The organism is Nocardia farcinica, assembly GCF_001182745.1.
Taxonomy (GTDB): Bacteria; Actinomycetota; Actinomycetes; order Mycobacteriales; family Mycobacteriaceae; genus Nocardia; species Nocardia farcinica.
The window spans coordinates 3155252-3211498 of the sequence record NZ_LN868938.1; the positions used below are offsets into that span (position 1 = coordinate 3155252).

General features: G+C 70.9%; 54 protein-coding genes and 2 tRNA genes (2 of these 56 only partly in view). 22 read left to right on the forward strand and 34 right to left on the reverse strand.

Annotated features, from left to right (window positions below):
* From prmC to argS, 9 genes are all read right to left on the reverse strand, one after another.
* Positions 1-376, reverse strand: the start of a protein-coding gene (prmC, locus tag AMO33_RS14980) for a peptide chain release factor N(5)-glutamine methyltransferase (RefSeq protein ID WP_060592995.1). Its footprint begins 497 nt before the window's first position; only the first 376 of its 873 coding nucleotides appear in the window; it begins with the start codon at positions 374-376; the stop codon falls past the left edge of the window.
* 55 nt (positions 377-431) lie between these two features.
* Complete coding sequence (gene prfA / locus AMO33_RS14985) at positions 432-1502, reverse strand: peptide chain release factor 1 (protein WP_011207584.1); 1071 nt, start codon at positions 1500-1502, stop codon at positions 432-434.
* Positions 1503-1586: 84 nt separating this feature from the next.
* Complete coding sequence (gene rpmE, locus AMO33_RS14990) at positions 1587-1817, reverse strand: 50S ribosomal protein L31 (RefSeq protein ID WP_011207583.1); 231 nt, start codon at positions 1815-1817, stop codon at positions 1587-1589.
* 557 nt (positions 1818-2374) lie between these two features.
* A complete protein-coding gene (gene rho / locus AMO33_RS14995; RefSeq protein WP_076573615.1) occupies positions 2375-4438 on the reverse strand; it encodes a transcription termination factor Rho in 2064 nt (687 codons plus the stop codon).
* A 308-nt stretch (positions 4439-4746) separates the two neighbouring features.
* Positions 4747-5694 (reverse strand): homoserine kinase, encoded by a 948-nt coding sequence (gene thrB, locus AMO33_RS15000; RefSeq protein ID WP_060592996.1) that lies wholly within the window; start codon positions 5692-5694, stop codon positions 4747-4749.
* Positions 5695-5719: 25 nt separating this feature from the next.
* Positions 5720-6814 carry a threonine synthase gene (gene thrC / locus AMO33_RS15005; RefSeq protein WP_060592997.1) on the reverse strand — a complete coding sequence of 365 codons (1095 nt, stop codon included), beginning with the start codon at positions 6812-6814 and terminating at the stop codon, positions 5720-5722.
* Positions 6811-8166, reverse strand: coding sequence for a homoserine dehydrogenase (locus AMO33_RS15010; protein WP_060592998.1), 1356 nt, complete (start codon positions 8164-8166; stop codon positions 6811-6813). The genes thrC and AMO33_RS15010 overlap by 4 nt, the downstream gene beginning before the upstream one ends.
* Entirely contained in the window at positions 8163-9584 is a 1422-nt protein-coding gene (gene lysA, locus AMO33_RS15015) for a diaminopimelate decarboxylase (RefSeq protein ID WP_060592999.1), read from the reverse strand. The genes AMO33_RS15010 and lysA overlap by 4 nt, the downstream gene beginning before the upstream one ends.
* A gap of 28 nt (positions 9585-9612) precedes the next feature.
* Positions 9613-11271, reverse strand: coding sequence for an arginine--tRNA ligase (argS, locus tag AMO33_RS15020; RefSeq protein WP_011207577.1), 1659 nt, complete (start codon positions 11269-11271; stop codon positions 9613-9615).
* 112 nt (positions 11272-11383) lie between these two features.
* Between argS and AMO33_RS15025 the strand changes: the two genes are divergently transcribed.
* From AMO33_RS15025 to AMO33_RS15035, 3 genes are all read left to right on the forward strand, one after another.
* On the forward strand, positions 11384-12253 hold the full coding sequence (locus AMO33_RS15025; protein WP_060593000.1) for a DUF3105 domain-containing protein: 870 nt from the start codon (positions 11384-11386) through the stop codon (positions 12251-12253).
* Positions 12254-12946 carry a DUF305 domain-containing protein gene (locus AMO33_RS15030; RefSeq protein WP_060593001.1) on the forward strand — a complete coding sequence of 231 codons (693 nt, stop codon included), beginning with the start codon at positions 12254-12256 and terminating at the stop codon, positions 12944-12946.
* Positions 12947-13040: 94 nt separating this feature from the next.
* Positions 13041-13113 (forward strand) — tRNA-Arg (locus tag AMO33_RS15035).
* 89 nt (positions 13114-13202) lie between these two features.
* Here AMO33_RS15035 and AMO33_RS31490 read toward each other — a convergent pair.
* Complete coding sequence (locus AMO33_RS31490) at positions 13203-13355, reverse strand: type II toxin-antitoxin system VapC family toxin (protein ID WP_139337519.1); 153 nt, start codon at positions 13353-13355, stop codon at positions 13203-13205.
* Positions 13356-13649: 294 nt separating this feature from the next.
* Positions 13650-13721: transfer RNA gene (locus tag AMO33_RS15040), tRNA-Cys, on the reverse strand.
* A gap of 140 nt (positions 13722-13861) precedes the next feature.
* On the opposite strand from AMO33_RS15040, the gene AMO33_RS15045 reads away from it, so the two are divergent.
* From AMO33_RS15045 to AMO33_RS15055, 3 genes are all read left to right on the forward strand, one after another.
* Entirely contained in the window at positions 13862-14407 is a 546-nt protein-coding gene (locus AMO33_RS15045) for a MarR family winged helix-turn-helix transcriptional regulator (protein WP_060593508.1), read from the forward strand.
* Between the two features lie 166 nt (positions 14408-14573).
* The gene (locus AMO33_RS15050) at positions 14574-15632 is read left to right on the forward strand and encodes an Hsp70 family protein (protein WP_060593002.1); all 1059 of its coding nucleotides are present in this window, start codon (positions 14574-14576) and stop codon (positions 15630-15632) included.
* Between the two features lie 88 nt (positions 15633-15720).
* Positions 15721-16563, forward strand: a complete 843-nt coding sequence (locus AMO33_RS15055; protein WP_139337520.1) for a DUF6159 family protein — start codon at positions 15721-15723, stop codon at positions 16561-16563.
* Between the two features lie 51 nt (positions 16564-16614).
* On the opposite strand, the gene AMO33_RS15060 is transcribed toward AMO33_RS15055, so the two are convergent.
* The 5 genes from AMO33_RS15060 to AMO33_RS15080 are packed head-to-tail and all read right to left on the reverse strand — an operon-like array spanning position 16615 to position 22049.
* The gene (locus tag AMO33_RS15060; RefSeq protein ID WP_060593004.1) at positions 16615-17409 is read right to left on the reverse strand and encodes an enoyl-CoA hydratase; all 795 of its coding nucleotides are present in this window, start codon (positions 17407-17409) and stop codon (positions 16615-16617) included.
* Entirely contained in the window at positions 17406-18305 is a 900-nt protein-coding gene (gene mmsB, locus AMO33_RS15065) for a 3-hydroxyisobutyrate dehydrogenase (protein WP_076573619.1), read from the reverse strand. Before mmsB ends, AMO33_RS15060 begins: the two co-directional genes overlap by 4 nt.
* Complete coding sequence (locus AMO33_RS15070; protein WP_060593005.1) at positions 18302-19372, reverse strand: enoyl-CoA hydratase/isomerase family protein; 1071 nt, start codon at positions 19370-19372, stop codon at positions 18302-18304. The genes mmsB and AMO33_RS15070 overlap by 4 nt, the downstream gene beginning before the upstream one ends.
* Complete coding sequence (locus AMO33_RS15075; RefSeq protein ID WP_060593006.1) at positions 19369-20508, reverse strand: acyl-CoA dehydrogenase family protein; 1140 nt, start codon at positions 20506-20508, stop codon at positions 19369-19371. Before AMO33_RS15075 ends, AMO33_RS15070 begins: the two co-directional genes overlap by 4 nt.
* A gap of 8 nt (positions 20509-20516) precedes the next feature.
* Positions 20517-22049 (reverse strand): CoA-acylating methylmalonate-semialdehyde dehydrogenase, encoded by a 1533-nt coding sequence (locus AMO33_RS15080; protein WP_060593007.1) that lies wholly within the window; start codon positions 22047-22049, stop codon positions 20517-20519.
* A gap of 225 nt (positions 22050-22274) precedes the next feature.
* On the opposite strand from AMO33_RS15080, the gene icmF reads away from it, so the two are divergent.
* From icmF to AMO33_RS15095, 3 genes are all read left to right on the forward strand, one after another.
* A complete protein-coding gene (gene icmF, locus AMO33_RS15085) occupies positions 22275-25490 on the forward strand; it encodes a fused isobutyryl-CoA mutase/GTPase IcmF (protein WP_060593008.1) in 3216 nt (1071 codons plus the stop codon).
* 99 nt (positions 25491-25589) lie between these two features.
* Positions 25590-26669 (forward strand): amidohydrolase family protein, encoded by a 1080-nt coding sequence (locus tag AMO33_RS15090; protein ID WP_060593009.1) that lies wholly within the window; start codon positions 25590-25592, stop codon positions 26667-26669.
* A 31-nt stretch (positions 26670-26700) separates the two neighbouring features.
* Complete coding sequence (locus tag AMO33_RS15095) at positions 26701-28191, forward strand: flavin-containing monooxygenase (RefSeq protein WP_060593010.1); 1491 nt, start codon at positions 26701-26703, stop codon at positions 28189-28191.
* A gap of 4 nt (positions 28192-28195) precedes the next feature.
* On the opposite strand, the gene AMO33_RS15100 is transcribed toward AMO33_RS15095, so the two are convergent.
* The 3 genes from AMO33_RS15100 to AMO33_RS15110 all read right to left on the reverse strand — a co-directional run bounded on the left by AMO33_RS15100 (position 28196) and on the right by AMO33_RS15110 (position 32754).
* Positions 28196-28966, reverse strand: a complete 771-nt coding sequence (locus AMO33_RS15100; protein WP_082668676.1) for a helical backbone metal receptor — start codon at positions 28964-28966, stop codon at positions 28196-28198.
* A gap of 216 nt (positions 28967-29182) precedes the next feature.
* Positions 29183-29950 (reverse strand): SWIM zinc finger family protein, encoded by a 768-nt coding sequence (locus tag AMO33_RS15105; protein WP_011207562.1) that lies wholly within the window; start codon positions 29948-29950, stop codon positions 29183-29185.
* The gene (locus AMO33_RS15110) at positions 29947-32754 is read right to left on the reverse strand and encodes a DEAD/DEAH box helicase (protein ID WP_060593511.1); all 2808 of its coding nucleotides are present in this window, start codon (positions 32752-32754) and stop codon (positions 29947-29949) included. The genes AMO33_RS15105 and AMO33_RS15110 overlap by 4 nt, the downstream gene beginning before the upstream one ends.
* A gap of 102 nt (positions 32755-32856) precedes the next feature.
* Here AMO33_RS15110 and AMO33_RS15115 point away from each other — a divergent pair, with 102 nt between their 5' ends.
* Positions 32857-33792, forward strand: a complete 936-nt coding sequence (locus AMO33_RS15115) for an LLM class F420-dependent oxidoreductase (protein ID WP_060593512.1) — start codon at positions 32857-32859, stop codon at positions 33790-33792.
* Positions 33793-33826: 34 nt separating this feature from the next.
* Here AMO33_RS15115 and AMO33_RS15120 read toward each other — a convergent pair whose 3' ends face one another.
* From AMO33_RS15120 to AMO33_RS15125, 3 genes are read right to left on the reverse strand one after another with little or no spacing between them, the layout of a single operon-like run.
* Positions 33827-34009 (reverse strand): hypothetical protein, encoded by a 183-nt coding sequence (locus AMO33_RS15120; RefSeq protein ID WP_041559883.1) that lies wholly within the window; start codon positions 34007-34009, stop codon positions 33827-33829.
* Positions 34010-34031: 22 nt separating this feature from the next.
* On the reverse strand, positions 34032-34160 hold the full coding sequence (locus AMO33_RS32595) for a hypothetical protein (protein WP_255266208.1): 129 nt from the start codon (positions 34158-34160) through the stop codon (positions 34032-34034).
* Positions 34157-34468, reverse strand: a complete 312-nt coding sequence (locus AMO33_RS15125) for a sugar phosphate isomerase family (RefSeq protein WP_060593011.1) — start codon at positions 34466-34468, stop codon at positions 34157-34159. The genes AMO33_RS32595 and AMO33_RS15125 overlap by 4 nt, the downstream gene beginning before the upstream one ends.
* 587 nt (positions 34469-35055) lie before the next feature.
* On the opposite strand from AMO33_RS15125, the gene AMO33_RS15130 reads away from it, so the two are divergent.
* Positions 35056-35733, forward strand: a complete 678-nt coding sequence (locus tag AMO33_RS15130) for a GntR family transcriptional regulator (RefSeq protein ID WP_060593012.1) — start codon at positions 35056-35058, stop codon at positions 35731-35733.
* Positions 35734-35790: 57 nt separating this feature from the next.
* Here the strand turns inward: AMO33_RS15130 and AMO33_RS15135 are convergent, their stop codons facing one another.
* Positions 35791-36624: a methyltransferase domain-containing protein gene (locus AMO33_RS15135; RefSeq protein ID WP_060593013.1), complete on the reverse strand. Its 834-nt coding sequence runs from the start codon at positions 36622-36624 to the stop codon at positions 35791-35793.
* Between the two features lie 361 nt (positions 36625-36985).
* Here AMO33_RS15135 and AMO33_RS15140 point away from each other — a divergent pair, with 361 nt between their 5' ends.
* Both AMO33_RS15140 and AMO33_RS15145 read left to right on the forward strand, forming a co-directional pair.
* Positions 36986-38185: a helix-turn-helix domain-containing protein gene (locus AMO33_RS15140; RefSeq protein ID WP_159005393.1), complete on the forward strand. Its 1200-nt coding sequence runs from the start codon at positions 36986-36988 to the stop codon at positions 38183-38185.
* A gap of 171 nt (positions 38186-38356) precedes the next feature.
* Complete coding sequence (locus tag AMO33_RS15145; protein ID WP_050768225.1) at positions 38357-39031, forward strand: HNH endonuclease family protein; 675 nt, start codon at positions 38357-38359, stop codon at positions 39029-39031.
* 13 nt (positions 39032-39044) lie between these two features.
* On the opposite strand, the gene AMO33_RS15150 is transcribed toward AMO33_RS15145, so the two are convergent.
* The 4 genes from AMO33_RS15150 to pdhA form a co-directional block, all read right to left on the reverse strand.
* The gene (locus AMO33_RS15150) at positions 39045-39863 is read right to left on the reverse strand and encodes a sulfurtransferase (RefSeq protein ID WP_062954118.1); all 819 of its coding nucleotides are present in this window, start codon (positions 39861-39863) and stop codon (positions 39045-39047) included.
* A 91-nt stretch (positions 39864-39954) separates the two neighbouring features.
* Positions 39955-41532 carry a dihydrolipoamide acetyltransferase family protein gene (locus AMO33_RS15155; RefSeq protein WP_060593015.1) on the reverse strand — a complete coding sequence of 526 codons (1578 nt, stop codon included), beginning with the start codon at positions 41530-41532 and terminating at the stop codon, positions 39955-39957.
* A 230-nt stretch (positions 41533-41762) separates the two neighbouring features.
* Complete coding sequence (locus AMO33_RS15160) at positions 41763-42737, reverse strand: alpha-ketoacid dehydrogenase subunit beta (protein ID WP_060593016.1); 975 nt, start codon at positions 42735-42737, stop codon at positions 41763-41765.
* Positions 42734-43846 (reverse strand): pyruvate dehydrogenase (acetyl-transferring) E1 component subunit alpha, encoded by a 1113-nt coding sequence (pdhA, locus tag AMO33_RS15165; protein WP_060593017.1) that lies wholly within the window; start codon positions 43844-43846, stop codon positions 42734-42736. The genes AMO33_RS15160 and pdhA overlap by 4 nt, the downstream gene beginning before the upstream one ends.
* Before the next feature lie 169 nt (positions 43847-44015).
* On the opposite strand from pdhA, the gene AMO33_RS15170 reads away from it, so the two are divergent.
* A complete protein-coding gene (locus tag AMO33_RS15170; RefSeq protein ID WP_011207550.1) occupies positions 44016-44510 on the forward strand; it encodes an Lrp/AsnC family transcriptional regulator in 495 nt (164 codons plus the stop codon).
* Between the two features lie 24 nt (positions 44511-44534).
* Positions 44535-45353 (forward strand): SDR family oxidoreductase, encoded by an 819-nt coding sequence (locus AMO33_RS15175; protein ID WP_060593018.1) that lies wholly within the window; start codon positions 44535-44537, stop codon positions 45351-45353.
* On the opposite strand, the gene AMO33_RS15180 is transcribed toward AMO33_RS15175, so the two are convergent.
* Complete coding sequence (locus tag AMO33_RS15180) at positions 45343-45735, reverse strand: acyl-CoA thioesterase (protein ID WP_050768224.1); 393 nt, start codon at positions 45733-45735, stop codon at positions 45343-45345. The two genes, AMO33_RS15175 and AMO33_RS15180, sit on opposite strands and share 11 nt — an antisense overlap.
* A gap of 76 nt (positions 45736-45811) precedes the next feature.
* On the opposite strand from AMO33_RS15180, the gene AMO33_RS15185 reads away from it, so the two are divergent.
* Both AMO33_RS15185 and AMO33_RS15190 read left to right on the forward strand, forming a co-directional pair.
* A complete protein-coding gene (locus AMO33_RS15185) occupies positions 45812-47098 on the forward strand; it encodes an MFS transporter (RefSeq protein WP_229434908.1) in 1287 nt (428 codons plus the stop codon).
* 9 nt (positions 47099-47107) lie between these two features.
* Positions 47108-47347, forward strand: a complete 240-nt coding sequence (locus AMO33_RS15190) for a hypothetical protein (protein WP_060593019.1) — start codon at positions 47108-47110, stop codon at positions 47345-47347.
* 90 nt (positions 47348-47437) lie between these two features.
* Here the strand turns inward: AMO33_RS15190 and AMO33_RS15195 are convergent, their stop codons facing one another.
* The 3 genes from AMO33_RS15195 to AMO33_RS15205 are packed head-to-tail and all read right to left on the reverse strand — an operon-like array spanning position 47438 to position 50294.
* The gene (locus AMO33_RS15195) at positions 47438-48856 is read right to left on the reverse strand and encodes an NAD(P)(+) transhydrogenase (Re/Si-specific) subunit beta (RefSeq protein ID WP_041559880.1); all 1419 of its coding nucleotides are present in this window, start codon (positions 48854-48856) and stop codon (positions 47438-47440) included.
* Positions 48857-48861: 5 nt separating this feature from the next.
* Entirely contained in the window at positions 48862-49176 is a 315-nt protein-coding gene (locus tag AMO33_RS15200) for an NAD(P) transhydrogenase subunit alpha (RefSeq protein WP_011207544.1), read from the reverse strand.
* Complete coding sequence (locus AMO33_RS15205) at positions 49176-50294, reverse strand: Re/Si-specific NAD(P)(+) transhydrogenase subunit alpha (protein ID WP_060593020.1); 1119 nt, start codon at positions 50292-50294, stop codon at positions 49176-49178. Before AMO33_RS15205 ends, AMO33_RS15200 begins: the two co-directional genes overlap by 1 nt.
* A gap of 265 nt (positions 50295-50559) precedes the next feature.
* Between AMO33_RS15205 and AMO33_RS15210 the strand changes: the two genes are divergently transcribed.
* Genes AMO33_RS15210 through AMO33_RS15220 form a run of 3 tightly spaced genes read left to right on the forward strand, consistent with a single transcriptional unit; the run spans position 50560 to position 52478 of the window.
* Entirely contained in the window at positions 50560-51000 is a 441-nt protein-coding gene (locus AMO33_RS15210) for an HIT family protein (RefSeq protein ID WP_062954117.1), read from the forward strand.
* A complete protein-coding gene (locus tag AMO33_RS15215; RefSeq protein ID WP_011207541.1) occupies positions 50997-51836 on the forward strand; it encodes a maleylpyruvate isomerase family mycothiol-dependent enzyme in 840 nt (279 codons plus the stop codon). The genes AMO33_RS15210 and AMO33_RS15215 overlap by 4 nt, the downstream gene beginning before the upstream one ends.
* Positions 51837-51839: 3 nt before the next feature.
* Positions 51840-52478, forward strand: a complete 639-nt coding sequence (locus AMO33_RS15220; protein ID WP_060593022.1) for a Type 1 glutamine amidotransferase-like domain-containing protein — start codon at positions 51840-51842, stop codon at positions 52476-52478.
* Positions 52479-52521: 43 nt separating this feature from the next.
* Here AMO33_RS15220 and AMO33_RS15225 read toward each other — a convergent pair whose 3' ends face one another.
* Positions 52522-52989 (reverse strand): GtrA family protein, encoded by a 468-nt coding sequence (locus AMO33_RS15225; protein ID WP_060593023.1) that lies wholly within the window; start codon positions 52987-52989, stop codon positions 52522-52524.
* A 68-nt stretch (positions 52990-53057) separates the two neighbouring features.
* Positions 53058-53366, reverse strand: a complete 309-nt coding sequence (locus tag AMO33_RS15230) for a hypothetical protein (protein ID WP_011207538.1) — start codon at positions 53364-53366, stop codon at positions 53058-53060.
* Between the two features lie 203 nt (positions 53367-53569).
* On the opposite strand from AMO33_RS15230, the gene AMO33_RS15235 reads away from it, so the two are divergent.
* A complete protein-coding gene (locus AMO33_RS15235; protein WP_041559879.1) occupies positions 53570-54928 on the forward strand; it encodes an FAD-binding oxidoreductase in 1359 nt (452 codons plus the stop codon).
* Positions 54929-54971: 43 nt separating this feature from the next.
* Positions 54972-55259 carry a GNAT family N-acetyltransferase gene (locus AMO33_RS15240; RefSeq protein WP_041559878.1) on the forward strand — a complete coding sequence of 96 codons (288 nt, stop codon included), beginning with the start codon at positions 54972-54974 and terminating at the stop codon, positions 55257-55259.
* 60 nt (positions 55260-55319) lie between these two features.
* Here the strand turns inward: AMO33_RS15240 and AMO33_RS15245 are convergent, their stop codons facing one another.
* On the reverse strand, positions 55320-56247 hold the 3' portion of the coding sequence (locus AMO33_RS15245; RefSeq protein WP_011207535.1) for an acyl-CoA dehydrogenase. Its footprint extends 233 nt past the window's final position; the window shows 928 of its 1161 coding nt (coding positions 234-1161); the start codon falls outside the window, past its right edge; its stop codon occupies positions 55320-55322.

Consider the following 56247-nt stretch of genomic DNA (forward strand, 5'->3'; position numbering starts at 1 on the left):
CGGTGCACAGATCGATCACGATCGGCTGGTGATCGTGCGGCAGCGTCTCCAGGTGGGCCAGCGCCCAGGCGAACAGCAGTTCGGTTTCCGGCCGCGGCACGAACACCCCTGGTCCGACGGCCAGGTCGATCTCCCCCATCGCCGCGACGCCGGTCAGGTGCTGCAACGGCACCCGCTCGGCGCGGCGGTCGATCAGTTCGCGGTAGCGCTCGACGACCTCGGGCTCGGCCAGCGGGACCAGCGCCAGCCGCCCGCGCTCCACGCCGAGCAGATGCGCGGCCAGGCATTCCGCATCGGTGCGGGGGCTGGGCACGCCCGCCACCCGCAGCTTCTCGGCGGCTTCCTCGATGACCGGGCGCAACGCTGTTCGACTCACGCCATCACTGTGCCCGAGATCGCCCGGCCGTGAGCGGCGGATGCCGGAATTCCGGTCATTCCGCGGCCATCCGCGCTTCCCGGTCGGCCTTGCCCAGCGCGTCGAGCAGGGCATCGAGGTCGCCGTCGAGCACGGCGTCGAGATTGTGCGACTTGTAGCCGATGCGGTGGTCGGTGATCCGGTTCTCCGGGAAGTTGTAGGTGCGGATGCGCTCGGACCGGTCGACCGTGCGGATCTGGCTCGCGCGCCCGGCCGCGGCCTCCTGCTCGGCCTGTTCCTCGGCCAGCGCCTGCAACCGGGCCGCCAGCACCTGCATCGCGCGGGCCTTGTTCTGCAGCTGGGAGCGCTCGTTCTGGCAGGTCACCACGATGCCGGTGGGCAGGTGGGTGATGCGAACGGCCGAGTCGGTGGTGTTGACGCCCTGACCGCCCTTGCCCGAGGAGCGGTAGACATCGATGCGCAGATCGGATTCGTCGATCTGCACCTCGGCGACCTCGTCGGGTTCGGGGTAGATGAGCACGCCCGCCGCCGAGGTGTGGATGCGGCCCTGCGACTCGGTGACCGGCACCCGCTGCACGCGGTGCACGCCGCCCTCGAACTTGAACCGCGACCACACTCCGTCGCGCGCGGCGTCGCGGCTCTTGATCGACAGCGTCGCTTCCTTGTAGCCGCCCAGGTCGGAGACGGTGGCGTCGAGCACTTCCACGCGCCAGCCGCGGCGCTCGGCGTAGCGCATGTACATGCGCGCCAGATCCGCGGCGAACAGGGCCGACTCCTCGCCGCCCTCGCCGGATTTGACCTCGAGCACCACGTCGTCACCGTCGTGCGGGTCGCGCGGGGCGAGCAGATCGGCCAGTGCCTGCTCCAGCTCGTCGACCTGGCGTTCCAGCTCGGGAACTTCGGCGGCGAACGAGGCGTCGTCGGCGGCGAGTTCCCGGGCGGCGGTCAGATCCGCGCGCGCGGACTCCAGCTTGCGGTAGGTGGCCATGATCGGCGCGAGCTCGGCGAATCGCTTGCCGACCCGGCGGGCGGCCGACGGGTCGTTGTGCAGCGTCGGATCGGCCAGCTGGGTCTCCAGGCCGGCGTGTTCGGCCAGGATGTCGTCGATCGCGGACGGCTGCGTCATGGTGCTTCCTCTTCCTCTGGTGCGGGTGCCCGACAAAACACCGACGCCCGGCCTGCACAGCAGGACCGGGCGTCGGCGAGGAAGCTACTTGGCGTCGGCCTTCTTGCCGGCACGCTTGCCGTAGCGGGCCTCGAAGCGGGCCACGCGACCACCGGTGTCCAGGATCTTCTGCTTGCCCGTGTAGAACGGGTGGCACTGCGAGCAGACCTCGACGGTGATGTGGCCGGACTCCTTGGTGCTGCGAGTCTGGAAGGTGTTGCCGCAGCCACAGACGACGGTGGTGTCGACGTAGGCCGGGTGGATTCCTGCCTTCATGGATGTCCTCTCGATATTGGTCGCCGGGTCGCCCACGGGCGTGAACGTGAACCGGAACCGACTAGGCGGGATTGTCTGCGCGAGCCGCAGACGCACAGCGATCCAGTATGCCAGAACCGCCGTCACCCACCCAAAACACCCCGGCGCACCACTTTGTTCCGCGTCCTTCCCGAGATTCGAGTAGCCGGCTACCCGCGTAGGGACGACCGTCCCACTTCTACCGTGAATCCGGGAATCCACGGTGGCCCACCACACCGAATCTTCCGTACAGCGCGGGAAGGAGCACCATGACCGGTCGCATCGCCGGGGCGATCTTCGTGTCATTGGTACTTCTCGCCGCACTCGGCTGGGCGCTGCCGCCCGAACCCGCCACCGCCGAGGCCGAGCTGACCTCCTACCCGGCCACCACACCCGCCGACGTCGACGCGGCGCTTGCGTCGCTCGCGGCGCTGTTCACCTGCATGATCTCCGGCGCGGCGACGATCGGGCTGGTGTTCTTCCGGCCGCAGACGCCGAGAGGGCCCCGCGTGCGCGAGGCCCTCTCGGTGGCGAGCGAACTATTCGTCGAGTGCGCCCGGCGCGGTCTTGCTGACCTGCATCAGGAACTCGAGGTTGTTCTTCGACTTCTTCAAGCGGTCGATCAGCAGGTCGATCGCCTGGTGCGAGTCGAGACCGGACAGCACGCGCCGTAGCTTGTGCAGCACCGCGGCCTCGTCGGGGCTCAGCAGCAGCTCGTCCTTACGGGTACCGGACGGGTTGACGTCCACCGCGGGGAACACGCGCCGCTCGGCGATCTTGCGGTCGAGCTTGAGCTCGGCGTTGCCGGTGCCCTTGAACTCCTCGAAGATCACCGTGTCACCGGTCGAACCCGTCTCCACCATGGCCGTGGCGATGATGGTGAGCGAGCCGCCGTTCTCGATGTTGCGCGCCGCGCCGAGGAACCGCTTGGGCGGGTACAGCGCGGTCGAGTCGACACCGCCGGAGAGGATGCGACCCGAGGCGGGCGAGGAGTTGTTGTAGGCGCGGCCGAGTCGAGTGATCGAGTCGAGCAGCACCACAACGTCTTTGCCCATCTCGACCAGGCGCTTGGCCCGCTCGATGGCCAGCTCCGCGACCGAGGTGTGATCGCTCGGCGGACGGTCGAAGGTCGAGGCGATGACCTCGCCCTTCACCGACCGCTGCATGTCGGTGACCTCTTCCGGACGCTCGTCGACCAGCACCACCATCAGGTAGCACTCGGGGTTGTTGGTCGCGATCGCGTTGGCGATGTCCTGCAGGATCGTGGTCTTACCGGCCTTCGGCGGCGACACGATCAGGGCGCGCTGGCCCTTGCCGATCGGCATGATCAGGTCGATCACGCGGGTCGTCAGCTTGTTCGGCGTGGTCTCCAGCCGCAGCCGCTGGTTCGGGTACAGCGGAGTGAGCTTGCCGAACTCGGGGCGCCGCTTGGCCGCCTCGACGTCGCCGCCGTTGACGGTGTCCAGCCGCACCAGCGGATCGAACTTCTGCCGCTGGTTGCCCTGCTCACCGTCGCGCGGGGCGCGCACGGCGCCAGTGATCGCGTCACCGCGGCGCAGGCCGTTCTTGCGGACCAGGTTCATCGACACGTACACGTCGTTCGGCCCGGCCAGGTAGCCGGAGGTGCGCACGAACGCGTAGTTGTCGAGCACGTCGAGGATGCCCGCGACCGGCTGCAGGACGTCGTCCTCGCGGATCTCGAGCTCGCGGCTCTCACCGCCGCCGCTCTCGCGGTCACGCCCGCGACGGCGCTCGCGGAACCGGCGCCCGCGCCGGCCGCGGCCGCCTTCCTCGTCGTCACCGCCGCGCCCGTCCGTGCGGCCACCGTCGTTGCGGCCACCGTCGTTGCGGCCGCCGTCGTTGCGGCCACCCGCGTTCTGGTTGCGCTGCTCGGCGTTCTGGGCACGCTCACCCTGCTGGGCGCGCTCACCCTGACCCTGCCGGTCGCCCTGGTTGCGGTCACGACGCCGCTCACCCTGGTCGGCATCGGTCTTGGACTCCTGAGCCTCGGCGTTCTCGCCACCGCCGGAACGCGCCTGGTCACGGCCACGCCGCTGGCGACCACGGCCACGCTGACCCGATTCGCGACCGGTGTCCTCACCGCTCTCGGCAGCCTTGCCCTCGGCGGTCTTGCCCTCCCCCGCGCCGGACTCGGCCGGGGCGGATTCGGCGGACCGCTCGGGCGCGGCGGCGGCCGGGGCCTGCGTCGGGGCGGCGGCCTGCGCGGTCGGCGCGGCGTCCTTCACCTCGGCGGCCTTGCTCTCGGCGGGCGCGGTCTTGTCCTTCGCGGGCTGCACGTCGAGCGCGGTCTGCTCGGACTTCGCCTCGGAGCGAGCGGGCTTGTCGGCCTTGGCGGCCCGGCCGGCCTGATTCTCCTTGATGGCGGCGATCAGATCGCCCTTGCGCATCCCGGAGGTACCTCGGATACCGAGCTCCCCGGCGAGGGCGCGCAACTGCGGCAACAACATCCCAGTCAGCCCCGATCGTGCGACGTCGGTGTGTTCGCTCATCTTCGAAATCTGTCCGGATTCACTTTCGCGGCCGCCCGAGGAACTTGGGTTGGAATCCACCCCGGGTGTCGCGAGCAGGTCCGTATCTGTCACGGAAATCCTTTCCTTCCCTCGACTGCCGTCTGCTGTTTCGAGGGTTCGTCCCGCAGTCCGGGCACTGTGCCGGACTCGGTGTTGCCGTATCGCCTGCCCCGCCGGACCGGAGGCTTCGCCACCGGTGATGAAAGGTGGGAGAGATCATTCCAGTTGCGCAGCTACGCAGTACCCCCATGGCCTGGAGGCTCGAGCCTGGAGCCTGCTGGAGCGATTGCCCTGATGAAGCACCGGCGTCTGATGCGCACGATGTACGGACTTGCCCAGGATAGCTGGCAACGGTGAAGCTCGGCAAGGCAGACTCGCCGTCAGTCGACCAGGACGCCTTCGGCGAGTCCCGGCTCGACGACCCGCAGCCCCTCCTCCGCCGCCAGTGCGCGGAGCTCGGCGGGAAATTCCCCGGTACCCAGGGCCAACACCGTCGGCCCCGCCCCCGACACGGTGGCCGGGATGCCCGCCGCGCGCAGCCGGTCGATCCAGCGCGTCGTCAGCGGCAGCGCGGGCGCGCGCTGGGCCTGGTGCAGCCGGTCGGCGGTGGCGGGCATGAGCAGGTCGGGCCGCGTGGTGAGCGCCACGACCGCGAGCGCGGCCCGGCTGACGTTGAACGCCGCGTCACCGTGCGGCACCGATTCGGGCAGCAGCCCGCGGGTGTGCGCGGTGGACGAGCGCACCTCCGGGATCAGCACCACCGGGCGCAGCGTGGGGTGCGGATCCAGCCGCACCGCGCGGTAGACCCGGCCGTGGTCGGGCACCTCGGCCTGCGCCTCGGCCGAGGTCTCGGTCCAGGACACCACGATGCCGCCGAGCACGCTGGCCGCCGCGTTGTCGGGGTGGCCTTCGAATTCGGAGGCCAGCTGCACCAGCTCGTCGGCCGCGGTGGCCAGGCTCTCGTCCAGCTTCGCCGCCAGCGCGCACCCCGCCGCCAGGCCGCCGACCACCGCGGAGGCGGAGGAGCCGAGCCCGCGCGAATGCGGAATCACGTTGCGGCACACCACATCGAGGCCGTCGGCCCACACCCCGGCATGCTCGAGGCCGCGCTCGATGGCGCGCACCACGAGATGCGAAGGGCCCCAGGGCACGTCGTCGGCGCCCTCGCCCTCGACCTGGATGGTGAGCCCGGAATCGGTGGTGCGCACCTCGATTTCGTCGTAGATGCCCAAAGCCATGCCCAGCGAGTCGAATCCGGGCCCGAGGTTGGCGCTCGACGCGGGCACGCGCGCGGTCACGGTGAGACCGGCGGGCAGCGTCCGTGTCATCAACTGACTCTCGCGCGGGTTCAACTCAGGCCAGCTCGAGTCGGGTGGCCACGGCCACGGGGTCGACCTTGATCGCCTCCACCTGCGGCATGCCGAGCAGCGCGGTGTCGGGGTCCTTGAGGCCGTTGCCGGTCACCGTGCACACCACGGTGAGCCCGGGCTCCAGCCAGCCTTCCGCACGCGCGGCGAGCACACCGGCGACACTGGCGGCCGAGGCGGGTTCGACGAACACGCCTTCCTTGGCGGCCACCAGGCGGTACGCGGCGAGGATCTCCTCGTCGGTGGCCGCGCGGAACGCACCGCCGGACTCCTCCTTGGCCGCGACCGCGCCATTCCACGAGGCGGGGGCGCCGATGCGGATGGCGGTGGCGATGGTCTCGGGCTCCTTCACCGGCGCGCCGTGCACCAGCGGCGCCGCGCCCGCGGCCTGCACGCCGAGCATGCGCGGCAGCGAGCCGGTGATGCCGTCGGCGTAGTACTCGCGGTATCCGCGCCAGTAGGCGGTGATGTTGCCCGCGTTGCCCACCGGCAGCGCGTGCACGTCCGGCGCCTTGCCGAGCACGTCGCAGATCTCGAACGAGGCGGTCTTCTGGCCCTCGATGCGGGCCGGGTTGACCGAGTTGACCAGGCCCACGGCCGGGAACTCGGCGGTGACCTTGCGGGCCAGCTCGAGACAGTCGTCGAAGTTGCCCTCGACCTGGATGATCTGCGCGCCCAGCATGACCGCCTGGGCCAGCTTGCCCATCGCGATCTTGCCCTGCGGGATCAGCACCGCGCAGGTCATGCCCGCCCGGGTGGCGTAGGCCGCGGCCGACGCCGAGGTGTTGCCGGTGGACGCGCACAGCACCGCCTGCTGGCCGCGGTACTTGGCGTCGGTCATCGCCATCGTCATCCCGCGGTCCTTGAACGACCCCGTCGGATTGGCGCCCTCGACCTTCAGGTACACCTCGCAGCCGGTCAGCTCCGACAGGTACGGAGCGGGCACCAGCGGGGTGCCGCCCTCGAACAGCGTGACCGGCTCCCAGTCGGCCGCGCCCGCGAGCCGATCACGGTAGGCCGCGATCAGACCCGGCCAGCGGGAATGCACGCCGGCCTGGGGGGCGACTCCTGCGGTACTCATTCTTCGGTGCCTTCCAGTCTCAGGACACTTGTCACGGACGTGACGGACTCCATCTCCGCCAGGGCGGCGACGGTGTCCGCGAGCGCCGACTCCATCGCGTGATGGGTCACGACGACCAGGCGCGCACCCTCGCCGTGTCCTTCCTGGCGGACCGTCGAGATGCTGACCTCGTGCTTGGCGAACTCGCCCGCCACCTTCGCCAGAACACCGGGACGGTCCTCGACCTGCAGGTTCACGTGATAGCGGGTGGGCGTATCGCCGATCGGCGCGATCGGTAGCTCAGCATAAACCGATTCGCCCGGCGCGCGGCCACCGTAGAACTTGTTGCGCGCGGCCATCACCAGGTCACCGAGCACCGCGGACGCGGTCGGCGCGCCGCCGGCGCCCTGGCCGTAGAACATCAGCCTGCCCGCGTTCTCGGCCTCCACGACCACGGCGTTGAATGCGCCGCTGACCGCGGCCAGCGGATGCTTGCGCGGGATCAGCGCCGGGTAGACGCGCACCGAGACGCGCTCCTTGCCGCCCTCGGCGGGGCTGGGCTCGCCCGGTCCCGCGGCGACCCGCTCGCAGATAGCCAGCAGTTTGACCGTGCAGTTCACCGCGGAGGCGGTCTCGAGATCCTCGGCGGTGATCCGGGAGATGCCCTCCCGGTAGACGTCGGCGGCGGTGACCCGGGTGTGGAAGGCCAGCGACGCCAGGATCGCGGCCTTGGCGGCGGCGTCGTAGCCCTCGACGTCGGCGGTCGGGTCGGCTTCGGCGTAGCCCAGACGGGTCGCCTCGGCGAGGGTCGCCGAGTAGTCGGCGCCGGTCTCGTCCATCGCGGACAGGATGAAGTTGGTGGTGCCGTTGACGATGCCGACCACCCGGTTGACCCGGTCGCCGGACAGCGATTGGATCAGCGGCCGCACCACCGGGATCGCGCCCGCCACCGCGGCCTCGAAATACAGGTCGGCCCGGTTGCGCTCGGCGGCGGCGGCCAGTTCGCCGGTGTAGTCGGCCAGCAGCGCCTTGTTCGCGGTCACCACGGACTTGCCCGCGTTGAGAGCGGCCAGGATCAGCGCGCGGGCCGGGTCGATGCCGCCGATGACCTCGACGACGAGGTCCACGTCGGGACGGGCGACCAGCGCTTCGGCGTCGGTGGTGAGCAGGTCGGCGGGCAGGCCGCGATCCTTGTCGAGGTTGCGCACCGCGACACCGCGCAGCACCACCGGAGCGCCGACCCGGGCGCGCAGGTCGTCGGTGTGCTCGCGCAGGATCCGCACGACCTCGGTGCCCACGTTGCCCATTCCGAGCACCGCGACACCGATCGGGCGATCGGCGCCCCAGCCACCGTTCTCGGCCACTTCGGTCATGACTCAACCTCCAGACTCAGCAGATCCGCCACCGTCTCCCGGCGCAGCACCAGCCGGGCGCTGCCGTCGCGCACGGCGACGACCGCCGGACGCGTCAGCTGGTTGTACCGGCTGGACATGGAATAGCAGTACGCGCCCGTGGCGGCCACCGCGATGAGGTCACCGGGGCCGACATCGGCGGGCATCCACGTGTCGCGGATGACGATGTCGCCGCTCTCGCAGTGCTTTCCGACGACGCGGGCGAGCACCGCCTCGGCCTCGGAGGGCCGCGAGACCAGCCGGCAGTCGTAGTCGGCCTGGTAGAGCGCGGGCCGGATGTTGTCGCTCATGCCGCCGTCCACGCTGACGTAGCGGCGACGCAGCCCGGCGTCGAGCGAGACGTCCTTGATGGTGCCGACCTCGTACACGGTCACGGTGCCGGGTCCGGCGATGGCACGGCCGGGCTCGACCGCGATGGTCGGCTCGGGCAGGCCGGCGCGGGCCGCCTCCTCGGCGACGATCGCGCGCAGCTTCGCGGCGAACTCGTCCAGCGGCGGCGGGTTGTCCTCGGGCAGGTAGGAGATGCCGAGACCGCCACCGAGATCCAGGGTGGAGATCTGCGCGGTGCGCTCGACGCCGAAGGTGTCGATGGCCGCGCGCAGCAGGCCGAGCATGCGCCGCGCGGCGATCTCGAAGCCGTCGATCTCGAAGATCTGCGAGCCGATGTGCGAATGCAGGCCGACCAGGCGCAGGTTGCTCGCATCGAACACGCGCGCCAGCGCCTCCATCGCGTCGCCGCCCGCGATCGAGAAGCCGAACTTCTGGTCCTCGTGCGCGGTCGAGATGTACTCGTGGGTGTGGGCCTCCACGCCGACGGTGACACGCACCAGCACGTCCTGCACCACGCCCGCGCGCTCGGCGACCGCCTCGAGCCGCTCGATCTCGATCAGCGAGTCGACCACCACGTGGCCGACGCCCGCGGCGACCGCCGCTTCCAGCTCGGCGACCGATTTGTTGTTGCCGTGCAACGCGATCCGCTCCGCGGGAAAGCCCGCGTGCAGCGCGATCGCCAGCTCACCGCCGGAGCACACGTCCAGCGAGAGGCCCTCGTCACGCAGCCAGCGCGCGATCTCCCCGCACAGGAACGCCTTGGAGGCGTAGTGCACCCGCGCGTCGGGGCCGAAGGCGCGCACCATGTCGCGGCAGCGCGACCGGAAGTCGTCCTCGTCGACCACGAACAGCGGCGTGCCGAACTGCTCGGCCAGTTCGCGCACCGGCACACCCGCCAGCCGCACCTGGCCCGCCTCGTCGCGGGTGGCGTTGCGCGGCCAGACGTTGGCGGGCAGCTCGATCATCTGCTTCGGGTCGACCGGCCGTTGCGCCAGATGGGGGGTGGCGCTCGATTCGGCATGCCGGGGACCGGCGGGGTGCGCGCTCACGGGGCGTCCTTCCTACAGCAGCAGCTCATCACATCTGCTCCGGCGCACTGACACCGAGCAGGGCCAGGCCGTTGGCCAGCACCTGACGGGTGGCGTTGACCAGGACGAGCCGAGCGGCGTTCAGCGGGCTCACCGGGTCGTCGCCCAGCGGGAGCACGCGCAGCTTGGAGTTGGTCTGGAAACGGTGGTAGGCGCCCGCGAGTTCCTCGAGGTAGCGGGCCACCCGGTGCGGTTCGCGCAGGCTCGCCGCGCTCGCCACCACTCGCGGGTACTCGCCGATCGTGCGGATCAGCTCGCCCTCCTCCTCGGCGGTGAGCTGCGACAGATCCGGCGTGACGCTCGCGTAGTCGAACGCGGCGGCATTACGGCCGATCGAGGCGGTGCGGGCGTGCGCATACTGCACGTAGTAGACCGGGTTCTCGTTCTTCTGGCTGGTCCACAGGTTCAGGTCGATGTCGACGCTCGAGTTCACCGACCAGCGCACCAGCGCGTAGCGGGCGGCGTCGACGCCGATGGCCTCGACCAGGTCGTCGAGGGTGACGACGGTGCCCGCGCGCTTGCTCATCTTCACCGCTTGGCCGTCGCGCACCAGGTTGACCATCTGGCCGATCAGCACCTCGACGGTGGCGGGGTCGTCGCCGAACGCGGCCGCGGCGGCCTTCAACCGGCCGATGTAGCCGTGGTGGTCGGCGCCGAGCATGTAGATGCACAGGTCGAACCCGCGCGACCGCTTGTTCTGGAAGTAGGCGATGTCACCGGCGATGTAGGCGGCGTTGCCGTCGCTCTTGATCACCACGCGGTCCTGGTCGTCGCCGTATTCGGAGCTGGCGATCCACCACGCCCCGTCCTTCTCGTACAGGTCGCCGGAGGCCTTCAGGGTCTCGACCGCCTGCTCGACCGCACCGGAGGCGAACAGCGTGCTCTCGTTGAAGTAGACGTCGAAATCGGTGCCGAACTCGTGCAGGGTCCGCTTGATGTGGGCGAACATCAACTCCACGCCTTCGGCGCGGAACAGCTCGTGGCGCTGGTCGGCGGGCAGGGTCGGCGCCTCGGGGTGCTCGGCCACGATCTGCTCGGCGATCTCGCCGATGTAGGCGCCCGCGTAACCGTCGTCCGGGGTCGGCTGCCCGGTCGCGGCGGCGACCAGCGAGTTCGCGAAGCGATCGATCTGGGCGCCGTGGTCGTTGAAGTAGTACTCGCGGGTCACGTCGGCGCCCTGGGCGGCCAGGATGCGGCCCAGCGCGTCGCCCACCGACGCCCAGCGGGTGCCGCCGAGGTGGATCGGCCCGGTCGGGTTGGCCGAGACGAACTCGAGATTGATCTTGGTGCCCCGCAGAGTGTCGGCGGTGCCGTAGCCGGACCCGGCCGCGAGCACCTGCTCGAGCACGGCGCCCTGCGCGGCGGCGGCCAGCCGGATGTTCAGGAAGCCGGGACCGGCGACCTCGGCGGAGGTGATGCCGTCGGCGGCGCCGAGCGCCTCGGCCAGCCAGCCGGCCAGATCGCGCGGATTCGTACCCGCCTTCTTGGCCACCTTCATCGCCAGATTCGTGGCATAGTCGCCGTGTTCGGGATTACGGGGACGCTCCACGGTGACCTCGTCGGGCAGGACCGCGGGGTCCAGCCCGCGTTCGGCTAGCACCTTCGCCGCGGTGGCACGAAGGAGATCGGCAAGGTCAGCTGGAGTCACGAGTCTCTATCCTATGGTCTGGGCAGGTGAACACCTTCGGGCGGGCACCGCCGCGGACCGGTCCGTAACGAACCCCACACGGTTCACCACATCGAGAGAGCACACACGAGCGATGCCGAGTAGCAACAGCGCCTCGAAGTCGGCCAAGGCCGTCCGCGCCGCCGGGAAGACCTCTTCCCGCAAACGGGGTGGTGGCAAGGGCCAGCTGCCGACCAAACGCCCCATCCCGTGGTTGGCCATCGGCGCGGCAGCGGTCATCATCGCATTGGTCGGCGCCCTCGCCTACAGCCTGGTCCCCAAATACCGCGAGCAGGCCGAGCTGGAGCGCTACACCCCCAGCGCGGAGCAGCAGGATCCCGCCGAGCAGATCCCCGGCATCGTCGAGGTCGACTACAGCGGGGCCACCGGCAAGCACGTCAGCGCCGCCGAGCGGGTCGCCTACGACCGCACCCCGGCCTTCGGCGGCTCCCACGACCAGGAGTGGGCCGACTGCACCGGGGCCGTCTACGACCAGCCGATCCGCACCGAGAACGCGGTGCACTCGCTCGAGCACGGCGCGGTGTGGATCGCCTACAACCCGGACAAGATCGACAACGCCGGTCTCGACACGCTGAAGGGCAAGGTCGAGGGCAAGCAGTACACGATGATGTCGCCCTACCCCGGCCTGGACGCCGCGGTCTCGTTGCAGGCGTGGGGACACCAGCTGAAGGTGGACAGCCCCGACGACAAGCGGATCAACCAGTTCATCACCGCCCTGCGGCAGAACCCCTACACCCATCCCGAGGTGGGCGGCTCCTGCTCCAACCCGCCGTTCGGCGAGAACCCGAACCCGTTCGATCCCACGCCGCCCGGCCCCGACGCCAAGCCCGTCGACGGCAGCGGCATCGCGGCCGACGTCTCGGAGTTCGGCGGCATGGTGCCCGGTGTGCCCGGCATTCCCGGGGTGCCGAGCGCGCCCGTTCCCGGTCAGCCGACGCAGTAGATGGAGACCTCCGCGGAACAGGGGTTCGGCGCGCAGGTCCGTCGGCAGCGCGGTGCGCTGCTGGTGTTGGGCGCGCTCGGCGCGATCCTGCTCGGCATCGCGATCGGCGCCCTGATCCGGCTGCCGCTCGACGGCGACCCGCAACCCGATCCGAACGCCGTCGACATCGGCTTCCTGCAGGACATGTCCGTCCATCACACGCAGGCCGTGGAGATGGCGGGCATCGCGCTGCTGCGCTCGACCGACACCGAGGTGCGCAGGATCGCCTACGACATCCTGACCACGCAGCAGAGCCAGGTCGGGCGGATGCAGGGCTGGCTGCAGCTGTGGGACCAGCCCGTCCAGGCCGTCGACGGATACATGGGCTGGATGGCCGAGACCGGCGGCCACGGGCACGGCGGCCAGGCCGACGGCGACAGCGGGCCGGTGTCGGCGATGCCCGGCATGGCAACCCGCGAGGAGTTGACCGCCCTGCGCGACGCGTCCTCCCCGGCCGCCGACACCCTGTTCCTGAGCCTCATGCTGCGCCACCACCAGGGTGGCATGCCGATGATGGAGTACGCCGCCGAGCACGCCGCCACCACCGCCGTGCGCACCCTCGCCGCGGGCATGGTCGCCAGCCAACGCAACGAATCCGACCTGCTGACCACCATGCTCACCGCCCGCGGCGGCACCCCCCTGCCCCTCAACTGACCCACCCCACCACCGTTTTGGTGTCCACCCCGGCCATGCGATACGCTTGCCCCGCCCGATCGACCGGCCCCGCGCCCCGATCGCCCGCTATCCCGCCCTCGTAGCTCAGGGGATAGAGCGTCTGCCTCCGGAGCAGAAGGCCGCAGGTTCGAATCCTGCCGAGGGCACAGCTGCCGAAGGCCCCGATCAGTCCTGCTGGTCGGGGCCTTCGGCCTTTCTCACTCGACGATCACACCACTGATGTCGTCGACACCCATCAGCCCGGCGCACCGATCACTGCCACGCCGTGGCTTCGAGCGGCCTTCTGCATCCCGTCGTCCAACGTCATCAACGGGTAGGCGAGGCGGCGGGCGAGCGCGATGTACCAGGCGTCCGAGTAGGTGGAGTTCGAGCAATTCCATGGCGGCACCCGAATCCGCCTGGTCTCGGACCCGGCCCCACGAACAGGCACCCGCGACTACCAGAGACCCTGGGCGCCGAGGTGTTGGGGACGAGCTGGTTCAGGGCGAGCTTCGGGTGCGCCGGCTGCACCGACTCGGCAACCGTGGAGTTCGGTGTCGCCGGGACCATGACGGGGCCGTCGTCGGTCTGCTACGAAAAACGCTGGGGCTCAGGTGGCTGTGGCGACGACGTCGCGCCGAGATGTGGTCCGGGGACGGGGTATCGGTCGGGTGACGACCGATACCCCCGTGCCCGGCAGGGGAGCGAGCGGCGGGAATCGAACCCGCGTGCACGGCTTTGCAGACCGTTGCCTAAACCTCTCAGCCACGCCCGCGCGGCCTGTTCAGGGTGCCTGGACAGGGGTGGGGTGGGACAGGGTTGTGGTCAGGGTGATCGGAAGGGTTGTGCGGAATCGGGCGGTTCCGGTGTCGCGGAGTGGTGTCGGGGGGCGGGTGACGTGCGATGATCGGGACCATGTCTCGGCCACGTCCGCTTCCGCTCGATCCGATCGAGGAGGCCCACCGTCAGTGGGTCGACCACGGGTGGGGCGATGCCGCGGACGGGATGGCGGCGGTGACCTCGCTGGTGCGGGCGCAGCAGATCGTGATGGCGCGGGTGGACGAGGCGTTGCGGCCGACGGGGTTGACGTTCTCGCGCTACGAGTTGTTGCGGCTGCTGAGTTTCAGCAAGACGGGGGCGCTGCCGATGGCGAAGGCCAGCGCGCGGCTGCAGGTGCACCCGACCAGCGTCACCAACACCGTCGATCGGCTGGAGGCCGCCGGCCTGGTGACCCGGGTGCCGCATCCGAGCGACCGGCGCGCGACGCTCATCGAGATCACCGAGGCCGGAAGGGATTCCGTGGCCCGCGCGACCAAGGAGCTCAACGACAAGGTGTTCGCCCAGCCCGGCCTCCCGCCGGAGCGGCTGCACACCCTGCTGCAACTGCTGGCCGAGTTCCGCCATGCCGCGGGCGACTTCGACACCGGCGACGCCCCGGTGCGCTGGGCGCGCAACGGCTGATCACTCCGCCCCGCCGAACCGCTCCCGGCATCGCGCGGCCGGGCCCCCGACTCGACCGGGAACACCCGCTCGCGCGAACGAACCGGCCGCCCGGCAGGCGAGTGATCGCACATCTGTAAGCACATTTGCTCTTGGCAGCCGGTCGGTGAAGGTCCACCATTGACCCATGGTGCTGGTCTTGGGGGTTTCCGCGGGCGCCGGCGGTGCGCGGGCCATCCTCACGCACTCCGACCAGCCGCATCTACCGCCGATCGATTCCTGCCTGGTCGCGCGCCGTCCCGGGCGCGGGGTGGACGAGCCGGTGTTCGACGCGATCCGCCAGATGTGCCGCTCGGCCGAGGAGCGCGACGAGCTGATCGCGAGCACCGCGGTGACCTGCCGCTGCCCCTTGCACGCCGAGGCCATCCGGCGCGCGGCCGGGCGCACCCGCCTCACCATCGTGGACGAGCCGCTGGCGCAGCTGCGCTATCTGCGGTTCACCGGCCGACTGCCGGAGTCCGGCTCGGTGATCCTCTACGACCTGGGCAGTTCCGGACTCACGCTCACCCAGGCCGACTGCCGGTCGGAGGCGGTGATCGCGGGCACGCGCAGCACGGTGCTCGGCGGCGACGGCTACGACCTGCTGCTGCGGCGCAGGCTGGCGCGGGCGGGCGTGCGGGCGGACCGAGCGGCCACCCGCAGGCACCGCGAGGAACTCAGCAGTGCGCGGGTGGTGACCGCGATCGATCCCGAGTCCGGCGACCGGGCCGTACTCACCCACAGCGACCTGGCGGACCTGTGCGCGGCGGGCGTGCAGCATTCGGCGGCGTTGGTGCGGCATCTGATCGAGGAGACGGGCGTGCCGCCCGCGGCGCTGGTGCTGGTCGGCGGCTGCACGCGCAGTCCGATCGTGCGTTCCGAGCTGGTGCGGGCGATCGATCTGCCGATCGTCTACGACCCCGAACCGGAAGTGGTCTCGGCGCGCGGTGCGGTGCTGCTGGCCGCCGAGCGGCCGTCGGGGGATGTGCACATGCCGCGGGTGCGCACGCGCGCCGCCCTGGCCGCACTCCCCCGCCCCGGGGTGGGCAGGCGCAAGGTGCTGGCGGCGGCCGCGGTCACGGTCGCGCTCGGCGGGGCCGTCGCCGGGCTGCTCGCGCTGGAACGGGATTCGGCCGACCGGCCGGGCGGGGGTTCGGCGCCCACCAGGATCGAGCTGGGCACGGTCGCGCCACTGCCGACGAAATGAGGACCGGCACCGCGTGACTAGCATGGGCGGCGGACCGATCGACCGCTCGACCCGGGGGTGCCACGTGTCGTACACGACCGCGCGAACCATGTTCAGCACAGCCAACGGCTTGCTCGGTGCCCAGCGCGGACTGCGCCGGTTCCCGGTGACCTCGGCGCTGGTCGGCGCGGGCCTGACCGGCGCCACCTTCATCACCCTGCACCTGACCGGCCTGGACGCCACCTCCGCGGTGCCGTATCCGCTGGTGGCCGCGCTGTACCTGCTGTGTGTGATCGTCACGACGTTCGGCAACGCCGCCCTCGTCTCGCAGGCCGACATCGTGCTGCGTGGCGGCTACCCGAGCACCGCGGCGGGCAGGCGGGCGGCGAACAGCCGGTTCTTCGCGGTGCTCACCTGGTCGTTCGCGGTGGCGATCGTGCTGCCGGTGCTGCGCCTGGTCGAGCGCAACGCCGGCGAGCCCGGCGTGCCGCGCCCGAACCGCGCCACCCCGTGGTCGGATGTCGCCTACCTGGTGTTGCCGATGATCGTGCTGGAGCGGCGCGGCCCGGTGGACGCGGTGCGCGCGGCGCGGGACTGCCTGGGCCGGGTGTGGGGTCCCGGCGTGGCGGGCACGACGCGGCTGGGCACCCTCGGCTACGTCCTGGTGCTGGTGGGCGGCCTGTTGAGCATGGTGCTCGGCACGGCCATCGGCGCCCTGGTCGACGCGATGATCGGCGGCGTCACGATGGCGACGATCGGCTGCTGGCTCGGGCTGAGCGCCTTCATCACCGCGCTGGCCTTCTATTCCGCCGCCAACGCGGTGTACCAGGCGGCGCTGTATCGGTTCGCGGTGGACGGGCGCACGCCCCCGGCGTTCGCGGGGATGGATCTGGCGCAGTCGTTCCAGGGCGGGCAGTACGCGGTCGGCCACTACGACGGCTACCTGCACTGACACGAACGGCCCGCACGCCGTACGCGTGCGAGCCGTCGGTGCGGGAAACGCTCAGCGGTTGCCGAACTGGGCGGGCCGCTTCTCCACGAACGCGGCCATGCCCTCCTTCTGGTCCTCGATGGCGAACAGCGAGTGGAACACCCGCCGCTCGAAGCGCAGCCCCTCGGCCAGCGTGGTCTCGAAGGACCGGTTGACCGCTTCCTTGGCGATCATCGCGACCGGCAGCGACATCGAGGCGATGGTCTCGGCGACCTGCTGCGCGGTGTCGAGCAGCTCGGCGGCGGGCACGATCCGCGACACCAGTCCGGCGCGCTCGGCCTCCTCGACGTCCATGTTGCGGCCGGTGAGCACCAGGTCCATCGCCTTGGCCTTGCCGATGGCACGGGTCAGGCGCTGCGAGCCGCCGATGCCCGGGATGACGCCGAGCTTGATCTCCGGCTGGCCGAACTTGGCGGTGTCGGCGGCGATGAGGATGTCGCAGATCATCGCCAGCTCGCAGCCGCCGCCGAGCGCGTAGCCCGCCACCGCGGCGATGGTGGGCTTGCGAAAGTTGGCCAGCCGGTCCCAGCGCGCGAAGTAGTCGTCCATGAACATGTCCATGTACGACTTGGGCTGCATCTCCTTGATGTCGGCGCCGGCGGCGAAGGCCCGCTCGGAACCGGTGATCACGACCGCGCCCACCTCGTCGTCGCGCTCCAGCTCGTCGAGCGCGGCGATGACGTCGTCGAGGACCTGCGCGTTGAGCGCGTTGAGGGCCTTGGGACGGTTCAGCGTGATCCACCCGACCGCGCCCTTACCGGCGCTGGTGGGCTTGCGCTCCAGCAGAATCGTCTCGAAGTCGGTCACTGGTCACCCTCTTGCTCGGATCGGTTGCGGACATCGGTGACGATAGCCGAGAAGTCCCGGTCGGCATCGGTCTGGTTGAACCGGGTGTAGATCTCGGCGGCGAGCGCGCCGAGCTGCCCGTCGACGCCGTTGGCGCGCAAGGCGTTCGCGGCCAGGCCGAGGTCCTTGGTCATCAGCGCGGTGGCGAATCCCGGCTGGTAGTCGTTGTTGGCCGGACTGGTCGGCACCGGTCCCGGCACCGGACAGTAGCTGGTCAACGCCCAGCTCTGGCCCGACGCGGTGGACACCACGTCGAAGAAGGACTGGTGGCTCAGGCCCAGCTTCTCGCCGAGCACCAGCGCCTCCGACAGCGCGATCATCGAGATGCCGAGCAGCATGTTGTTGCAGATCTTGGCGGCTTGGCCGACGCCGGCGCCGCCGCAGTGCACCACCTTGCCGCCCATCACCTCGAGCACCGGCAGCGCGGCCGCGAAATCGTCGGCCGCACCGCCGACCATGAAGGTCAGCGTGCCAGCGGCCGCACCGGCCACCCCGCCGGAGACCGGGGCGTCCAGCGCGCGATGCCCCGCCGCGACCGCGCGTTCGGCGGCGGCCTTGGCGTCGGCGACGTCGATGGTCGAACAGTCGATGAACAGGGTGCCGGGCGCGGCGGCGGGCAGCAGCTCGGCGTAGACGTCGAGGACCAGCTTGCCGTTGGGCAGCATGGTGATGACGATCTCGCGGCCGGCGGCCGCCTCGACGGCGGTGGCGACGACGGTGGCGCCGTCGGCGCGGGCCTGCTCCTGCGCGGCGGGCACCGGGTCGTAGGCGAGCACGTCGTGGCCCGCCTTCACCAGGTTGGCCGCCATCGGCGCGCCCATGTGGCCGAGGCCGAGGAATCCGATCTTCTTGCTCACTGCTGTGCCTCCGGTGTCGCCAGTGCGAGTTCCTTGTCGCCGAGTTCGGCGAAGTAGGCCGCGACCTGCTCGTCGGTGACCTCGGCGAGGGTGGCCGGGGACCATCGCGGGTTGCGGTCCTTGTCGATGACCTGGGCGCGGATGCCCTCGACCAGGTCGTGCGAGCCGAGCGAGGCGATCGACACCCGATATTCCTCGTCCAGCACGGCCTCCAGGCTGCCGAGTTCCCGCGCGGCGCGCAGCGAACGCAGCGTGACCTTCAGCGCGACCGGCGATTTGCCGAGGATGTCGGCCGCGGCGGCGCGGGCCTCGGGCGCGTCGGCGGTCTGCAGCCGCTCCACGATCTCCTCGACGGTGGGCGCGCTGTAGCAGCTGTCGATCCAGTCGCGCTGCGCGACGAGCGCGGATTCCGGTGCGGTCGTGGCGAATTTGGCGATGGCCACGTCGGCGGTCTCGCTGCGCAGGGTGTCCAGCAGCGCCGGGATGTGCTCGGACGGTACGAAGTAGTCGGCGAAGCCCGCCGCGATCGCGTCACCGGCGCTCATCCGCGCGGTGGTCAGCGCGACATGGGTGCCGATCTCCCCCGGCGCGCGGGAGAGCAGGTAGGTGCCGCCGACGTCGGGGACGAAGCCGATGCCGACCTCGGGCATGCCGACCTTGGAGCGCTCGGTGACGATGCGGTGGCTGCCGTGGCCGGACAGGCCGACGCCGCCGCCCATGACGATGCCGTCCATGACCACCACGTACGGCTTGGGGTAGCGGCCGATGAGCGCGTTGAGGATGTACTCGTCGCGCCAGAACCGGCCGGTGGGCGAATCGGCGCCCGTGTTACCGCTTTTCGCGTCGGCGTGGATGGCGACGATGTCGCCGCCCGCGCACAGGCCGCGCTCCCCCGCGCCGGTGACGACGACCGTGCGGACCTCGTCGTCGGTGGCCCAGGCGCGCAGCGCCTCGGTGATGGCCAGTGCCATCGGATGGTTCAGCGCGTTGATGGCCTTGGGCCGGTTCAGCGTGATCAGGCCGAGCCCGTCGCGCTTGTCGATGATGACGTCGGACGTGTCGGTCATGCTGCTCCTACCACCGAGCGGGCGACGACCACCCGCATGATCTCGTTCGTGCCCTCCAGGATCTGGTGCACCCGTAGATCCCGGACGATCTTCTCCAGGCCGTATTCGGCCAGGTAACCGTAGCCGCCGTGCAGTTGCAGGGCCTTGTTGGCGACCTCGAACCCGGCGTCGGTGGCGAAGCGCTTGGCCATCGCGCACAGCTCCACCTTGTCCGGGGCGTCCGCGTCGAGCGCGGCGGCGGCCCGCCACAGCAGCGTCCTGGCCGCCTCCAGCTGGGTGCGCATGTCGGCCAGGTCGAACTGGAGGGCCTGGTTGCGCAGCAGCGGCTTGCCGAAGGCGTTGCGCTGCGCCAGATACGGCACGGTCTTGTCCAAGGCGGCCTGCGCGCCGCCGACCGAGCAGGCGGCGATGTTGAGGCGGCCGCCGTTGAGTCCGTTCATGGCGATACGGAAGCCGTCACCCTCTGCGCCGAGCCGGTTGGCCACCGGCACCCGGGCATCCTCCAGGATCACCTGACGGGTGGGCTGAGCGTTCCAGCCCATCTTCTTCTCGTTCGGACCGACCGAGAGGCCCGGGGTGTCGGCGGGCACGATCAACGCCGAGATGCCGCGCGCGCCGTCGTCGCCGGTGCGCACCATCATCACGTAGACGTCGTTGGCGCCCGCGCCGGAGATGAACTGCTTGGCGCCGTTGAGGATGTAGTCGTCGCCGTCGCGCACCGCCTTGGTGCTCAGCGCCGCCGCGTCCGAGCCGACGCCGGGTTCGGTGAGCGCGTAGCTGCCCAGCAGTTCCATCGCGGTCAGCCCGGGCAGCCAGCGGGACCGCTGGTCGGGCGAGCCGTATGCGTCGATCATCCACGTGGCCATGTTGTGGATGGAGATGTAGGCCGCCACCGACGGGCAGCCGGTGGCCAGCTGCTCGAAGATGCGGACCGCGTCGAGCCTGCGCAGGCCGGAACCGCCCATGTCCTCGTGCACGTAGATGCCGCCGAGCCCGAGCGGGCCCGCCTTGCGCAGTACGTCCACGGGGAAGTGTTTGTGCTCGTCCCAGTCCAGCGCGTTGGGTGCCAGGAACTCGTCGGCGAACTCGCGCGCGGTGTCGCGGATCGCCTTTTCGTCCTCGTCGAGTGTGAACATCGCCGCGATCAGTCCATGGTCGGGATGACGAACGCGTTGGACGCGGAGGCTGCGGAGCGTCCCGACAGCACAGCTCGGCTTCCGCCCTCCGGCCAGCGCTGCGTCACGGTCTTGGTCTTGGTGTAGAAGCGGATCGAGTCGGGGCCGTGCTGGTTGAGATCGCCGAAGCCGGAACGCTTCCAGCCGCCGAAGGTGTAGTAGGCGATCGGCACCGGGATCGGCACGTTGATGCCGACCATGCCGACCTGCACGCGGGCGGCGAAATCGCGGGCGGTGTCACCGTCGCGGGTGAAGATCGCCACGCCGTTGCCGTACTCGTGCTCGTTGGCCAGGCGCAGGCCCTCCTCGTAGTCCTTGGCGCGCACCACCGAGACGACGGGGCCGAAGATCTCCTCCTTGTAGATGCGCATCTCCGGGGTGACCTTGTCGAACAGGGTCGCGCCGACGAAGTAGCCGTCCTCGCCGCCTTCGACGGTCAGGCCACGGCCGTCCACGACCAGTTCGGCGCCCTCGTCGATGCCGATCTGCACATAGTTGTTCACCCGGTCCACACCGTCCTTGCCGACCAGCGGGCCGAAGTCGGCGCCCGGGTCGTCGGAGCGGCCGACGTTGAGCTTGTGCACCCGCTCGGTGAGCTTGGCGACCAGCCGATCGGCGGTCTCTTCCCCGACCGGCACCGCCACCGAGATCGCCATGCAGCGCTCGCCTGCGGAGCCGTAGCCCGCGCCGATGAGCTGGTCGGCCACGTCGTCGAGGTCGGCGTCGGGCATGACGATGGCGTGGTTCTTCGCGCCGCCGAAGCACTGGGCGCGCTTGCCGTTGGCGGTGGCGGTCTCGTAGATGTACTGCGCGATCGGGGTGGAACCGACGAAGCCGACGGCCTTGATACGCGGGTCGTGCAGCAGCGTGTCGACGGCCTCCTTGTCGCCGTTGATCACGTTGAACACGCCCGCGGGCAGGCCGGCCTCGAGGAACAGCTCGGCGAGCCGCAGCGGGACCGAGGGGTCGCGCTCGGAGGGCTTGAGCACGAAGGCGTTACCGCAGGCCAGCGCCGGTCCGGCCTTCCACAGCGGGATCATGGCCGGGAAGTTGAACGGGGTGATGCCCGCGACGACGCCGAGCGGCTGGCGCATCGAGTAGACGTCGATGCCGGTGCCCGCGCCCTCGGTGTATTCGCCCTTGAGCAGGTGCGGGATGCCGACGGCGAACTCGATGACCTCGAGACCGCGCTGGATGTCGCCCTTGGCGTCGGCGATGGTCTTGCCGTGCTCGCTGGACAGCAGCGCGGCCAGGCTGTCCATCTCGTCCTGCACCAGGGCGAGGAACTTCATCATGACGCGGGCACGCTTCTGCGGGTTGAACGCGGCCCACTCCTGCTGCGCCGCTTCGGCGTTCGCGATGGCGGCCTCGACCTCGGACTTGCTCGCCAGCGGCACCCTGGCCTGCACCTGGCCGATGTTGGGGTCGTAGACGTCGCCGAACTTGCCCGACGTGCCCGCGACGTGCTGCCCGCCGATGAAGTGAGTGAGTTCCCGAACCATGTCAGTCCTTCTCTTGTCGTCGCGACGCGCGGCACCCGCGCGATCTCGGTCATCCTATAGTTGGACATCCAAGTAAAAAGCGCAGTGTGATTCATACCACCCGAAAGAACCGAATCGCCGATGCGTCACGCGGCGGCCGCTCGCATGGCGGTGTGATCGACATCACCGTAGACTTCCTATGACGTCCTAGTATCGGGCGCCATAAGGACTCGCCGGAGGACTCCCGTGGCCGACAGCACGCTCCACCAACCCGCCCATCCGGTCCGCTTCGTGACCTCGGCCGCCCTGTTCGACGGGCATGACGCCGCGATCAACATCATGCGGCGCATCCTGCAGAGCCAGGGCGCGGAGGTGATTCACCTCGGCCACAACCGCGCGGTCCACGAGGTCGTCGCGGCCGCCGTCGAGGAAGACGTGCAGGGCGTCGCGGTCAGCTCCTACCAGGGCGGCCACGTCGAGTACTTCGAATACCTGGCGAGCGCGCTGCGCGAGGCGGGCGCCGGGCACGTGCGCGTCTTCGGCGGCGGCGGCGGGGTGATCGTGCCCGAGGAGATCGAGCGGCTGGCCCGCTCGGGAGTGCGGATCTTCTCGCCCGAGGACGGCCAGCGGCTCGGCCTGCCGGGCATGATCAACGAGCTGATCCAGACCTGCGATGTGGACCTGACCGGCGAGCGGCTCGCCGTCGAGGCGGTGCTGGCCGGTGAGCGCACCGCGCTGGCCCGGGTCATCACCTGCCTGCAACAGGACGCGCTACCCGCCGCCGACCGCGACGCGCTGCTGGCCGCCGCCCGCGACCGGACGGTGCCGGTGCTCGGCATCACCGGTACCGGCGGGTCCGGAAAGTCCTCGCTCACCGACGAATTGGTCCGCAGGCTGCGCACCGACCAGCAGGACAAGCTGCGGGTGGCGATCCTGGCCGTCGACCCGACGCGGCGCCGCGGCGGCGGCGCGCTGCTCGGCGACCGGATCCGGATGAATTCCCTCGACGGCACGCACGTGTTCTTCCGCTCGCTGGCCACCCGCGGCGGGCACGAACTCCCGCACGACATCGACGCCGTCATCGCCGCGTGCAAGGCGGCGGGCTACGACCTGGTGATCCTGGAGACGCCGGGCATCGGCCAGGGCGACGCGGCGATCGTCGACCATGTCGACGTCGCCATGTACGTGATGACACCGGAGTTCGGCGCCGCCTCGCAGCTGGAGAAGATCGACATGCTCGACTTCGCGGACGTGGTGGCGATCAACAAGTTCGAGCGCCGCGGCGGCGCGGACGCCGTGCGGGACGTCTCGCGCCAGCTGCTGCGCAACCGCGAGGCGTTCGGTGCCGACCCGGCGGACATGCCGGTCTTCGGCACCAGCGCGGCCACCTTCAACGACGACGGGGTCACCGCCCTCTACCAGCATCTGCTCGAGCTGCTCGGCGCGCGCGGACTCCCGGTCGACGAGGGCGTGCTGCCCCGGGTGCAGACCCGGGTCTCCACCCGCTTCGCCCAGATCATCCCCACCGCCCGGGTGCGCTACCTCGCCGAGATCGCCGACACCGTGCGGGCTCATCACGCGCGCACCCGCGACCAGGTGGCGGCGGCGCAGCGGGTGCAGCGGCTGGAACTGGTGGCCGCGGAGCTGCCCGGCGACGCGGCCGTCGCCGACTTGCTGGCCCGCGCCCGCGCGGAGCTCGACCCCGAGAACGCCGCCCTGCTGGCGCGCTGGCCCGAGGTCGCCGAGAGCTACCGCGGACCCGAACAGGTGGTGCGGGTGCGCGATCGCGAGATCCGCACCACGCTGCGGCGGGAATCGCTGTCGGGCAGCAGTATTCCGCGGGTGGCGCTGCCGCGCTTCACCGACCACGGTGAGCTGCTGCGGTTCCTGCGCTCGGAGAACCTGCCCGGGCACTTCCCGTTCACCGCCGGGGTGTTCCCGTTCAAACGCGACAACGAGGATCCGGCGCGGATGTTCGCCGGCGAGGGCGACCCGTTCCGCACCAACCGCCGGTTCAAGGTGCTCTCGGAGCATTCCGAGGCCAAACGCCTGTCCACGGCGTTCGATTCGGTGACCCTCTACGGGCGCGACCCCGACGAGCGGCCCGACATCTACGGCAAGGTCGGCACCTCCGGGGTCTCCATCGCCACCGTCGACGACATGAAGGCGCTCTACGACGGCTTCGACCTCACCGCGCCCACCACCTCGGTGTCGATGACGATCAACGGCCCCGCGCCGACCATCCTCGCCTTCTTCCTCAACACCGCGATCGACCAGGCGCTGGACCGGTTCCGGGCGGCCGAGGGCCGCGAGCCCACCGCCGACGAAGCCGCCGACCTCCGCGCGCGCACCCTGGCCACCGTGCGCGGCACCGTGCAGGCCGACATCCTCAAGGAGGATCAGGGCCAGAACACCTGCATCTTCTCCACCGAGTTCAGCCTGCGCATGATGGCCGACATCCAGGAGTGGTTCGTGCGCAACAAGGTTCGCAACTTCTACTCGGTGTCGATCTCCGGCTATCACATCGCCGAGGCGGGCGCGAACCCGATCAGCCAGCTGGCCTTCACGCTCGCCAACGGCTTCACCTACGTGGAGGCATACCTGGCGCGCGGCATGCACATCGACGACTTCGCGCCCAACCTGTCGTTCTTCTTCTCCAACGGCATGGACCCGGAGTACTCGGTGATCGGCCGGGTGGCGCGCCGGATCTGGGCGATCGCGCTGTGCGACAAGTACGGCGCCGCCGAGCGCTCGCAGAAGCTGAAGTACCACGTGCAGACCTCGGGCCGCTCGCTGCACGCGCAGGAGATGAACTTCAACGACATCCGCACCACGTTGCAGGCGCTCATCGCCATCTACGACAACTGCAACAGCCTGCACACCAACGCCTACGACGAGGCCGTGACCACCCCCACCGAGGACTCGGTGCGCCGGGCGCTGGCGATCCAGCTCATCATCAACCGGGAATGGGGGCTGGCGATGAACGAGAACCCCTTGCAGGGCAGTTTCATCATCGACGAGCTCACCGACCTGGTGGAGGAGGCGGTGCTCACCGAGTTCGAGCGGATCAGCGAGCGCGGCGGCGTGCTGGGCGCGATGGAGACCGGCTACCAGCGCGGCAAGATCCAGGACGAGTCGATGCTCTACGAGCACCGCAAGCACGACGGCTCGCTGCCGATCATCGGCGTGAACACCTTCCGCAATCCACACGGCGAGCCGGAACGCACGCTCGAGCTGGCCCGCGCCACCGAACGGGAGAAGCAGTCCCAGCTCGACCGGGTGCGCGAGTTCCAGCGCAGGCACCGCACCCAGGCGCAGGCGGCGCTGGCCCGGCTCGAGGAGGTCGCCCGCACCGACGAGAACATCTTCGAGGTGCTCATGGACGCCGCGCGGGTCTGCTCGTTGCAGCAGGTGACCGAGACGTTCTTCACCGTCGGCGGACAGTACCGGCGCAACGTGTGAAGTCGGCGCGGCCCGGGTATGCGTTTGCCGCCGGGCCGGGCCACGGGCGTGTGAGAATCGCGCCAGCCGTACCGATCGACGAGGACAGGACGGGCCTGCATGGACCTCAGCGATTTGCGCATCATCGATGCCCACATCCACCAGTGGGACCCGCTGGCGACGCCGCGCGACTTCAGCCACCTCGCCCGGCTGTTCAGGTACCTGCCCGTGCCGATCCATCTCGCCGCCAAACTGGCGCGCCGCAGTGACCGCGAGTTCGTCGGCGACCCCACCGCCTACGCGCATCCGTACCTGCCCGCCGACTACCGCGCCGACGCGGTGGGCGTGCCGGTGGCGGGCGTGGCCCACATCGAGGTCGACTGGAGCAACACCGGCCCCACCGCCAAGGCCGACGAGACCCGCTGGGTGGCGAGCCTGCCGTTCGGGGTGGACACGCCGCGGCTGACCGCGATCCTGGGCTCGGCCGACCCGGCCGCGCCCGGTTTCCCCGAGCTGCTCGACGCCCACCAGACCGCCTCGCCGCTGTTCCGCGGCATCCGGACGATGGTGGCCCATCATCCCGACCCCGGCGTGCGGCAGTTCGCGCCGACCGAGGACGCCCTCACCTCGTCGGCGTTTTTGGACGGGTTCGCCGAGCTGGTCCGCCGCGGCCTCGTCTTCGAGGCCTGGGTGTACTCGAACCAGCTGCCGCAGGTCACCGGCCTGGCCAAGCGCTACCCCGAGGCCACCATCGTGCTCGACCACCTCGCCACCCCGGTCGGCCTGTTCGGCCGGATCGGCAAGCACACCGGCCGCACCCCCGAGGACCGCCGGGACCTGTTGCTGCGCTGGCAGGACGACCTCGCCGCGCTCGCCGAACACCCGAACGTGGTGGCCAAGGTGAGCGGCCTGGCCATGCCGATCCTCGGGCACCCGGTGCCCCGCCGCGGCAGCACCACCACCGCGCCGGTGCTGCTCGACCGCATCCGGCCGCTGCTCACCCACGCCATGGACTGCTTCGGCACCGAGCGGTTGATCTGGGGCTCCAACTTCCCCGTCGACAAACCCATCACCACCATCGCCGACAGCGCGCAGGCGGTGGGCACCGCGCTCACCGAGCACGGGGGCGACCGCGCGGATCTGGCGCGGGTGTTCGGGGGCAACGCCGAACGGGTCTATCGCATCGAACCGCCGGAGTGAGCGGGCGGAGCCGAGCGGGAGGAGAACAGCCATGACAGCGGAGTTCGACCACGAGGTGATCGTCGTCGGCGCCGGCTTCTCCGGGATCGGGGCCGCGATCAAGTTGCGCGAGGCCGGGTTCGAGGACTTCCTCGTCGTCGACGACGCCGACGGCGCAGGCGGAACCTGGCACTGGAACACCTATCCGGGTGTCGCCGTGGACATTCCGTCGTTCAGTTATCAGTTCTCCTTCGCGCAGCGGGCGGACTGGTCGCGGGTGTACGCGCCGGGGCGGGAGTTGAAGGCCTACGCCGACTGGTGCGTGGACACCTACCGATTGCGGCCCAACATCCGCTTCTCCACCACGATCACCGCGGGCGAATTCGACGAGCAGCGGCATGTGTGGACGTTGCGCACCGCCGACGGACAGCGGCTGCGGGCGCGGTTCGTGGTCGGCGCGACCGGGGTGCTCACCCGGCCGAAGCTGCCCGACATCCCGGGCATGCGCGAGTTCGGCGGCGTCACCATGCACACCGCGCGCTGGGACCACCGTCGAGACCTGCGAGGCAAGCGGGTGGCGATCATCGGCACCGGCGCCTCGGCGGTGCAGGTCATCCCGGAGATCGCACCCACGGTGGAGCGGCTGGTCGTCTTCCAGCGCACCCCCATCTGGTGCCTGCCGCGCCCGGACCTGCCGCTGCCCGCGCCGCTGCGGCTGGCGCTGCGGGTGCCAGGCGGCCGCTCGCTCACCCGCCTGGCCAGCCAGACCTACGTGGAACTGACCTTCCCGATCGCGGCGCACTACCACAACACGGTGCCCACCACCGCGGTCGCGGAGCGGCTCGCGCTGGCCCACCTGCGGCGTCAGGTGCACGACCCGGTCGTGCGCGACGCGCTCACCCCGCGCTACACCCTCGGCTGCAAACGCCCCAGCTTCTCCAACGACTATCTCGCCACGTTCAACCGGCCGAACGTGACGCTGGAGACCGACCCGATCGCCGAGATCACCCGCGGCGGCGTGCGCACCACCACCGGCACCGAGCATCCGGCCGACGTGCTGATCCTGGCCACCGGGTTCAAGGTGATGGAGTCGGGCAACATGCCGACCTTCGAACTGCTCGGCGTGGGCGGGCGCAACCTCGAACAGTGGTGGGACGAGCACCGGCTCCAGGCCTACGAGGGCGTGAGCGTGCCCGGCTTCCCGAACTTCTTCTCGGTGATCGGCCCTTACGGCTACAACGGCTCGTCCTATTTCGCGCTCATCGAGAACCAGGTCCGCCACATCCTGCGCTGCCTGCGGCACGCCAGGAAGCGAGGCGCGACCCTGGTCGAGGTCACCGAGGCCGCCAACGACCGCTACTTCCAGGAGATGCTGGCCCGCCGCGGCGGCCAGGTGTTCTGGGAGGCCAGTTGCGCCCGTGCCAACAGCTACTACTTCGACAAACACGGCGACGTGCCGCTGCGCCCCACCACGACGCTCGAAGCAGCCTGGCGCAGCGGCCATTTCGACCTCGACGACTACCGGTTCGCCTGGGCGGGCTGACCGTTCAGCCGATCGCCGCCTCGATCCGGGCGGTCAGGTGGCTTCGGGCGGTGGTCAGCGAGGGGCCGTACCAGGTGAGGGCGCGGCCTTCGACGAGGGCCACCGGGATGCCGGGGAAGGCGTCGGGACCGTCGTCGGCGGTGAAGACGTAGGGCTCGTCGGGGAGGACCGCGAGGTCGACGCCCCGGGTGAGGTCGGCGTCGGTGAGGGTGGGGTAACGCTCGGGGCGGTCGGCGTGGACGAGGTGCAGGCCGAGGCGGGCGGCGAGATCGCCGGTGAACGTGTCGCGGCCGACGACCATCCAGGGGTTGCGCCAGACCGGGATCACCGCCGGAATCGGCGGGCGCGGTGGCGGTGCGGCCCAGGCGTTCTCGGCCTCGGCCAGCCACGCGGGCACCTCGTGCCCGAAGGCGGTGGTGAACAGCCGCGCCAGCGAGGCGACGGCCTCGGCGAGGGTTTCGATCCTGGTCACCCACACCGGCACGCCCGCGGCACGCAGCCGGTCCACGTCGAGACGCCGGTTCTCCTCCTGATTGCACAGCACCAGGTCCGGCGCCAGAGCCACGATACGGCGCACGTCGGGGTTCTTGGTGCCACGCACCCGTTCGACCGCCAGCTCCGCCGGGTGCGTGCACCATCGCGTCGCCGCCACCAACGTCTCCGGGCAGGTGTGCGCGACCGCCTCGGTGAGCGAGGGCACCAGGGAGACCACCCGCCGGGCGGGCGCCGACAGCGGGACCTCGGCGCCGAGGTCGTCCCGGATCACGGCCGTCACCTGCGCCAGCTTAGGTGAGGCGTACCGCCCGAGTGCGGTGTTCGGGCAGCGGCGGGGCAGTGCCGGGACGTTCCGCCGGTCACGGCCCGCGCCGCACACTGGGAATCGGCACCCGGCGCCGGGATGTTCCGAGCCCGCGCACCGGACGGGATCCGCCCGACGAAGTCCGGCCGCCGCGATCGGCCCCGCTGCCGGGTGCCGACCAGCCGAACACGCTCAGGTCCGGTCGAGGCGTTCGTACAGCGCCTCGAGCTCCCGCACCGCCGTCGCCGCCGCGGTCTCGTCCTCGGACACCATCCGCGCCGCCTTGCGCAGCAGCACCGGATCGAGATCGTCCGGGGCGGCGTGGAATTCGAGGCGGGGCAGGGCGGGCAGGGTGCCGCGCTCGCCGTAGGGATCGTCGTCGGATTCCGGCGACGGCTCGCGTTCCAGGCCGCCGATGAGGGTGTCCAGATCGAGACCGCGCAGGGTCAGGATCTCGCGCGGCGCCTCGTCGAGCCGCTCGGCCAGCAGATAGCAGACCGCGGCGGCGTGCTTGCACGGCCAGCCCGGGTCCGGGCAGGTGCAGGAGAAGTCGAGGTCGGCGGCGGTGGTGGGTAGCAGGTGCGGGCCGAGGGCGGGCGGCAACACACCGGAGGCGATGTCGGCGAGCATGCCGGGGGTGTCGCGGATCGTCTCGACGAGCAGCTCGAGTTCCTCCTCGCGCAGCCGACGGACGGTGAATTCGGCGGTGAACGGACGCGGCTGGCTGCCCTGCACCTCGGCGACCACGCTGCCGGCGCCGATCCGGTAGCTCACCACCTGCCCGGCACGCGCGTAGCTGCGGCCCCGGGCGAGCCTGCCCGGCTCCGACATCGCCTCCACCGCCTCGATGAACGCCTTCCCCCACCACGTGCGCCCGAAGCCGCCGCGGGCGCTGCGCGCTTTCACCCCGCCGTCCACGGGGCGTGGCCTGCCGTAACGGTCACCGCGCGCCGGGCTCACTCCCCCACCGCCTCGGCCCCGAGGGTGAACAACTCGCGCAGCTCCTCGGTGCCCAGCTCGGTGATCCAGTTCTCCCCCGCGTCCACGGCCAGGTCCGCGAGCCTGCTCTTGCCGGTGATCATCTCGTCGATCCGTTCCTCGATGGTGTCGACGCAGACCAGCTTGCGCACCTGGACGTCGCGGCGCTGGCCGATGCGGAAGGCGCGATCGGTGGCCTGGTTCTCCACCGCCGGATTCCACCAGCGATCCAGGTGCACCACGTGATTGGCGGCGGTGAGGGTGAGCCCGGTGCCGCCGGCCTTGAGGGACAGCAGCATGACCGGCGGGCCGTCGCCGGACTGGAAGCGCTCGACCATCGTGTCCCGGTTCTTCTTGGTCACGCCGCCGTGCAGGAACGGGATCGGCGCGCCGAACCGCTCGGACAGATAGGGCGCGAGCAGGTCGCCGAACTCACGGAACTGGGTGAACAGCAACGCCTTCTCCCCGTCCGCGACGACGGTGTCGAGCACGTCCTCGACCAAGGCGAGCTTGCCGGAGCGGTGCCTGCCGCGGTGCAGCACGGGGGAACCGTCACCGAGGAAGTGCGCGGGATGGTTGCACACCTGCTTGAGCCGGGTGAGCGCGCCGAGCACCGCGCCCTTGCGGGCCATGCCCTTGGCACTGCGCAGTTTCACCAGCATGTCGTCGACGACGGCCTGGTACAGGGCGGCCTGCTCGACGGTCAGGTTCGCCCGCACCGTCATCTCGAGCTTGTCGGGCAGATCGCCGATGACCGCCGGATCGGTCTTGACCCGGCGCAGCACGAACGGTTGGGTGAGAAAGCGCAGGCGGGACAGGGCGTTGGGATCCTGCTCGCGTTCGATGGGGACGGCGAACCGGGCGCGGAAGGTCGGTGCGGTACCGAGCAGCTTGGGCACCGCGAAATCCATGATCGAGCGCAACTCCTCGAGCCGGTTCTCCACCGGGGTTCCGGTGAGCGCCAGGCGATGCCGGGCCGGCAGGGCACGGGCGGCACGTGCCTGCCTGGTCGCGGCGTTCTTGATGTGCTGCGCCTCGTCGAGCACCACCCGGTCCCACGACTGGCGCGACAGTTCGGCCGCATCCCTGGCCAGGATGGCGTAGGTGGTGAGCACCAGGTCCGAATCCGCCACCGCGGCATCGAGTTCGGCGTCGCGACGGCGGTCGGCGCCGTGGTGCACCAGCACCCGCAGCCCGGGGGCGAACCGCTGCGCCTCGCGCTGCCAGTTGCCGACCACCGACATCGGGCACACCAGCAGTGTCGGGCCGGGCGGTGCCGTGCTGGTCTCGCGCTCGTGCACCAGCAGGGCCAGCACCTGCACCGTCTTGCCTAGGCCCATGTCGTCGGCGAGAATGCCGCCGCAGCCCATCCGGCTCATCGTCGCCAGCCAGCTCAGGCCGCGCAGCTGATACGGGCGCAGCTGCGCCTTCAGCCCACCCGGGGTCGCCACCGGCTCGCGGCCGCCGTCGAACAACTCGCCCGCCCAGCCGGTGGCGGTGACCTCGGTGAGCGGCACCTTGTCGACGCGGGTGGCGGCGATCTCGCCGAGCAGGTCGGCGAGGGTGACCGGCGACGTGTCCAGATGCGCGGCGACGTAGCGGGCGGCGGCGGCGAGCACCTTGTGGTCGGCCTGCACCCATTCCCCGCGCAACTGCACCAGGTCGGATTTGGCGCGGACCAGGCGCTCCATCTCGGCGCGGGTGAGCACCTTGTCGCCGACCGCCAGTTCCCACCGATAGGACAGCAGGCCCTGCATGCCCACGGTGCTCTCCGCGGCGGGCGCGGCGCTGCTCACCGCGAGCCGCAGGGTGGGTTCGGCGATGGTCCAGGCGCGCGGCAGCAGCAACCGCACCCCCGCCTCGTGCAACGCCTGCGCACCGTGCGCGACGAGATCGGCCACCACCTCGGTGGGCAACAGCAGGTCGAGGCTGTGCGGATCGCCGGGCAGATCGCGCAGCCGGGGGTAGGCCCGTTGCGCCCGGCCGAGCTGCTCGACGGCGATGCGCAGCAGGTTCGGGTCGGCGGTCGTCGGCACCGGGGCCGGGGCCTCGCCCTCGGTGCGGAGGCAGACCTCCAGCCGCCACAGCGCCACGGTGTCGTCCCCGCCGTCCCCGTCGATACCGGTCTCCCCGTCCGGTTCCAGCAGCCGCAACACCAGCTCCGGCTCGTCGACGGTGAGGCTCTCGCGCCAGCGCCGCAGCACCTCGGCCAGCTGGTGGCTACCCGTCTCGAGCGGCTGGTCCCGCACCAGTGCGCGCACCAGCGGGTGCGTCACCGGCGCGTCGGCGAGCCTGGCGCGCACGATCGGATCGGTCAGCTCGGTGACCAGATCGTCGAGCACCGCCGCGGGCTGCCCCGCCACCCGCAGCGCCGCGGGCATCGCCACCGCGAGTTCGGCCAGCCAGGCCCGCTGCCGGGCACCGCCGACCAGCCGCCAGCGCGCCCACCACTGTCCGTCGGCCCGGTGCAGGTCGGGCACCACGCGACCGGCCCGCACCCACCGATCGATCCCGTCGGCGACGTGAGCGAGAAAGCGCAGGTCACCCGCCACCGATTCGACGGGTAACCGCTGCCGCAGCACGTCGACCGCGGCCTGTGGCACCAGGGCGTGCGCGCGCACCTGCGTGAGCTGTGGGCCGGCGGGACCCGGCACCAGCACCTGCGCCCGATGCCGGAACCGCGATGCGCGCAGCAACGCACCGGCCGGGTCGGGCAGCGCGGGCGGCACCTCGCCCTCGGTCCACAGCACCAGGCCGGACCCCGGTGACCACAGTCCGTGCAGCATCCGTCCATCCAAGCAGGTGGCACCGACACCCGGCGGGCCGCCGGCGCCCACCATGCCGCAGCTCACCGTGCGCTCGCCACCGCGCCGACTACCGTGGTCACCGTGGACCTACGCATCTTCACCGAACCCCAGCAAGGCGCGAGCTACGACGACCTCCTGCGGGTCGCGAAGACGACCGAGGACGCGGGCTTCGACGCCTTCTTCCGATCCGACCACTTCCTGAAGATGGGCGAGGTGTCCGGCCTGCCCGGCCCCACCGACGCCTGGATCACGCTGGCCGGGCTGGCCAGGGAGACCTCCCGCATCCGGCTGGGCACGCTGGTCACCTCGGCCACGTTCCGGCATCCGTCCGTGCTGGCCATCTCCGTCGCGCAGGTGGACCGGATGTCCGGCGGCCGGGTGGAGTTCGGGTTCGGCGCGGGCTGGTTCGACGCCGAGCACACCGCGTACGGCATCACCCTGCCCGAGGTGCGCGAACGCTTCGACCGCTACGCCGAGCAGCTGGCCATCATCACCGGCCTGTGGGAGACCCCCGAGGGGTCGACCTTCGACTTCGTCGGCAAGCACTACGAGCTGCAGGGCAGCCCGGCGCTGCCCAAGCCCGCGCAGTCGCCGCGGCCGCCGGTGATCATCGGCGGCACCGGCAAGAAGCAGACCCCGGAGCTGGCCGCCCGCTACGCCCAGGAGTTCAACCTCCCGTTCAGCGATGCCACCTCCGCGGCCGCCCAGTTCGAGCGGGTCGCCGACGCCGCGCGCGCGATCGGCCGCGATCCGGGTGAGATCGTGCGCTCGGCCGCGCAGGTGCTGTGTGTCGGCCGCGACGACACCGAGGTCGCCCGGCGCGCCGCTGCCATCGGCCGCGAGGTCGCCGAGCTGAAGGAGAACGGCCTGGCCGGCACGCCCGCCGAGGTCGTGGACAAGATCGGCCGCTACCGCGCCGAGACCGGCATCACCCGCCTCTACCTGCAAACCCTCGACCTCGGCGATCTGGACCACCTGGAACTGGTCGCGGCCGAGATCGCACCGCAGCTGGATTGACCTGCGGCCGAGCGCCTTCGGTGCGCTCGGCCGGCTAGTCCCGCTCCGGCGGCCGCGCCGCCCAGGCGCGCAACGCGTCGTCGACTCGGGCCAGCACCTCGATCGGCAGTGGCTCGTGGGTGCCGGGCCGCCAGGGCGGGTCCGTGGGCGGTGTGCGCCGCGGCAGCCGCCGTACGTCCTCCTCGTGCCCTGCGGTCCGGTCCGCGTCCTCGTCCATGTCCGCCCCCTCCTGCGGTGGGTCAATCGTCTTCCCGGTCACGGTCGTCGTCCTCGTCGACGGGGTCTTCGGCGACGGGCCAGGACAGCGCCACGGTGAGGCCGATCAGCCCGAGGACCAGCACCACGAGCACGCCGTCGGCCAGACTCATTCGTCCTCCCGTTCGGGCCAGCGGTAGCCGCGCGGGTAGACGCGCGACGGGGTGACGAGGGCGGCCAGGTCGGTCACGACGTGACGGACCGGGTCGACGTGTTCGAGGCCGGGCGTCACCACGGCCGCCGCCGCGAATTCGTCGAGGTGGCGGGCGATCGCGAGTGCCGTCAGCATCGGACCCGCGTCGAGGAAGACGGTGAACACCAACCGGAAATCGGGCCCGGCGATCGCCGTGAGGTCGATCTGCTTGCCGCGCAGGAGTTCTGGTCGAATCACACCGATCGCGGGTCGGCGTTCGCCTGGCATCGATCTGCTCCCTCTGCCGTGTCGAATGGGTGGTGGAAGCCGCCGGTTCGGCACCGGGCGGATGCTCCGGTAGTAGCGTGGCGCAGAGGCGTTGCCGTACGCGGAAATCCGTGTTCACAGACCTGTTGACAGCAGTTCCGGGAGTTTTTCGGGGGTGGGCGTGATCGAGGGTGCACAGCTGCGGACGGCGCGGGATTCCCGAGTTCGCCACTCCGCCTGACCCATTCTTTGCCGGTCTTCGGGTCGATACCGCCCATACGCTCCGGCACCGGACGCGGGTTCGGATTGCACTTCGCCGGCGCGATATCACCAACGCAGCTCCAACCCTGCGAGAACGCCTTGCCGAACTCGATCGGGAAACGCCAAGCCTGGCAACGGGCCCGTCCCGGCCTCCTTACCTTCGGATAATGGCCGCCCGCCTCTGCGCATACACAGCAGCGTATACGCAGTTGCGTATACGCACAAGCTGGCTGTGCCCGAGCCGTGACGCAGCGCCTTCGCGACAGATGCTGATCCCGAATAGGCTGTGGTGTGTATACGCAGTTGTGTATGCTCAAACGCCGACGCCGACCCCGAGGAGTGGAGCCATGAGTGAGCCTGCCTACGTATCGATCGCGGGGGAGATCGCGCGGGAGATCCGCGCAGGCGCCCTACCCGCACGGACACAGCTGCCGAGCTATTCCGAGCTGGCGAAGCGACACGGCGTGTCCGAGATCGTCATTCGGAAGGTCATCGACCTGCTGCTGCGCCAAGGTCTCGTTTACACAATCGAGCGCCGGGGGACCTTCGTGGCCGCTCGGCCGACGCTGGTTCGAGTATCACCCGAACGTCAAATGGAAGACCCGGCAACGACCTTCGGCAACGAGTCACCCCACAGGGTGGATGATGTGCGGATCGAGCGCACGACAACTCTGGTTCCCGCCGACGATGAAGTGGCGGGACTGCTCGGGATCAACCCGGGCACCGAGGTCGAGCACATCGTCACAGCGGTCGCTGAACTCGGCCGACCGGTCTCCATCTCGGACAGCTATCAGCTGCCCGGCACCGATGTTGCCACCGCGACCGTTCTCGAGGAGACCATTGCCGACAAGGTGCCCGCGCCGACGCATGCGGTATGGCTGAAGGTGCCGGCGGGCGACCTGGTGAAGGCCATTCGCCAGCGCTTTCTCCGGCACGGGAGGATTCTGATGGTGTCGGACGTGTCCTACCCGAAGGACCGGTACGAATCGTTCGTCTTCCGGATGACGCTCGAACCGGAGTCCTAGGCACAGCCCGTCGGATATGGCCCGACGCCTACGATCGGGCCATCTTTTGTTGGTCGGCTATCCGGGGCGCACCCAGCCCTGAGCAACATCCCCGAGGTTCCACCACGAGACGTGATGCGGATCCTCCGATTCCAATCTCCACGCCTCCGAGAGTCGGGCGAAGAACGCGTCATCGCCGGTCTTGCCGCCCTGCGGTTCCCCGATGAAGATCACGCGCCGACCGCCTCGCGTCTCGAACTTCTCCAACGCCGCGGAGGCCATCGGGTCACCCCAGCCCGGCGGCCAGCAGAGGAACAGAACCGATTCGCCGTCCAAATCGGCGTCGAACTCATCAAGACCCGACACCGGGAACCACACGTCTCGTTGGCCTTCGGCTCCGGGAAAGGACGGGTTGGCTGTGCTGTCTGGTGGTTCCGCATCGAAGGCACGTACGTTGACGCCGTGGTCGGCCAGTTGCTTCGCCCAGTAACCACGCCCTGCGCCTAGTTCGAGCACACGCCGTCCTTCGCTGAACGCTCCAATCCAGCCGAGCGTCTCCGGAGAGGGGACCGCGTAGGCGTACGCACTTTGCAAGATCGTCTGTACAAATCCCAGCCGGGCACTTCCGCCCGGATTCCCCCCGTCGACTACCCGGCGTTCCCCGTCGACCGTGATCGACGGAGCCACGATGTCCCAGTACGGGTTCGCCGACTCCTCGCTGCCGCCGGTCATGTAGTGCACGAACCGCAGGTCGAACGCGGCATCGGCTTCCTGATCCCCGGTCCCGGCCAACATCGGCGCGATGTCGAGATAGTCCGCCACCTTGGGAAACTCAGCCCGCAGCCGCAATCCGTCCCCGAGCAGCGCAGCCAGCTCCGATCGACGTTCCGGTGTCAACACGAGCGCAGTCATGGTCCGATTGTCCGTGCGCGCCTTCGGCTCCGCCAGTGGTTGCCAGGATTTCTCCGACTTCGTCCTCCCGTCCGGGCCAGCGGTAGCCGCGCGGGTCGGCGCGCGATGGGGTGACGAGGCGTCACCGCCGCCGCGAATTCGTCGAGGTGACGGACGATCGTCGAATCACACCGATCGCGGGTCGGCGTTCGCCTGGCATCGATCTGCTCCCTCTGCCGTGTCGAATGGGGTGGTGGAAGCCGCCGGTTCGGCACCGGGCGGATGCTCCGGTAGTAGCGTGGCGCAGAGGCGTTGGCGTACGCGGAAATCCGTGTTCACAGACCTGTTGACAGCAGTTCCGGGAGTTTTTCGGGGGGTGGGCGTGATCGAGGGAGCACAGCTGCGGACGGCGCGGGAAGCGGCCGGGTGGAGTCTGCGCGCCATGGCGGAGTTGGTGCATTTCGCACCGTCGTATCTGAGCTTGATCGAGACCGGGAAGCGGCCGGTGACGCGCGAGGTCGTCGCCGCCTACGAACTGATTCTCGGTCCGGGCTCGCTGCGCGCGGAAACACCGGAACCGCAGGGTGATCGAGTGCCGCGGGTGATCACTTCCGAGCTCCCCGAAAGCCTGCCCGCGTTTCTCGAGTTCATCGCCGACGACCTCTCCCGCGCCTACCCGAAGTCGCGGCCGGATCAGCTGCTGGCCGAGATCCAGTGGCGCATCCGCGGGGTCCGGGCGCTGCTCCAGGGCCGGACCACCCTGATGGAGCATCGCAGGCTGATGGTCGTGCTCGGCTGGTTGTCGATGCTGGCCGCGGCCTGCCACGTCGATCTCGGCGAGGGCAGGGCCGCCGCCGCGCAACTGTGGGTGGCGCGGGAGGTGGCGATCGAAGCCGAACACACCGAGATCGACGCCTGGCGCGCCGAGATCATGGCCCGGCAGCAGCTCGCCCTCGGCGAATACCTGGTCGCGGTGGTGGCGGCGCAGATCGCCCAGCAGGCGGCACCGCGGGGCAGCTACGCCATGATCCAGGCGACCGCGCAGGAGGCGGCGGCGCTGGCCCGGTACGGCGACAAGCAGGACGCCTACACCGCCTTGCGCACCCTGGCGCGGCTCGTCGCCGACCTGCCGACCGTCGAGATGGCCGAACACCGCTTCCGCTTCGACACCGTCCAGGCCGACAGCGCGATGGCGACCACGCTCGCCTGGCTGGGCGACCGGGCCGCGGAATCGTTCGCCCGCCATGTGATCCGCCACATCGAGAACTCGCTTTACCTGCGCCCCCGGCGCCTCGCCGCCGCCCGGTTGGATCTCGGGCTCGCGCTGCTCGCCGCGGGCAGGCCCGAGGAGGCGGCCCACGAGGCGATGACCGCGGTGACGTCCGGGTGCCTGGTGCCCGCCGACCGCCTGCGACTCGAGGAGGTCGTCACCGGCGTCGAAGGCGTGCACGCCGCCGCGGCGCGACCCCTGCGCGAGGCGTTCCGCAGCCTCTACCCCACCGACGCGCCGTCGGCCGACGCCTCTTCGGCCGACGCCTTTTCGGCCACCGGATGTCCGGCGGCGCCGCGTCGGCGGCCCTGACCGGTGCACGGCCGCACCCGTGGCACCGGAATTGTGGACGCCACGTAATCCACAACCGCGCCGACGGTGAGGACCCGACCGTCCGGGGGAACGGGTAGAAGTGACGGGGTGCGTGAGCGGGTGGTGGTGCGGTTACCGGCGGCGGTCGTCGTGCCTGCGGTCGTCGTGCTGATGGCGGTGGTCGCGTCGGCGGTCGCCGGGTGCGGGCAGGTGCGGGTGGGGCAGGTCGAGCCCGCGCCGGGGAGTCCGACGCGCGCGCAGGTCGAGGACCTGCTCGGGCGGGTGCGGGTGGTGGCCGAGCGCGGACGGCCGGGCGGATACGACCGCGATTGCGGCCGGGGCGGCGGATGCGTGTTCGGGCCGGCCTGGACCGACGACCACGGCGGAGCCGAGGGGCACAACGGCTGCGACACCCGCAACGACGTGCTGGCGGCGCAGCTGAGCGACGTGCGGTACCGGGAGGGCACCCGGGACTGCGTGGTGGTGGCGGGAACCCTGCGCGACCCCTACACCGGGCGCCTGCTGGAGTTCCGCAAGGCCGACGCGCGTGACGTGCAGATCGATCACGTGTATCCGCTGGCGGCGGCCTGGGATCTCGGGGCCGCCGGCTGGAGCCCGGAACAGCGCGTGCGCTTCGCCAATGACACGGTGACCAACCTGCTCGCCACCGCGGGCGCGGTCAACCAGGCGAAAGGGGATGCCACGCCGGCCGAGTGGCTGCCCCCGGCGCGCGCGAACCACTGCTTCTACGCGGGCAAGTACCTCACCGTCGCGGTGCGCTACGACCTGCCGGTCACCGCCGCCGACAACGCGGTGCTGCACGCCATCGCGCGCACCTGCCCCTGAGCGCAGCGGCGGATCAGTCGCCCGTCGCCACCGGGCGCTTGGGGTCGTTGGACCACTGCGACCACGAGCCGGGGTAGAGGGCGGCGTCGATGCCCGCGACCGCCAGCGCCGCGATCTGGTGCGCGGCCGTGACGCCCGACCCGCAGTAGACCGCGAACGGACCGGCGCCGTACCGCCCGAACCGGGCGCGCAACCGGTCCGGATCGTGGAAACGCCCGGTCTCGTCCAGGTTCTCGGCCGTCGGCGCGCTCACCGCGCCGGGGATGTGGCCCGCCTGCGGGTCCACGGGCTCCACCTCGCCGCGGTAGCGTTCCGCCGCGCGCGCGTCGAGCAGCACACCCGGCCACTTCGCGGCGCCGTCGGCGTCGACGACGGGCAGGTTGCCCGCGGTGAGGGTGACGTCGCCCGGCTCGGGATCGGGTTCGGCGCCGGTGGCCGTCGCCCCGCCGGCCGCCGTCCACGCGGGCAGCCCGCCGTCGAGGATGCGCACGTCGGCCAGCCCCGCCCAGCGCAGCAGCCACCACGCCCGCGCCGCCGCCATCCCGCCCGTGGCGTCGTAGACGACCACCGGGTCACCCTCGCGAATACCCCAGCTGCGCGCACACTTCTGCAGCGCGGCGAGATCGGGTAGCGGATGCCGCCCGCGGGCCGGTGAGGGCGGCGCGGCCAGTTCGGTCTCCAGGTCCACGAACACCGCGCCCGGGATGTGGCCGTCGAGATAGTGCTGCGGGCCGTCCGGGTCCCCGAGCGCCCAGCGCACATCCAGTAGCCGTACCCGCTTGTCCGCCAATTCCTTCCGCAGTTCCTCCGCGGAGATCAGTACCGCGCTCAACCCCAGCTCCTCGTCCAGTCACCCTCGCGCGCCGACCCGGACCACCCTACGCACCGATGGGCGCGCGCGAGCGACTTCTCGCGTCCGGCCGCTACAACCGGCTCAGCAGCGTGAGCGGATCGGTCAGCAGACCCGCGACCGTGGCGAGGAAACGGGCCGCGAGTTCGCCGTCGATGAGCCGGTGGTCGAAGCTCAGCCCGAGCGTGGTGACCCAGCGGACCGCCAGCTCGTCGGCCACCACCCACGGCCGCCTGCCGATCGCGCCCAGGCACAGGATCGCCGCCTCCCCCGGATTGACCAGCGGCACACCGGAATCCACGCCGAAAACGCCGACGTTGGTGATCGTGAAGGTGCCACCGGTGAGGTCGGCCGGGGTGGCGGTGCCCGCCCGGGCGGCCTCGATCGTCCGGCCGATCTCGGCACACAACTCGCGCAGGCTCAGCCGGTGCGCCTCCTTGACCGACGGCACGAGCAGGCCGCGGTCGGTGGCGGCGGCGATGCCGAGGTGGACGTAGCGCTTGGTGACGATCTGCTGCCGCTCCTCGTCCCACTGCGCGTTCACTCCGGGGAACTCCGCCAGCGCCGCCAGCACCGCCTTGGCCACCACGACCAGCGGGGTCAGGCTGAGCCCGGCGAACGCCGGGGTGGTGCGCAGATGGTCGATCAGCTCCATCGTCGCGGTGCAGTCGACGGTGACGAAGGTACTGGCCTGCGGGATCGTCGTCGCGCTCGTGACCATGGCGGCCGCGGTGCGTTTGCGCACCCCGGTGACCGGGGTGCGCTCCTCGCGCGCCTGGCCGGGCTCGGCCACGGCGGCACCGGTCGGTGTCGCGGCCGCGCGCACGTCGTCGACGGTCACCGCCCCGTTCGGGCCCGAGCCGTCGACCTGCCAGAGATCCACCCCCAACTCGCGGGCCAGCTTCCGGGCCGCGGGGGTGGCGGCCGGGCGCGCGGCGACCGCGGCCGGACGGGCGACCGGCACCGGGCCGGTCGTCCGCCGGCGCCGGGTCTGTTGCTCGGCTTCGGGCCCGTAGCCGACGAGCACCGAGCGCCTGCCGTTCCCGCTCGCCGCACCGGCATCGGAGTCGGCACCAGCACCACCGCCACCGCCACCGCCACCGGCATCGGCATCGGCATCGGCACCGACATCGGCACCGGCACCGGCACCGGCACCGGCACCGGCATCGAAACTGGCACCGGCATCGAAACTGGCACTGGCACTGGCATCGGCGCCCGCACCGCCACCCGCACCGGCGTTTTCGGCGGGGACCGTCGACCCGCCGCCGTTCCCGATATCGGCACCGTCCGCGGTGGCGGCTCCGCGACCGCCCGGGGCGCCACCTCCACTCCCGGCGCCGGAATCGTTCTCGGCACGGCGCGCCGCATCACCACCGCTCCCCACGGCCGACCCCGCGCCATCCGCCCGGACCCGGATCAGCGGCGCCCCCACCGGCACCGTCTCCCCCGGGTCGGCCAGCAGTGCCGCCACCGTCCCCGCGTACGGGCAGGGCAGGGCGACCACGGCCTTCGCGGTCTCCACTTCGGCGATGGTCTGGTTCAGGTCCACGTGGTCGCCGACGGCGACCGACCAGGACACCAGTTCGGCATCGGTGAGTCCCTCCCCCAGATCCGGCAGCCGGAACTCCAGGACGTTGCCGTCGTCGTGCACAAGTCACCTTCCTTCGCATCGGGTCGCATGCGGTGGTACCGCCACGCTCCGCTACCGCCTCCGGCCGCCGACCCGCTCAGGCTGTGTCGACTGCGCCTGCGCGGGGCGGCCTCCGTGGTCACGCTGCGCTACCGCCTCCGGCCGCTGACCCGCTCAGGCTGTGTCGACTGCGCCTGCGCGGGGCGGCCTCCGTGGTCACGCTGCGCTACCGCCTCCGGCCGCTGACCCACTCAGGCGGCCAGCGAACGGTCGACCGCGTCGAGGATGCGGTCGGGGTCGGGCAGGTGGTGCTTCTCCAGCTTGGCGGGCGGGTACGGGATGTCGTAGCCGCCGACGCGCAGCACCGGCGCCTCCAGGTGGTAGAAGCAGCGTTCGGTGATGCGCGCGGCGATCTCGGCGCCGAGACCGCCGAACACGGGGGCCTCGTGGGTCACCACCAGCCGACCCGTCCTGGTCACCGATTCGGCGACCGTGTCGACGTCCAGCGGCGCGAGGCTGCGCAGGTCGATCACCTCGAGCGAATGCCCCTCCGTGGCGGCGATCTCCGCGGCGGCCAGTGCCGGTGCGACGGTGCCGCCGTAGGCGACGACGGTGGCATCGGTGCCCGCCCGGCACACCCGCGCCCGATGCAGCGGCAGCTCCGGCGGCGCGTCGAAATCGACGTCGGCCTTGTCCCAGTAGCGGCGTTTGGGTTCGAAGAAGATCACCGGATCGGGGGCGGCGATGGCTTGGCGCAGCATGTGATAGGCGTCGGCGGGCGTGCTGGGGGTGACCACCCGCAGCCCGGCGGTGTGCGCGAAGTACGCCTCCGGTGACTCCGAATGATGCTCCACCGATCCGATGCCGCCGCCGAAGGGGATGCGAATGGTGATGGGAGCGCTGACTTTTCCGCCGGTGCGGTAGTGGATCTTGGCGACCTGGGAGACGATCTGATCGAAGGCCGGGTAGACGAAGCCGTCGAACTGGATCTCGCACACCGGCCGGTAACCGCGCAACGCCATGCCGAACGCGGTGCCGACGATGCCGGACTCGGCCAGCGGGGTGTCGATCACCCGGTTGTCGCCGAAGTCCTTCTGCAGCGTGTCGGTGACCCGGAAGACCCCGCCCAGCCTGCCGATGTCCTCCCCCATCAGCACGACCTTGGGGTCGTCCTCGAGCGCCCGGCGCATGCCGGTGTTGAGGGCGCCTGCGAAGGTGGTGATCATCGGCTGACTCCTTCCGGTCGGGCGAAGGCGGCGCCGGGATCGCCGGCCGCGTACTCCGCAAAGGCTCGCCGCTCCGCCTCGATCAGGGGGTGGGGTGCGGCGTAGACGTGGTCGAACAGCTGGGCGGGATCGGGGTCGGGCATCTCGAGGGTGGCGCGGCGCAGTTCGGCGGCCGCGGTGTCGGCCCGCTCGCCCACCTCGCGCTCGAAGGCCGCGTCCCACAGCGCTTCCCGTTCCAGCAGCCTGCGCAGCCGGTCGATGGGGTCGCGCCGCGTCCATTCCTCGGTCTCGGCGGCCGCGCGGTAGCGGGTGGGGTCGTCGGCGGTGGTGTGCGGGCCCATCCGGTAGGTGAGCGCTTCGATGAACGAGGGACCGCCGCCCGTGCGGGCGCGCGCGACCGCCTGCCGGGTGACCGCGAGCACCGCGAGCACGTCGTTGCCGTCGACCTGGAGGCCGGGCATGCCGTAGCCGTAGGCGCGTCGCACGAGTGGCGTGGCGCTCTGGACGCGCACCGGGGCGCTGATGGCCCAGTGGTTGTTCTGGCAGAAGAACACCACCGGCGCGCTCCAGCTCGCGGCGAAGCCGAAGGCTTCGGCGATGTCGCCCTGGCTGGTGGCGCCGTCACCGAAGTAGGCGATGGTGGCGATCTCGGCGCCGTCGAGGTGCGCGGCGTAGGCGTACCCGGTGGCGTGCAGGCCCTGGGCACCGACGACGATGTTCGGGTTGGTCATGCCGACCGCGTCCGGGTCCCAGCAGTGGTGGGCGACCCCGCGCCACAACCGGGTGAGTTCGCCGGGACGCACGCCGCGGCAGTAGGCGACGGCGGCCTCGCGGTAGCTGCAGAACACGTAGTCGTCGGGGTGCAGGGCGCGGGCGGAACCGACCTGGGCGGCCTCCTGGCCGAGCAGCGGCGGCCACAGACCCAGCTGGCCCTGCCGTTGCAGCGCGGTGGCTTCGACATCGATCCGGCGCGCCACCGTCATGTCGGCGAACAGCTCGCGCAGCTCGTGCGGGCCGATGTCGGCGACGAGCGCGGCGTGCTCGCGGTCGAGGACCCTTGCCCCGTCGGGCTGGATCAGTTGTACGGGGTACGCGGGCTTGTCCGGCATGGGTGGCGCCTCCTCCGATCACGGTCGAGTCGCGGCCTTGTGGGCCGGTCGACTCGTGCGTGTGTTGTACCTCACAGCATGCACCGTTCAGCGGCATGCGCAAGTGATCGACACGGGAATGTGCACAATGCTCAATTCACACCGGGGCCGCGGTGTCATACTGCGTCGTATGCCCAGTACTGAACAGGTCGAGGCGACCCTGGACGCGACCGACGCGCGCCTGCTGCTGGAGTTGATCGCGACGCCGCGCGCGACCGGCGTCGAACTCGCCACCCGGCTCGGCCTGTCGCGCAACACCGTGCAGGCGCGCCTGGCGCGCTGGGAGGCCACCGGCATGCTCGCCAGTGTCGAGCGGCGGGTGCGTCCGCGAGCGCTCGGCTATCCGCTGGCCGCGTTCGTCTCCGTCGTGCTCGATCAGCACCGCCTCGACGCGGTGGTCGACGCGCTCGCCGAGATCCCCGAGGTCACCGAGGTGTGCGGGATGACCGGCCGGGTCGACCTGACGGTGCGGGTGGTGGCCCGCGACGCCGAGGACCTCTACCGGCTCGCCGAGGAGATCCTGCAGATCCCCGGCGTGGAGCGCACCGACATGGCGCTGGTGATGCGCGAGCTGGTCGGCCCACGCACCGCTCCGCTGCTGGAGCGGCTGGCGGGCACCGGGTAGCGCGGGCACCGTTACTGTGCGGGCATGGAGATTTCGGGCAAGGTAGCCATCGTCACGGGGGCCGGCGGGGGAATCGGGGCGGCGCTCGCGCACAGGCTCGCCGCGGGCGGCGCGCGGGTCGTGGTCGCCGACATCGACCCCGCGGGCGCACGAGAGGTGGCGGAGGCCATCGGCGCGGCGGCGGTGCCGGTGGCCGGCGACGTGGCCGACGAACAGGTGATCGCCACCATGATCGAGCGGGCCGAGTCCGAGTTCGGCCCGGTCGACCTGTATTTCGCGAACGCGGGCATCGGCGGCGGCCCCGGCCTGGACAGCACCGATGCGCAGTGGACGGCGGCGCTCGAGGTCAACGTGCTCGCGCACGTGCGGGCCGCCCGGGCACTGATGCCGGGCTGGCTGGCGCGCGGCACGGGCTATTTCGTCGCCACGGCCTCGGCGGCCGGGCTGCTCACCCAGATCGGTTCCGCGCCGTACTCGGTGACCAAGCACGCCGCCGTCGGCTTCGCCGAATGGCTGGCGGTCACCTACGGCGACCGAGGGATCCGGGTGAGCTGCGTGTGCCCGATGGGGGTGGACACCCGGCTGCTGCACGGCGACCTGGTACCGGGGAACGCCGAGGCCGCCACGCTGGCCGTCAAGGCCGTCACCACCGCGGGCGCGGTGCTGACCCCCGAGGAGGTCGCCGACGTGGTGATCGCCGGGATGGCGGCCGAACAGTTCCTGATCCTGCCGCACCCGGAGGTGCTGGAGATGTACCGGCGCAAGGGCGCCGATTACGACCGCTGGCTGGCTGGCATGCGCCGGTTCCAGTCCGCGCTGCTGGGCGAGGGCCTCAGTCGGTGACGAGTTCGGCGGCCGCCGTGCGGATCACCGCGGGGATCTCGACGGGCTTGCGGGTCTGCGCGTCGACGTAGACGTGCACGAACTCACCGGTGGCGGACAGTTCCAGCCCGTCGTCGGTTTCCCGGAAGATCGCCAGGTCGTAGGTGATGCTGGAGCGGCCGAGCCGCGCGATCCGCAGCCCCACCTGCAACCGGTCGGGGAAACTGATCGAGCCGTGGTACCGGCACGAGGTCTGCGCGACGACGCCGAGGGCGGGCAGCTCGCGGATGTCGGTGCCGGTCGCCTTCATCAGCCACGCGTTGACCGCGGTGTCGAAGTAGGAGTAGTAGGTCACGTTGTTCACGTGGCCGTAGTGGTCGTTGTCGGCCCACCGGGTCGGCATCGGCCAGAGCACGGGATACTGCTGCGTCACCCGGCCGACCCTAGTCGGCGCCGGATCGCTCGGTACCGTCGACACAGTGCTGGACGTTCCGATCGATCGACGCCTGCGTATCGCGCGCGCGGCCGTGTTCACCGTCTTCGGCCTGAACGGCTTCCTGCTGGCGATGTGGGTGGTGCACATCCCCGTGGTCACCGACCGCACCGGGATCGCGCACTCCACGCTGGGCATGTTCATCCTGCTGATGGCCGGGGCGGGCATCGTCGGGATGCGGGCGGCCGGGCCGCTGGCCGACCGGTTCGGCAGCCGGACCCTGGTCGCGGCGGCCGCCGTGGTCGCCGCGCTCGCGGTGATCGGCCCCGGCCTGGCCACCGCGCCCGCCGGGCTGGCGATCGCGCTGGCCTGCTTCGGTTTCGGCAACGGCGCGCTGGACGTCTCGATGAACGCACAGGCCGTGCACGTGGAACGGGCCTATCGCCGTCCCATCATGTCGGCGTTCCACGCGCTGTTCTCCGGCGGCGGTCTGCTGGGCTCCCTGCTCGGCGCGGCCGCCCTGCGCGCCGGTCTCGACCTGCGCGTCACGCTCGTGCTGGCGAGTCTGGCCTGCCTGGCGCTGGTCGCGCTGAGCGTGCCGCGGCTGCTCGCCGATCGCCCGGCCCCGGCCGTCGAGCCGAGCACCGCTTCCGAGCACACCGCCGCCGAGCACATACCCGCCGCCGAGCACCGCACCGCCGCCGAGCACACCGGCCCCGGCGCGCCGACCCGCGAGGGCCCCGGTGCCCGCCTGCGACCGTCCGCGCACGGCCGGAAGGTGCTGGCGCTGGCCGTGATCGCGTTCGCGGTGCTGCTCACCGAGGGCGTGGCCACGGACTGGAGCACCCTGCAGATGCGCGAGCGACTCGGCGCCGACGACGCGACCGCGGCGCTGGCCTTCGGCGCCTTCTCGGTCACCATGACCGGCGGCCGCCTGGTGACCGACCGGGTGAGCGGCGCCTTCGGTCCGGTCGCGGTGGTCCGCTACGGCACCCTGCTGGCCGCGCTGGGATTGGCGGTCATCATGGTGTCGCCGTGGGTGCCGCTGACGCTGGCCGGGTGGGCCCTGTGCGGGCTCGGCCTGTCCGGCAGCGTGCCGCAGATCTTCACCGCGGCGGGAAATCTCGGCTCGACGACCGCCGCGACGGACATGTCGCGGGTGTTCGGGCTGGGGTACCTCGGCCTGCTCGCCGGGCCCGCGATCATCGGCTGGCTGACCGAGCTGATCCCGCTGACCGCCGCGCTGATCGTGCCGCTGCTCGCGGTGCTGGCCTGTGCGCTGAGCGCGGGGGTGGTCGGCGCGGGCCGTCCCGCCCACGCGCGCGCTCGGTAGGGTCGGGGCATGTTCGGCAACGACAGACTCGAGCACCGGCTGGCCCGCGTCGAGCGCAAGCTCGATCTGATCCTGGCGCATCTGGGGCTCGAGGACCCGCGCTCGGTCCAGGGCCTGGCCGAGGTGGACGCGCTGGTGCGCGCGGGGAAGAAGATCGAGGCGGTCAAGAAGTACCGCCAGGTCGACCCGGGTGCGGGGCTCGGCGAGGCCGTGGCCGCCGTCGAGGAGCGGGCGCGCGGGAACCGCTGAGCGGCCCGGGGCGCCGGTGAACAGCGCAGAAACGGGTGAACCCCGGCGCGCCCGTGGACGGGAGCGCCGGGGTTCACCGAAACCGATGTGCTACAGCGCCTTCAGTTCCTCGGTGACCTCACCGACGGACTTCTTGGCGTCGCCGAACAGCATCGAGGTGTGCTCGGCGTAGAACAGCGGGTTGTCGATGCCGGCGAAGCCGGAGTTCATCGAGCGCTTGAGCACGATCACCGACTTGGCCTGGTCGACGTTGAGCACCGGCATGCCGTAGATCGGGCTGGCCGCGTCCTCGCGGGCGGCCGGGTTGGTGACGTCGTTGGCGCCGATCACCAAGGCGACATCGGTGCGGGCGAATTCGCCGTTGATGTCGTCCATCTCCTTCATCGCGTCGTAGGAGACCTCGGCCTCGGCCAGCAGCACATTCATGTGACCGGGCATGCGGCCCGCGACCGGGTGGATGGCGTACTTGACCTCCACGCCCTTGGCCTCGAGCAGCGCGGCCATCTCCTTGACCGCATGCTGGGCCTGGGCGACGGCCATACCGTAGCCGGGCACCACGATCACCTGGTTGGCGTAGGCCATCTGGATCGCGGCGTCGGCGGCGGAGGTGGCCTTGGCCTGCTTCTGCTCCCCGCTGCCACCACCGGCGGCCGCGGCGCCACCGCCGAACCCGCCGGCCACGATCGCCGGGATCGAGCGGTTCATGGCCTTGGCCATCAGGTTGGTCAGGATGGTGCCGGACGCGCCGACGATCATGCCCGCCACGATCATGGCGGTGTTGTTCAACGCCAGGCCCGCCGCCGCGGCCGACAGGCCGGTCAGGGCGTTGAGCAGCGAGATGACCACCGGCATGTCCGCGCCGCCGATGGGCAGCACGACCATCAGGCCGAGCACGCCCGCGGCCAGCAGCAGCAGCACCATCCACCACCAGGCGGCACCGCCGTCGGCGGCGCCGAGGCCGATGACGACCGCGGCCGCCACCGAGCCGACCAGCAGTAGCAGGTTCAGCGGCTGCTGCAGCTTGCCCAGCCCGATCGGGCGGCCGGGCAGGATCTCCTGCAGCTTGCCGAAGGCGATCAGCGAACCCCAGAACGAGATCGAGCCGATGATCGCGGCGAACAGCGAGCCGACGATGATGTGGACCGTGGGCTCCTCGCCGTGCTTGAAGGCGGAAAAGCCGCTGGTGTCCAGGAATTCGGCCCAGGCGATGAGCGCGACGGTGCCGCCGCCGACACCGTTGAACGCCGCGACCAGCTGCGGCATCGCGGTCATCTTCGTGTACTTGGCCGGTGGCACGCCGAGCACGACACCGAGCACCAGGCCCGCGACGATCAGGATCCAGTTGCCGGTGTCACGCACCGCGATCAGGGTGGCGACCACGGCGATGGCCATGCCCGCCGCGGCGATCCAGTTGCCGCGCACCGCGGTCTTCGGGCCGGTCAGACCCATCAGACCGTAGATGAACAGCGCGAACGCGATGATGTAGAGGATGTTGACCAGATTGTCCATCGGACTCACTCACCAGCCTTCGCCGCCGGGGCCTTCTTGCCCTTGAACATGCCGAGCATGCGGTCGGTGACCACGAAGCCGCCGACCACGTTCAATGTGCCGAAGACCAGCGCGACGAACAGGATGATCTGGATGCCGATCGAGGGATCCTCCATCTTGCCCAGCGTCACCAGCGCACCGAGCACGACGATGCCGTGGATGGCGTTGGTGCCCGACATCAGCGGGGTGTGCAGGGTGTTGGGCACCTTGGAGATGACGGCGAACCCGACGAACCCGGACAGCACCAGGATCGCGATGTTGGCCAGCAGTTCGGAATACATCAGGCGTCCACCTCACGTGTGACACAGGAATCCGCGAGCACCTGGTCGCTGAAGTCCGGCGCCAGCGCACCGTCGACCAGCATCAGTTCCAGCAGCGCCGCGATGTTCTTCGAGTACAGCTCGCTGGCGTGCTCGGGCATGGTGGCGGGCAGGTTCAGCGGCGAGGCGATGGTGACGTCGTGCTTGACCACGGTCCTGCCCGGCTCGGTCAGCTCGCAGTTGCCGCCGGTCTCCCCGGCCAGGTCCACGATCACGCTGCCGGGCTTCATGCCCTCCACCGCGGCGGCGGTGACCAGCCGCGGCGCCGGGCGGCCCGGCACCAGCGCGGTCGTGATCACGACGTCGAACCCCTTGATGGCGTCTTCGAGGGCCTGCTGCTGCTTGGCCTTCTCCTCGTCGGTGAGTTCCCGGGCGTAACCGCCCTCACCGGCGGCGTCGATGCCCAGGTCCAGCCACTGCGCACCCACCGACCGCACCTGGTCGGCCACCTCGGGCCGCACGTCGTAACCGGTGGTGCGCCCGCCGAGTCGCTTGGCCGTGGCCAGCGCCTGCAGACCCGCCACGCCCACGCCGAGCACCAGCACCGTCGCCGGCTTCACGGTGCCCGCGGCGGTGGTCAGCATCGGGAAGAACCGCGTCGACTCGGAGGCCGCCAGCAGCACCGCCTTGTACCCGGCCACGTTCGCCTGCGAGGACAGCGCGTCCATCACCTGCGCGCGCGAGATACGCGGAATCGCCTCCACCGCGAAGGCCTGCACCCCGGCCGATTTCAGCGCCTGGATCTGGTTCTCGGCGTTGCGCGGGGCGAGGAAGCCGATCAGGGTCTGCCCCTTGGACAGCTTGGCCACCTCCGCGTCGCTGGGCGGGGCGACCTTGACGACCACATCGGCCGACCACGGGTCGCCGATGACCGCACCCGCCTCGACGTACGCCTGGTCGGGGATGAGCGCACCGTGCCCGGCGCCGGACTCCACGACCACCTCCACGCCCTGCTTCAGCAGGGCGGGAATGATCTTGGGTACCAATGCGACACGCCGTTCGCCCGCGTTGGTCTCGCGAACGACTCCGACACGCGCTCCGCGCGGGGACGAATCGCCCACGTTTTGCGTTGTCTCCACTTGTCAGACTTCCTTCTCAGGGTGGTCGGAACCACCGAGTGACGGCCGGACGAAGCTACTCACGAGTAAGTTCGCCTGAAATCCTCGCAACTGTACCCGGCTCGCGGTGAGCCTAGCTGAGATGCCCGTCACAGCCGCAGCCGGATAAGACCGATTCGTCGGTTCTGTACCCACGTCCAGCTGCGGCGAACACCGTCGCCACACGGTTCCCGTCCGCGGGAGCCGGGCTGTCCCCGCCCGGCCCGTACACCGTATGGTCGCGGGTGTGAACGACTGCGTCTTCTGCCGCATCGTGGCCGGCGCGGCGCCGGCCACCAAGGTCTACGAGGACGAAACGCTGTGCGCCTTCCTCGATATCAGGCCGATCGCGCGCGGGCACACACTGGTGATCCCGAAGCAGCACGCCGCCGAGCTCCCCGACCTCGACCCCGAACTCGGCGCGGCGATGTTCCGTGCCGCGCACCGGATCGCGCTGGCGATGCGCCGCGGCGGGCTCGCCGCGGACGGGGCCAACCTGGTGCTCAACGACGGCCGGGCGGCCTTCCAGACCGTCGGACACGTCCACCTGCACGTCATCCCACGCCGCGACGGCGACCGAATCCGCTTCGCCACAGGCTTTCTGCTGCGCAGACCGCACGACCCCGGGGCGACCGCCGCCGCGATCCGGGCCGGCCTGACCGCACTGGAGGAAGGAACCCAGCCGTGAACGACCCCACCCTGGCCAAGGACGAACTGGTACCGCTGCTCTCGGAACAGTGGACGGCCATCGATCGCCTGGTCGCCGACCTCGACGAGCCCGCCTGGCGGCAGCCGTCGCCGCTGCCGGGCTGGACGGTGTTCGACGTGGTCGCCCACGTCGTGGGCACCGAATCCTGGCTGCTCGGCGAGAAGCCACCGCCGCACGATCCGGTGCGGCCCAAGACCGACGTGCGCGCACTTCCGCACGTGCGCAACGAAACCGCCGTGCTGAACGAGATCTGGATCGACCGGCTGCGGCCGATGCCGGGCCACCGGCTGCTCGCGCTCTTCCGCGAGGTCGCCGACCGCCGCCGCGCCGCACTGGCCGACAAGACCGACGCCGAGTGGGCGACCCCCACCGTGTCCCCGATCGGCCAGGTGCCCTACGGCCGGTTCATGCGGGTGCGGCTGTTCGACTGCTGGATGCACGAACTCGACATCGCCGACGCCCTCGGGGTGCGCGTGGCCGAGGGCGGCCGCCGCGGCGAGGTGGCCTTCGCCGAATTCGCCGGTTCCCTCCCCCGGGTGGTCGCCAAACTCGGCAAGGCGCCCGCCGGATCCCGCATCGCGTTCGTGCTCACCGGTGAGCTCGCGCGCACCCTGCGCATCGAGGTCGGCGAGCGCGCGGCGTTCGTCGAGCGCTTCGCCGAGCCCGCCGGCGTCGAGATCACCCTCGACTCCGGTCTCTTCGTGCGACTCGGCGGCGGACGCACCCCGATCGAAGACCACCTCGGCGACGTCGACATCACCGGCGACGAGCAGCTCGGACTCCAGGTGGTCCGCAACCTCGCGTTCACGATCTGAACCGTGCGCCTGTTCCTGGCGAGTTACCGCTTCGGGCGGCACGCGCAGCGGCTGGCCCGGCTCGTCGGCGGGCCGGGCCGGGTCGCGGTGGTGCCCAACGCCTGTGACGCCTGGCCGAGCGCCTGGCAAGCGGCGGTGACCAGCGACCTGGTGCCGCTGCGGCGGGCGGGCTACGCCCCCGAGGTGGTCGACCTGCGGGACCACCTCGGACAGCCCGCGGCGCTGGAGCGGCGGCTACGGGAGTTCCCGCTGCTGTGGGTGCGGGGTGGGAACACCTTCGTGCTGCGGGCGCAGTTCGCTCGCAGCGGGGCCGACCGCGTGATTCCCGCCCTGCTGGCCGAGGACCGGCTCGCCTACGCGGGGTACAGCGCCGGTGCGTGCGTGCTCACGCCCGACCTGCACGGGCTCGACGCCGTCGACGACCCGCAGGAAGTGGTCACGGCCTGTGGCGTCGCGCCGCGCTGGGACGGCCTCGGCCTGGTGCCCTACCGGATCGTCCCGCATCTCGACTCCCCCACCGACCCGGACGGCGCGTGCCGTCGCATCGCCGAGAGGTACCGGGCGGCCGGGGTGCCGCACCACGCGCTCACCGACGACGAGGTACTGGTGGTGGACGGGGACGAGTTCGAACGGCTGGGGTGAGCACTCCCGGACCGATCTGCCCGGCCGTGCCTGCGCGGACGGGTCAGCGGCGGAAGACGATCCAGCGCATCGCCGAGTACATGTAGATCGCCTCGCACCCGCCCGCCACCAGCCGCGCCAGGTGGTAGTCGAGGCCCGCCGCCGCCAGCCCGCTGCCCACGCCGAGGATGAACGCGAGATAGTTCACCACCACGACCACGACGTAGACGACCAGCTGACGGCCGACCGGTGCGTGCGAGTGGAAGTTGAGGGTGCGGTTGAGCACGAAGGCCACGCCGAACGCGCAGGCGTAGGCGATCGAGATCGCCACCGGCAGGGGCCAGCCCAGACCACCGTGCATGGCGGTCAACAGCAGCAGATCCAGCCCGAAGGTGCCGCTGTTGATCAGCGCGAAGCCGAGGAACGTCGGCGGGACGATCCGGTCCAGCCCCCACGGCAGCCGTCGCACCACGGCCGCGCACCAGGCGCTGAACCGGTCGGCGAGGTTGTCGGTGGTGACAGCGGCGGGCACGCCGCCAGGATGGCAGCGACAGGTGACGGCCGGATGATCATCGGGCGAACCGGAGACGATCCGGTCGGTCAGCCGATGCGGCTGACCGGTTCGGGACGCTCGAGGGCCGACCAGGCCATGGCCCACCGCCGCCGGGTGACGTCGTCGGCGTCGGCGAGCAGCGCGTCCAGCAGGGTCCGCGGATCCCGCCGCCAGCGCCCGACGATCCGTTCCAACGCCTGCTTGTCGAACAACCCCGAGCCCTCCAGGGCGGCCGCCCACGGGCCGAACTCGCCCGCGTGGATCCGGCGCAGCGTGTCGAGGTCGACCGCGGTGTCGCCGAGATCGTCGGCGAAGACGGCGGCGACGAGGTCGAGGTCCGGTCCTTCGGTGCGCATCGCATAACCTCTCTGGGCTCATCCCCGGGTGCGCGCGGAGCGCTGCTACCCGAGGTCGTTCTCGCTTTCCAACGGTCCTGCTTCGCCGACGACCCGACCCGGCGATTCTTGCCCGGCAACGTGCGAAATACCAGCCCGGGCGTACCAATTCACATCCGGACAACCCGCCCGGAACACCGGGCGCTCCGGGTAGCGTGGCACGGGTGGACCTGCACGACCTTGCTGCCGCGCTGTCCGACGGCGCCCTGCACACCGACCGCGACCTGCTGGAATCCTACCGACAGGACTGGGCCAAGGATCCCGCCGCCGGCGTACCGCTGGCGCTGGTCCGCGCGGCCGGAACCGCCGATGTGGTGGCGACCCTGCGCTGGGCGAACGAGCATCGGGTGCCGGTGGTGCCGCGCGGGGCGGGCTCCGGGCTGTCCGGCGGGGCCACCGCCCTCGACGGCGGCATCGTGGTGAGCACCGAGCGGATGCGCGCGATCACCGTCGACCCGGTCACCCGCACCGCCGTGGTGCAGCCCGGGCTGCTCAACGCCGAGGTCAAGCGCGCCGTCGCCGAGTACGGCCTGTGGTATCCGCCGGACCCGTCCTCGTTCGAGATGTGTTCGATCGGCGGCAACGCGGCGACCAACGCGGGCGGGCTGTGCTGCGTGAAGTACGGCGTCACCACCGACTACGTCCTCGGCATGGAAGTGGTGCTCGCCGACGGCACCCCGGTGCGCCTCGGCGGGCCACGCCTGAAGGACTCCGCGGGCTTGTCGCTGACCAAGCTGTTCGTGGGCAGCGAGGGCACGCTCGGCATCATCACCGAACTCACCCTGCGCCTGTTGCCCGCCCAGCCGCGGCAGAGCACCGTCGTGGCGAGCTTCGCCGACCTGTCCGCCGCCACCGAGGCCATCCTCGCCATCACCGCCGCGCTCCGGCCCTCGATGCTCGAGTTCATGGACAGCGTGGCGATCAACGCGGTCGAGGACGAATTGCGCATGGGATTGGACCGCTCGGCCGCCGCGCTGCTGGTCGCACGCTCCGACGCGCCGGGCGAGTTCGCCGCGCGGGAGGCCGAGCTGATGGCCGAGGCATGCGAGAAGTCCGGCGCCACCGAGGTTTTCCATACCGAGGACGCGCAGGAGGGCGAGGCGTTCACCGCGGCGCGGCGATTCGCCATCCCGGCGGTGGAGCGGCTCGGGCCGCTGCTGCTCGAGGACGTCGGGGTGCCGCTGCCGCGGCTCGGCGAGCTCGTCACCGGGATCGCCGAGATCGCCCGGCGCAACGAGGTCACCGTCTCGGTGATCGCGCACGCGGGCGACGGCAACACCCACCCGCTGATCGTGCACGACCCCACCGACGCCGACAACACCGCCCGCGCGCACCGCGCCTTCGGCGAGATCATGGAGCTGGCGATCGCCCTGGGCGGCACCATCACCGGCGAACACGGTGTCGGACGCTTGAAAAAGGCGTGGCTGCCCGATCAGCTCGGGCCGGACGTGATCGCGCTGACCAAGCGCATCAAGGACGCCCTCGACCCACACGGCATCCTCAACCCCGGCGCCATCCTCTGACCGCCGAGGAACATTCCCGCCAGCGAAGGAGTTGCATCCGATCATGACGACCAGGCTCGAGCACAACGCCGCCGACACCCGCTACGAGATCTACGTCGACGACACCCTCGCCGGGTACGCCGACTACGCCGAGCGGGAGGACGCCAAGGTCCGCGACTTCCACCACACGATCACCTTCCCGGAGTTCCGCGGGCAGGGCATCGCGGGCAAGGTCGTCGAATACGCCCTCGACGACACCAGGGCCGCGGGCTTCACGGTCGTCCCCACCTGCTGGTATGTGGAGAAGTTCATCGCCGAGCACCGCGAATACGCCGACCTGCTCGCCCCGTAGGGATCGACGAGCACAAGGGGTGGCCCGGAGGTTCCGGGCCACCCCTTCGCGTCGGGCGGGTCAGCCGCGCAGCAGGGCGCGGCTCATGACCACGCGCTGGATCTGGTTGGTGCCCTCGTAGATCTGAGTGATCTTCGCGTCGCGCATCATGCGCTCGACCGGGAAGTCGGTGGTGTAGCCCGCGCCGCCGAAGAGCTGCACGGCGTTGGTGGTGACCTCCATCGCCACATCGGAGGCGAAGCACTTGGCGGCGGCGGAGATGAAGCCGAGGTTCTTCTCACCGCGCTCGGCACGGGCGGCCGAGGTGTAGACCATGAGACGGGCCGCCTCGATCTTCATCGCCATGTCGGCCAGCATGAACTGGGTGTTCTGGAAATCGGCGATGGCCTGGCCGAACTGCTTGCGGTCCTTGGTGTAGGCGATCGCGGCGTCGAGCGCACCCTGGGCCAGGCCGACGGCCTGCGCGCCGATGGTCGGGCGGGTGTGGTCGAGGGTCTGCAGCGCGGTCTTGAAGCCGGTGCCGGGCTCGCCGATGATGCGGTCGCCCGGGATGCGGCAGTTCTCGAAGTACAGTTCGGCGGTCGGCGAACCCTTGATGCCGAGCTTGTGCTCGAGCGGGCCGACCACGAAGCCCTCGTCGTCCTTGTGGACCATGAACGCGGAGATGCCGTTGGCGCCCTTGTCGGGGTCGGTCACCGCCATCACGGTGTACCAGGACGACTTGCCGCCGTTGGTGATCCAGCACTTGGAACCGTTGAGGATCCAGTCGTCGCCGTCCTGGCGGGCGCGGGTGCGCATGCTCGCGGCGTCGGAGCCCGCCTCACGCTCGGACAGCGCGTAGGAGGCCATCTCGCCGTTGACGATGTCGGGCAGCACCTTCTGCTTGAGCTCCTCGGAGCCGTTGAGGATCAGGCCCATGGTGCCGAGCTTGTTGACCGCGGGGATGAGCGAGGACGAACCACAGACGCGGGCGACCTCCTCGATCACG

What these genes read in the sequence shown, in the direction of transcription:
- prfA (WP_011207584.1), bottom strand. Translation starts at nt 1,502, where the DNA reads ATGACGCAGCCGTCCGCGATCGACGACATCCTGGCCGAACACGCCGGC.
- AMO33_RS15075 (WP_060593006.1), bottom strand. Translation starts at nt 20,508, where the DNA reads ATGTTCACACTCGACGAGGACGAAAAGGCGATCCGCGACACCGCGCGC.
- AMO33_RS15050 (WP_060593002.1), top strand. Translation starts at nt 14,574, where the DNA reads ATGGTGCTGGTCTTGGGGGTTTCCGCGGGCGCCGGCGGTGCGCGGGCC.
- AMO33_RS15175 (WP_060593018.1), top strand. Translation starts at nt 44,535, where the DNA reads ATGGAGATTTCGGGCAAGGTAGCCATCGTCACGGGGGCCGGCGGGGGA.
- AMO33_RS15010 (WP_060592998.1), bottom strand. Translation starts at nt 8,166, where the DNA reads ATGACCGAAGTGGCCGAGAACGGTGGCTGGGGCGCCGATCGCCCGATC.
- AMO33_RS15080 (WP_060593007.1), bottom strand. Translation starts at nt 22,049, where the DNA reads ATGGTTCGGGAACTCACTCACTTCATCGGCGGGCAGCACGTCGCGGGC.
- AMO33_RS15170 (WP_011207550.1), top strand. Translation starts at nt 44,016, where the DNA reads ATGCCCAGTACTGAACAGGTCGAGGCGACCCTGGACGCGACCGACGCG.
- pdhA (WP_060593017.1), bottom strand. Translation starts at nt 43,846, where the DNA reads ATGCCGGACAAGCCCGCGTACCCCGTACAACTGATCCAGCCCGACGGG.
- AMO33_RS15070 (WP_060593005.1), bottom strand. Translation starts at nt 19,372, where the DNA reads ATGACCGACACGTCCGACGTCATCATCGACAAGCGCGACGGGCTCGGC.
- rpmE (WP_011207583.1), bottom strand. Translation starts at nt 1,817, where the DNA reads ATGAAGGCAGGAATCCACCCGGCCTACGTCGACACCACCGTCGTCTGT.
- AMO33_RS15055 (WP_139337520.1), top strand. Translation starts at nt 15,721, where the DNA reads ATGTTCAGCACAGCCAACGGCTTGCTCGGTGCCCAGCGCGGACTGCGC.
- AMO33_RS15135 (WP_060593013.1), bottom strand. Translation starts at nt 36,624, where the DNA reads ATGACTGCGCTCGTGTTGACACCGGAACGTCGATCGGAGCTGGCTGCG.
- AMO33_RS15045 (WP_060593508.1), top strand. Translation starts at nt 13,862, where the DNA reads ATGTCTCGGCCACGTCCGCTTCCGCTCGATCCGATCGAGGAGGCCCAC.
- AMO33_RS15230 (WP_011207538.1), bottom strand. Translation starts at nt 53,366, where the DNA reads ATGCGCACCGAAGGACCGGACCTCGACCTCGTCGCCGCCGTCTTCGCC.
- AMO33_RS15240 (WP_041559878.1), top strand. Translation starts at nt 54,972, where the DNA reads ATGACGACCAGGCTCGAGCACAACGCCGCCGACACCCGCTACGAGATC.
- AMO33_RS15200 (WP_011207544.1), bottom strand. Translation starts at nt 49,176, where the DNA reads ATGTATTCCGAACTGCTGGCCAACATCGCGATCCTGGTGCTGTCCGGG.
- AMO33_RS15180 (WP_050768224.1), bottom strand. Translation starts at nt 45,735, where the DNA reads ATGCCGACCCGGTGGGCCGACAACGACCACTACGGCCACGTGAACAAC.
- AMO33_RS15025 (WP_060593000.1), top strand. Translation starts at nt 11,384, where the DNA reads ATGCCGAGTAGCAACAGCGCCTCGAAGTCGGCCAAGGCCGTCCGCGCC.
- thrC (WP_060592997.1), bottom strand. Translation starts at nt 6,814, where the DNA reads ATGAGTACCGCAGGAGTCGCCCCCCAGGCCGGCGTGCATTCCCGCTGG.
- AMO33_RS15160 (WP_060593016.1), bottom strand. Translation starts at nt 42,737, where the DNA reads ATGATCACCACCTTCGCAGGCGCCCTCAACACCGGCATGCGCCGGGCG.
- AMO33_RS15095 (WP_060593010.1), top strand. Translation starts at nt 26,701, where the DNA reads ATGACAGCGGAGTTCGACCACGAGGTGATCGTCGTCGGCGCCGGCTTC.
- thrB (WP_060592996.1), bottom strand. Translation starts at nt 5,694, where the DNA reads ATGACACGGACGCTGCCCGCCGGTCTCACCGTGACCGCGCGCGTGCCC.
- AMO33_RS15195 (WP_041559880.1), bottom strand. Translation starts at nt 48,856, where the DNA reads ATGGACAATCTGGTCAACATCCTCTACATCATCGCGTTCGCGCTGTTC.
- AMO33_RS32595 (WP_255266208.1), bottom strand. Translation starts at nt 34,160, where the DNA reads ATGAGTCTGGCCGACGGCGTGCTCGTGGTGCTGGTCCTCGGGCTGATC.
- AMO33_RS15090 (WP_060593009.1), top strand. Translation starts at nt 25,590, where the DNA reads ATGGACCTCAGCGATTTGCGCATCATCGATGCCCACATCCACCAGTGG.
- AMO33_RS15120 (WP_041559883.1), bottom strand. Translation starts at nt 34,009, where the DNA reads ATGGACGAGGACGCGGACCGGACCGCAGGGCACGAGGAGGACGTACGG.
- AMO33_RS15125 (WP_060593011.1), bottom strand. Translation starts at nt 34,468, where the DNA reads ATGCCAGGCGAACGCCGACCCGCGATCGGTGTGATTCGACCAGAACTC.
- AMO33_RS15190 (WP_060593019.1), top strand. Translation starts at nt 47,108, where the DNA reads ATGTTCGGCAACGACAGACTCGAGCACCGGCTGGCCCGCGTCGAGCGC.
- AMO33_RS15030 (WP_060593001.1), top strand. Translation starts at nt 12,254, where the DNA reads ATGGAGACCTCCGCGGAACAGGGGTTCGGCGCGCAGGTCCGTCGGCAG.
- AMO33_RS15130 (WP_060593012.1), top strand. Translation starts at nt 35,056, where the DNA reads ATGAGTGAGCCTGCCTACGTATCGATCGCGGGGGAGATCGCGCGGGAG.
- AMO33_RS15110 (WP_060593511.1), bottom strand. Translation starts at nt 32,754, where the DNA reads ATGCTGCACGGACTGTGGTCACCGGGGTCCGGCCTGGTGCTGTGGACC.
- AMO33_RS15145 (WP_050768225.1), top strand. Translation starts at nt 38,357, where the DNA reads ATGGCGGTGGTCGCGTCGGCGGTCGCCGGGTGCGGGCAGGTGCGGGTG.